Here is a 56,992-nt window from a genome sequence, read left to right as displayed (position 1 = left end):
GTTCCCCGGAATATGCGGTCACCCGTAACTATCTGGACTGGGCCAGCTCCGTCCCTTGGGGAGTTTTTGGCAAAGACAAACTGGATCTCAAGCACGCCCGTAAAGTGCTGGACCAACATCATGCAGGTCTGGACGACATCAAGACCCGGATCCTCGAATTCCTCGCGGTAGGGGCCTATAAAGGCGAGATCAGTGGTTCGATTGTCTTGCTGGTTGGCCCGCCGGGTGTCGGCAAGACCAGTGTCGGCCGCTCGATTGCCGAATCTCTCGGTAGGCCGTTCTATCGCTTCAGTGTTGGCGGCATGCGCGACGAGGCGGAGATCAAAGGCCACCGCCGCACCTACATTGGCGCACAACCCGGCAAGCTGGTGCAGGCGCTCAAGGATATGGAGGTCATGAACCCGGTCATCATGCTCGATGAAATCGACAAGATGGGCCAGAGCTTCCAGGGCGACCCGGCCTCAGCACTGCTGGAAACCCTCGATCCGGAGCAGAACGTCGAATTCCTCGATCATTACCTGGATTTGCGTCTGGATCTGTCGAAAGTGCTGTTCGTCTGCACCGCCAATACCCTGGACTCGATCCCCGGCCCGCTGCTGGACCGGATGGAAGTGATTCGCCTGTCGGGTTATATCACCGAAGAAAAAATGGCCATCGCCAAACGCCACCTGTGGCCCAAGCAACTGGAAAAAGCGGGCGTGTCCAAGGGCAGCCTGAGCATCAGCGACACAGCGTTGCGCTCGATCATTGAAGGTTATGCGCGAGAGGCCGGCGTACGACAGTTGGAGAAACAGCTGAGCAAAGTCGTGCGCAAGGCGGTGGTGAAGTTGATCGACGCGCCCAAGTCGGCCATCAAGGTTGGCCCGAAAGATCTGGAAGCCTCGCTGGGCATGCCGGTCTTTCGTAACGAGCAAGTACTGGCGGGCACCGGCGTTATCACCGGTCTGGCCTGGACCAGCATGGGCGGCGCGACCCTGCCGATTGAAGCAACGCGGATTCACACACTCAACCGTGGTTTCAAACTCACGGGGCAGTTGGGTGACGTGATGAAAGAGTCGGCAGAAATCGCTTACAGCTACGTCAGCTCGAACCTCAAGCAATTCGGCGGCGATCCGACTTTCTTCGACGAAGCGTTCGTGCATTTGCACGTTCCTGAAGGCGCTACGCCAAAAGATGGCCCGAGTGCAGGTGTGACCATGGCCAGCGCCCTGCTGTCTCTGGCCCGCAACCAGGCACCGAAGAAAGGCGTGGCGATGACTGGCGAACTGACGCTGACCGGGCATGTACTGCCGATTGGCGGCGTGCGAGAAAAAGTCATCGCGGCGCGTCGACAGAAGATCAATGAACTGATCCTGCCGGAGCCTAACCGGGGTAACTTCGAGGAGCTGCCGGACTATCTGAAGGAAGGGATTACCGTGCACTTCGCCAAGCGCTTTGCGGATGTGGCGAAGGTGTTGTTTTAACAGGTGATGATTTTCTTGTGGGAGCGGTGCTTGCCCGCGATAAGGCTGGACGCGATTCACTTCAGATCGCGTCCAGCCTTATCGCGGGCAAGCACCGCTCCCACAGAGGAGTACTAGCTAACTCTCTCCCAAACCCATAATTCATCGGTTATGCTCCGGTTTCGTATGAAAGACCGGAGCCACCATGCCCCCTGCCCGTCTGCTAGCCCTGCTAAGCCTGTCGCTGCTCACCGCCTGTGCGCAGCAACCCAGACACATTGTTACCCTCGAAGACCAAAGCGATTGCCCGCTACCGCTTAAAACGGGTCAGACGCTGATGCTGAGTTTGCCCAGCTCACCCACCACCGGCTATCGCTGGCAGGTCCAGGATGCTGCGCCCTCAATCCTGCGCAGTCTCGGCCCTGAGGTTTACGACAACTCAGGCGACAGGAATATGGTCGGCAGTGCTGGCCAATCAGTGTGGCGCTATCAGGCTTCAACCGCCGGAACCGGCCGCCTGCTGATGATTTATCAACAGCCATGGGCTCCGGAAGTACCACCGGAACAGACCTTCGATTGCACCATTACCGTCAACTGAACCGGTTTTGCTGCCGTTCGATGAGATGAGGTTTCAGCCGAGGCACGGATTTGGCTAAAATGCCGCACTTTTCAGCCCCGCCGGAACCATCGTGAGCAAAGAACCCGACCGCATTTTCGCCCAGCCCCTTGCCCAGGTGCCGGACTTCGCCTTCAACGAAGACGTGGTGCGGGTCTTCCCGGACATGATCAAGCGTTCGGTGCCCGGCTATCCGACAATTGTCGAAAACCTCGGCGTGCTCTCTGCGCAATTCGCTCAGCCCAACAGCGTGCTCTATGACCTGGGCAGTTCACTCGGCGCTGTCACTCAAGCCTTGCGCCGCCATGTGCGGGTCGAAGGCTGCAAAGTGATTGCGGTGGATAACTCGGCCGCCATGGTCGAGCGCTGCCGTGAATACCTGAATGCACAGGACTCAATGTTTCAGGAGTTGCTTCCGGTACAAGTGATTGATGGCGACATTCTGGCCCTTGAGTTTCAGCCTGCTTCGGTGGTCGCACTCAACTTCACCCTGCAATTCATCGCGCCTGAAGAGCGTCTGGCATTGCTGGGCCGTATTCGCCAGGCTCTGGTGCCGGGCGGGGCGCTGATTCTGTCTGAAAAGTTGCGCTTCAATGATGAGCAGGAACACACCTTGCTCACCGACCTGCACATCGCCTTCAAGCGTGCCAACGGCTACAGCGAGCTGGAAATCGCCCAGAAGCGCAGCGCCATCGAAAACGTGATGAAACCCGATAGCCTCGAAGAACACCGTCAACGCCTGCTCGACGCGGGCTTTTCCAAGGTGGTGCCGTGGTTCCAGTGCCTTAACTTCGCCTCATTGATTGCCCTGCCATGATTGATCTCGCCCCACTGGTCCGCCGTCTGGCGGGCACTCCTCTGGCTGAATGGGCCAACGGCCTGCAGGCTCAACTCGACACGAAAATGGCTAAAGGTCATGGCGATCTGGAGCGCTGGCAAGGTGCTCTGAATGCCCTGCCGGATTTGATACCGTCGCGTGTCGAACTCAAGGACAGCTTTACCCTTGAAGTTGATTGCGACGATGAGACTCGGACGCAAACACATGCGGCACTGATGGGTCTTTCACCATGGCGCAAAGGCCCGTTCGACGTATTCGGCGTGCACATTGATACCGAGTGGCGTTCAGACTGGAAGTGGTCACGTGTCTCGCCGCATCTGAACCTCAAGGGCAAGCGTGTGCTGGATGTGGGTTGCGGCAATGGTTACTACCAATGGCGGATGCTGGGGGCCGGCGCTGACAGCGTAATCGGTGTCGATCCGAACTGGCTGTTCTTCTGTCAGTTCCAGGCCATGCACAAATACCTGCCCGAGCTACCGGCGTGGCATCTGCCGTTTGCTCTGGAGGATTTGCCTCCGCGACTGGAGGGCTTCGACACGGTCTTTTCCATGGGCGTTTTGTATCACCGCAAGTCGCCGATTGATCACTTGCTGGCGCTCAAGGATTGTCTGGTCAAGGGCGGCGAACTGGTGCTCGAGACCATGGTGGTGGAAGGCGACGTGCATCAGGTGCTGGTCCCGGAAGACCGCTACTCGCAAATGCGTAACGTGTGGTTCCTGCCGTCGGTACCCGCGCTGGAACTATGGCTACGCCGCGCAGGCTTCGTTGACGTGCGTTGCGTGGATGTCAGCGTGACGACTGTTGAGGAACAACGCGGTACGGACTGGATGCGCTACCAGTCGCTGAGCGACTTCCTCGACCCGGCCGACCACAGCAAAACCGTGGAAGGCCTGCCAGCGCCGATGCGCGCGGTGATTGTGGGGCGTAAGCCGTAACACGAGAGCCCTGTTGGAGCGAGGCTTGCCCGCGAATCAGGCGCCACGGTGTCATGAACGTACCGCGCCATCGTTCTTCGCGGGCAAGCCTCGCTCCAACAAGCACCAACTCAGGCTTTGTGCGCCGCTGCCACAATCAACGCCTTCATCTCTGCCACTGCCGCCTTGAACCCCACAAACAGCGCATGTGCCACCAGCGCGTGGCCGATGTTCAGTTCGTTGATGCCCTTGATCGCCGCCACCGCTTCAACGTTGTGGTAATGCAGGCCGTGACCGGCATTGACGATCAAGCCTTCGCCCAATCCAAAAGCCACGCCATCAGCGATCCGCTGCAACTCTTCAGCGACTTCGGTGGGTGTTTGAGCGTCGGCGTAGCGGCCAGTGTGCAATTCGATGGCAGGTGCGCCTACACGCTTTGACGCGGCGATCTGCTGCTCATCGGCGTCGATGAACAGCGACACTTCACAGCCGATCTTGCTCAAGCGCTCAACTGCCGCCTTGATCCGGGCTTCTTGTCCGGCGACGTCCAGGCCACCCTCGGTGGTCAGCTCCTGACGTGTTTCAGGTACGAGGCAAACGTGAGCCGGACGAATGCGCTCGGCAAACGCCAGCATCTCTTCGGTGACGCCCATTTCGAAGTTCATGCGGGTCTGCAACACGTCCTTGAGCAGCAGGACATCACGCTCCTGAATGTGACGACGGTCTTCACGCAAATGCACGGTGATGCCATCGGCACCCGCCTCTTCAGCGTCCAGCGCGGCCTTGACCGGGTCTGGGTAGCGCGTACCGCGGGCCTGGCGCAAGGTGGCCACATGGTCGATGTTCACGCCGAGAAGGATGCGAGTGCTGTGAGTCACGGGTGTCTCCTGAAATATGATCGAAACAGGTCGGTGAGCATAAAGCCTGATTACGGCTTGCGAAACAGTTCGCGACTGACCAATGGGCGACCGCCCAGATGCACAGCCAGTGCCTGACGCATCAGTCGCTTGGCAGCGGACAAGGCGCCGGGAGCACTCCAGTCCGCCTCTGCCATGGCCAGCAGCTCGGTGCCGTTGAACAACCCGGGCTGTAACAGATACACCTGTTCAAGCCCCGCATCCACTTGCAGCCGATACATGCCATTGGCGTCCAGTGGTTCGCCATTGATGTCGACATCCAGCGCGAAGCCGTAGCCCAGATCATCCAACAGCCGCCATTCGAAGGAGCGCAGCAATGGCTCCAGTGGTCGGCCCTCTGCTAACGCCTGCAACGTTGCGGCATAGTGATCGAACACGGTGGGATGGGGATCTTCGGCAGGCAACAGGCGGATAAGCAATTCGTTGAGGTAGAGTCCACTGAACAGCGCATCACCCACCATCCAGCTGGCGACGCCTGAGCTTTCCATGCGCCCGACGTTTTTCAGCTCCCCACGGCCACGGAATTCCACTTCCAGCGGGACAAATGGCCGAGCCAATGTCCCCGCCTTGCCCCGGGCACTGCGCAGCACCGCACGCAACCTTCCTTGAGGCGTGAGGAAGTCCACCAGCGCGCTGTTTTCACGGTACGCCCGGCTGTGCAACACGTAAGCAGGTTGGCCGATTGGCACGCTGATCATTCAGGGCGGCTCGAGAGAAGCGAAGGCGTTCAGGCAATCCGGTACCGCCGCACGGGCAGTACCGGACAGATCAGGATTTACAGGTCGCCGTAGCCCAACGAACGCAGGGCGCGCTCGTCATCGGACCAGCCGCCTTTGACTTTGACCCAAAGGTTGAGCATGACCTTGGAGTCGAACAGCAACTCCATGTCGCGGCGCGCTTCAGTGCCGATTCGCTTGATGCGATCGCCCTTGTCGCCAATGATGATTTTCTTCTGACCGTCACGCTCAACGAGGATCAAGGCATGGATATGCAGGGTTTTCCCCTGCTGCTTGAACTCTTCGATTTCCACAGTGATCTGGTACGGCAGCTCGGCACCCAACTGACGCATGATCTTCTCACGAACCAGCTCGGCGGCCAGGAAGCGGCTGCTGCGGTCTGTGATCTGGTCTTCCGGGAAGAAGTGATCGTTTTCCGGCAGGTGCGAGGCAATCAGACTTTCAAGCGCTTCGAGGTTGTGGCCGTGTTGCGCAGAGATTGGCACGATGGATGCATTCGGCAACTGGCCTTGCAGCCACTCCAGATGCGGCATCAGCTCAGCTTTGTCTTCAATACGGTCGGTCTTGTTGATCGCGAGGATCAGTGGGCCCTGGACGTACTGCACACGTTCGAGAACCATCTGGTCTTCGTCAGTCCAACGGGTACGGTCAACCACGAAGATGACAACGTCCACGTCTTTCAAGGCCGCAGAAGCCGTTTTGTTCATGTAGCGATTGAGCGCTTTCTCGCCATTTTTGTGCATGCCCGGTGTATCGACGTAGATGGCCTGCACAGCGCCTTCGGTCTTGATACCCAGCATGTTGTGGCGAGTGGTCTGCGGCTTGCGCGAAGTGATCGCCAGTTTCTGACCGAGGATGTGGTTGAGCAGCGTGGATTTGCCTACGTTCGGGCGGCCGACGATGGCAACGTAGCCACAGCGTGTTGCGGTTGAATCAGTCATGGCCGTTCTCCACGCCAAGGGCAATAAGTGCTGCGGCCGCTGCTACCTGTTCGGCAATACGACGGCTGACACCCTGACCCCGGCTTTTTTCATTCAATAAGGTGATCTCGCATTCGACGAAAAATGTCCGGCAATGCGGTTCGCCCTGGATATCCACCACTTCGTAACGTGGCAGTTCGCAGGCACGCGACTGCAGAAATTCCTGCAATCGGGTTTTTGGATCTTTGTTGGTGTCGACCAGCGTCAGGCTGTCGAACTCTGTGGTCAGCCAGGCCAACACGCGTTCGCGCGCCATCTCCATGCCTGCGTCCAGATAAATCGCACCAATCAGCGCCTCAAGGGCGTCGGCCAGAATCGACTCACGACGGAAACCGCCGCTCTTCAATTCGCCAGAGCCAAGGCGCAGGTATTCACCCAGGTCAAAACCGCGAGCCAGCAAGGCCAGGGTTTCGCCTTTCACCAGACGCGCTCGCAGACGCGACAACTGGCCTTCGCGCGCTTGCGGGAAGCGATCAAACAGCGCCTCACCCGCTACGAAGTTAAGAATGGCATCACCCAGGAACTCCAGACGCTCGTTATTGCGCCCGGCGAAACTACGGTGAGTCAGGGCAAGGACCATCAGTTCCTGATCCTTGAAGGTATAGCCGAGCTGACGCTCAAGGCGACTCAAGGATACGCTCACGGTTTGCCCACGCTTAAGGTGTCGTCGAACATCACCACCATATCGATGTTCCGGATCAGTGGTTCACGTTGTTCATATTTCAAATGGGCAACGAATCTGTTGTTCACTACCGTCACGCTTAACGCCTTGTTCAAATCCACATCCCGAATACTGTTGACCTGCATGTTCTTCCCGACATAGCTGTAAAACTCGCTGACCGTACTGATTTCCAGAGCAGGGTTGCTGTCGACCGCATTGATGATTTTTTTCATCGCCCTGTTATCGAGGTAATGCGGGACCAGCTTGAATGCCACACTCAGTGCGAAAATCCCCAGTGCTACCGCCAGCAATACTCCTGTAAGCGACCATCCCTTTTGCGAACTGGCGAACGTCATGTACGACTCCAAGGATAGCTCGTCATCGCACTCGCAGACGTTCCCACCAGTCGCAGCACATTTTCGAGCAAGCCCAAATGACATACGGCGCTGTAGAACACAGCGCCGTATTGATTACTTTATCAACCCTACTCGTGAGAAGTTAGGGAAGTGACTCAGTTTTGGCTCAGGCCAGCTCATCCATACGGCAAAGGCCTTGCCGACGATGTTCTTGTCCGGAACCATACCCAACTCATCCTTGGGAATGTTGGGATCATCCCAGTAGCGGCTGTCGTTGGAGTTGTCGCGGTTGTCACCCATCATGAAGTAATGGCCGGCCGGCACTGTCCACTCGTGGTCAGGCTGCGCACGGTAGCGAGTCATTTCCTGACGGATCTGATGCTCCACTTCACCCAGCTTTTCGCTGTACAGCTCGGCACTGCCCAGAGTCCCGGGCTCGGTACCGATCAGTTGCTTGGCGACCAGCTCGCCATTGATGAACAGCTTCTTGTCACCGGTGTAGCGAATCCGGTCACCCGGCAAACCGATTACACGCTTGATGTAATTGACGCTCGGATCACTTGGGTAGCGGAACACCATGACGTCGCCGTGTTTCGGCTCGCCAATTGAAATCACTTTCTCATCGATGACCGGCAAGCGAATCCCGTAGGAAAACTTGTTTACCAGGATGAAATCACCTACCCGCAGCGTCGGAATCATCGACCCGGAAGGTATCTGAAACGGCTCGACCAGAAATGAACGCAGCACCAGGACGATGAACAGTACCGGGAAGAACGATTTGCCGTACTCAACCAGCAACGGTTCCTTGTTCAGGCGCTCTACCACCGCAACATCCGGCTGGCTGACACTGCCCTGATACGTTGTGATGGCTGTCCGGCGACGAGGTGCCAGGATGACCAGATCGAGCAACGCCAGCAAACCGCAGACGAATACAGCAATGACCAGCAACAGCGGGAAATTTAGTGACATAGGACCTGACTATTCCAACCTGAGCACTGCAAGGAAAGCTTCTTGTGGAATTTCCACGTTGCCGACCTGCTTCATGCGTTTCTTACCGGCCTTTTGCTTCTCGAGCAATTTACGTTTCCGGCTCACGTCGCCGCCGTAACATTTGGCCAATACGTTCTTTCTGAGTGCCTTGACGGTCGTACGCGCAATGATCTGACCACCAATGGCAGCCTGAATCGCTACGTCGAACATCTGCCGAGGAATCAGCTCTTTCATTTTTTCGGTCAACGCACGGCCTTTATAAGCCGCATTGTCACGGTGCACGATCAGCGCCAGTGCATCGACCTTCTCGGCGTTGATCAGCACGTCCAGCTTCACCAGATTCGCCGACTGATAACGGTCGAAATGGTAATCCAGCGATGCATAACCACGGCTTACCGATTTAAGACGGTCGAAGAAGTCGAGAACCACTTCATTCATCGGCAAATCGTAAGTCACTTGCACCTGGGTACCGAGGAACAGCATGTCGTGCTGCACACCGCGTTTCTCGATACACAGCGTAATGACGTTACCGAGGTGCTCCTGCGGCACAAGAATATTTGCCCGAACGATAGGTTCGCGCATGTCTTCGACAGCCGAAAGGTCTGGAAGCTTGGACGGGTTATCGACGTAAATCGTTTCGCCGGTCTTCAGCAACAGCTCAAAGATAACAGTCGGTGCCGTGGTGATCAGGTCCAGATCGTACTCACGCTCCAGACGCTCCTGGATGATCTCCATGTGCAGCATGCCGAGGAAGCCGCAACGGAAGCCGAAGCCCAGTGCGTCAGAGCTTTCTGGCGAGTACTGCAAGGAAGAGTCGTTCAGCGTCAGCTTTTGCAGCGCTTCGCGGAAGTCTTCGAAGTCGTCGGAGCTGACCGGGAACAGACCGGCGTAAACCTGCGGCTGAATGCGTTTGAAACCCGGCAGGACTTCAACATCAGGCGTAGTGCTCAGGGTCAGCGTGTCACCAACCGGCGCGCCGTGAATGTCCTTGATGCCGGCGATGATGAAGCCTACTTCGCCGGCTTTCAGATCAACAGTGGCTGTGTGCTTGGGGGTAAACACACCCACGCTGTCGACCAGGTGCAACTTGCCGGTGGACTTCACGAGGATCTTGTCACCCTTCTTCACCCGGCCGTGACGGACACGCACCAGGGAGACAACGCCCAGGTAGTTGTCGAACCACGAGTCGATGATCAACGCCTGCAGCGGATCTTCGATGTTGCCGGTAGGCGCAGGGATGGTGTGAACCAGACGCTCCAGTACCTCATCGACGCCCATGCCGCTCTTGGCGCTGCACGCCACGGCATCGGTGGCATCAATGCCGATGATCTTCTCGATTTCGTCCTTGACGCGGTCCGGATCGGCCTGCGGCAAGTCCATCTTGTTCAACACCGGCATGACCTCAAGGCCCTGCTCGATGGCGGTGTAGCAGTTGGCAACAGACTGCGCCTCAACGCCTTGACCGGCATCCACAACCAGCAACGCACCTTCGCACGCGGCCAGGGAACGGCTGACTTCGTAGGTGAAGTCAACGTGGCCCGGGGTGTCGATGAAGTTCAACTGGTAGGTTTTACCGTCATTGGCCTTGTAGTGCAGCGTAACGCTGTGGGCCTTGATGGTGATCCCGCGCTCACGCTCGAGATCCATGGAGTCAAGTACCTGAGCTTCCATTTCGCGCTCGGACAGGCCGCCGCACATTTGAATGAAGCGGTCGGCCAGCGTCGACTTGCCATGGTCAATGTGGGCGATGATGGAGAAATTACGGATATGACTCAAATCACTCACGGATCAACACTCAAAAAGGTTGCAGGCAGATTGCCCGCCGAAAAATAGCCGGGAATTGTACCTGAACTAACGCTTGGGCGTCACGTTCAGCGGCGACAGGATCAACATTAGAGCGCACGCCGCGCACAAAAAAGGGCGGTAAGCACCGCCCTTTTCGCTGATCGTCCCGACTATTCAGCCAGCTTGAAGGTGATGAAGCTTGCACGGCCCTGACGCAGTACGCGCATGGAGACCGAGCGATTCTTTGGCAAGCCTTTGGCTATTTCGGTGAAGTTCTTCGCCGAGCTGATTGCCTGGTTGTTCAAGTGAGTGATCACATCGCCAGCTTGCAAGCCGATGAGAGCAGCCGGACCGTCGGTCACTTCCTTGATGACTACACCACCCTTGAGCTCAAGGGTCTTCTGTTGCTCAGCAGTGAGATCCGCGACCGATACACCCAGGCGATTACTGCTGCGCTCGGCACCGGCAGCATCTCCAGCGCCCATTTCCTGACCTTCGTCAGGCAAGGCACCCACAGTGACGCTCAGGGTCTGACGCTTACCGTCACGAATAATGCCCAGCTCCGCCTTGCTGCCATCCTTGAGGTTGCCAATCAGGTGCGGCAAATCAGCCGACATCACGATAGGCGTGCCGTTGGCAGTCAGGATAACGTCACCGACCTGCAGGCCACCCTTCGCAGCCGGACCATTGTCGAGCACTTGCGCAACCAGCGCCCCGGCAGGCTTGTCCAGGCCGAACGATTCAGCCAGGTCTTTGTTGACCTCTTGAATCACAACCCCCAGCCAGCCACGGTTTACCTTGCCGCTAGCCTTGATCTGATTGGCGACATCCAGCGCTACATCAATAGGGATTGCGAACGACAGCCCCATGAAGCCACCGGAGCGAGTGAAAATCTGCGAGTTGATACCGACCACTTCGCCCGCCATGTTGAACAGCGGCCCACCGGAGTTGCCCGGGTTGATCGCCACGTCAGTCTGGATGAACGGCACATACGTGTCGTTAGGCAGACTACGGCCCTTGGCGCTGACGATACCTTTGGTCACAGAATGGTCAAAGCCGAAAGGCGAACCGATCGCCAGCACCCACTCGCCGACTTTCAATTTCTCGGAGTTGCCGAGTTTGACGGTAGGCAGGTCCTTGCCTTCGATCTTCAATACCGCCACGTCAGTGCGTGGATCAGTTCCAACCAGCTTGGCCTTCAGCTCGCTGCGGTCGGACAGACGAACCAGAATCTCATCGGCTCCGTCGATCACGTGGTTATTGGTCAGCACATAGCCATCAGCCGAGATGATGAACCCCGAGCCCAGAGATTGCGCCTCACGCTGACGATCTCCACGACCCGAACCAGGCGGACGGGAGCCAGGCGGCACGCTGCGCTCAAGAAACTCGCGCAGCATCGGCGGCAGACCTTCAAGGTCAGGCATTTGGTTCTGGGCAACGGAGCGCTCCGGCATTTTCTGCCGGGTACTGATATTCACAACGGCCGGGGAGGCTTGCTCTACAAGCGAGGTAAAGTCCGGCAGCGACTCGGCCTGAGCGGAGACGACTTGCCCAAGCATCAGCACGGCAGCAAATAGTGAAAGATAGGATTTCAAGCTTGGTATAGACATACGGCTCCCGTTCACAACGAGCAAAGTTAAGCAGTACAGACCGAGGGGCCCAATGGGCCCACGGCCATGGCACTCGACCGAGTGCATATTTCCAGCAGCCATTTCCCTGACCCGGAAACAACAAAGGCCAGAGCTGCAAGGCTGTGACCTATAGGAAAAAACGAGAGTTTTTGCAACCTGGAAACCTCACCAAACATTTCGGCGAACTGACCAGAAGGCCTGCAAAGTCTTGCTCTGCGGCTTTCCGGGCCCAAGATGAAACCTTCTACATCTTGGGCCCGGACCATCATTTTACGACCTACTTCTTGCTGGCTTGCAAGTCGGTACTGCGAAGCGAAAGCGCAACTCGCTCAGCGGTTCCGATGGGCACTTCACCGACCACCGTCACTAACACATCGCCTTTAGGCGTGGTCAGTCGACGGGACACAGCAACCGTAGGCCCAAGCTGGGTACGCGTATCAGTCACCGCTGCACCGCTGATTGGTTCGACGAAAACCGAGAATCTGGCAATACCGTCGTCATACATCAGGTTGCTGACCTGGACACTGGTAGCCGAATCCTTGCGAACTGCACTGCTGCTGAGCTCAAAACCAGGCGGCATCCATTCCAGATGCCAAGGTGCCGGTTTTTTAGAGGTTTCAGGCCTGGACTTGGCAACATCCACTGCTTTGCAATCAGCACTGGCTTGCAATGCCTGATCACCGGGGATGCTCGTAGTGTCGAATTCAGTGAACTGGAAACGTTCCAACAACTGCCCTTTCTCGCTCAACAACAGCGATTTAAGGGGCAAGCCGGTTTCATCGTCGAGGTGTAGCTCGATGCCATATCGATGCTGATCTTTGGGGGTCAGGGCAATGATTTTCGCCGCGCGACCCGCAACACGCGAGGTACCCACGACTTTCATGTCGTACCAGGCGGCGAGCTTTTTGACATCGTATGCATGAACTGCAGAATCGGGGACATTAGACACTCCAGCTTCGAGAGTGCCGCTGACGCATTGGGTGACCCCGTCAACGCGCAACACTTCCTGAGCAGAACCGTCCAATTGAAGCAAACGCTCACGAACCTTGCCATCAGTTACCCGATGCCAGATTCGGTGAGTGGAGAAACTACCGTTTCGTTCGTAAACGAAGGTACCTTGAAAGCTTTGCTGCTGCTCAGCCTGCGCAAGACGCTTTAGCGAGTCTTGCGCGTCATCGGCATGAGCGGGGAGGACAAGCCATCCACCAAGCAACAAAGGCAATAGAGGGATGGCGCGCATGATCCTCCTTAACGGTTTTCCAGGCTTGCCGCACGTGCGTAAGGCAGAGCGCTTTCAGTGCCTTTCAACGCAGCTTGCTGAGCATGTTGACGCAGGTAACCTGGCAGACGTTGATCCTGTCCAGCCTGACCTTGCAAAACACCATTGACCATCGGACCTTGGGCAGGCTCGCTGCTTTCAGTGTAGCCAGCCAGTACGGCCGGACCCTTCACTTGCGGAACAGACAGGCTGGCAGGCTGCGGAGCCTGTTGCGCCAACTGTGCACCAGCGATGTCATCCTGGTTGTACAGGCGAACACCCGCCAGTACCGCTACGGTAACCGAGGCTGCAACTGCCAGACGACCCAGGCTACGCCATGGACCACGAGCAGCTTTCAACGGGCTGACTTCATCGGCGATCGCGGCAGACACTGCAGCCGTGATATCCAAGTGAGGCATCAACAGCTCTTTGTGCATCGCTGCACGAGCAATCTGATAACGCGACCATGTGGCACGTGTATCCGCATCGTCAATGGCATTCAGTACCCGACGTAATTCCAGTTCGTCCGCTTCGTTATCCATCACTGCGGACAGCGATTCCTGCAGGGCTTCACGACTCATGGCGGTTCCTCTCTTGGCTATCGCCGCTGTCTCAGGATTCCTGCAACAACGGCTGCAGGGCTTTATCGATGGCTTCCCGAGCGCGGAAAATCCGAGAACGCACGGTACCCACCGGACATTGCATGACGCTGGCAATGTCTTCGTAACTCAGACCGTCGAACTCACGTAAAGTTAGGGCAGTACGCAAATCTTCCGGGAGAAGCTGGATAGTTCGATGGACAGTTCCCTCGATCTCATCCCTTAACAATGCACGCTCCGGCGACTCGATGTCCTTGAGGCCGTGATCGCCATCGTAGAACTCCGCGTCTTCAGACCTTACATCGCTATCTGGTGGTCGCCGACCGCGCGACACCAGATAGTTCTTCGCCGTGTTGATGGCGATGCGGTACAGCCAAGTATAAAAGGCGCTGTCACCGCGAAAGTTTCCGAGCGCACGATAAGCCTTGATAAAAGCTTCCTGCGCTACGTCTTGAGCTTCATGGGTGTCGTGCACGAATCGCACGATCAACCCGAGAATCTTGTGCTGATACTTCAGCACCAACAGATCAAAAGCTCGCTTGTCGCCGCGCTGAACGCGTTCGACAAGCTGCTGATCTTCTTCCTGGGTTAGCATGAACACTCCTCATAAAGCTTGAAGGAGCGCTGTACCAGCCAGTCTGTCGGCTTGCATACATAGACTCGGGCTTCTCGCAAAAGTTCTCCCCTCCAGGCAAGTTTCCTGTGGACGCTCAATGGTCCGCACGGAAAAACGCAGCTCGAACCAGGTCGGCTGCGCGAATAATCTAGTCGTCGAATTCGCTGGTGATAGCTTGATAAGCCCACTCAAAGCCGACGCCGTCCCTCTACAGGCAACCAGCTATTGAACCCGGACCACCCTAAAAAGTTCCCGAAGTCCGATAGCAGCTGTGAGACCAATAACACTCCGTACGTAGGAAGATAGCCGCAGTATTGCGCAATCTACGACCCAACTGACGCTAACAGTATGCATTCAGACACGGACTGCATCACAATCCGAGCCCTTCATAGTTCCACATTGCCATAAAGGCGCGGCTATTGTGCCGCTACACCCTTACTTATACTAGTGGCCGCAGCGTGCGGAGTTCATAGATGAGCCAACATTTTCAACACGACGTACTAGTGATCGGCAGCGGCGCAGCAGGCTTGAGCCTCGCACTGACATTGCCCGCTCATCTAAGCATTGCGGTTCTGAGCAAAGGTGAGCTGGCCAATGGCTCTACATTCTGGGCTCAGGGTGGCGTTGCGGCGGTTCTCGATCAAAGCGACACGGTGCAGTCCCATGTAGAAGACACGCTCGATGCAGGCGGCGGACTGTGCAATGAAGACGCCGTGCGTTTTACCGTCGAACACAGTCGCGAAGCGATTCAATGGCTCATCGATCAAGGCGTACCCTTCACCCGCGAAGATCATTCAAGCCCCGAAGACAGCGGTTTTGAATTCCATCTGACCCGCGAAGGCGGTCACAGTCATCGGCGCATCATTCACGCGGCGGATGCTACCGGCGCAGCAATTTTCACGACGCTGCTGGAACAGGCCAGATCACGGCCAAATATCGAGTTGCTGGAACAAAAGGTCGCCATCGACTTGATCACTGAACGCCGTCTTGGCCTGGACGGACAACGCTGCCTGGGCGCTTACGTACTTAATCGCAGCAGCGGTGAAGTCGACACTTATGGCGCACGCTTCACTGTCCTGGCCTCCGGCGGCGCAGCCAAAGTCTACCTCTACACCAGTAACCCGGATGGCGCGTGCGGTGATGGCATCGCCATGGCCTGGCGATCAGGTTGCCGGGTAGCCAATCTGGAATTCAACCAGTTTCACCCCACTTGCCTCTATCACCCACAGGCCAAAAGCTTCCTGGTGACTGAAGCCCTTCGCGGTGAAGGCGCCTACCTCAGACTGCCCAACGGCGAACGCTTCATGCAGCGCTTCGACCCCCGTGCCGAATTGGCCCCTCGAGACATCGTTGCCCGCGCCATTGACCACGAAATGAAGCGTCTGGGCATTGATTGCGTCTACCTGGACATCAGCCATAAGCCTGAGGCTTTCATCAAGAGCCATTTCCCGACAGTTTATGAGCGCTGCCTGGAGTTCGCCATCGACATCACCCGCCAGCCGATTCCTGTGGTACCTGCCGCGCATTACACCTGTGGCGGCGTGGTGGTGGACTCTCGCGGGCGCACCGACGTGCCTAATCTGTATGCCATTGGCGAAACCAGCTGTACTGGTCTGCACGGTGCCAACCGCATGGCAAGCAACTCGCTGCTTGAGTGCTTCGTCTATGCCCGCTCGGCGGCAGCAGACATTCTTGAACAACTGCCACAGATCCCGGAAGTCGCGCCTTTGCCGATGTGGGATGCCAGTCAGGTGACCGACTCCGATGAAGACGTCATCATCGCCCACAACTGGGACGAGCTGCGTCGCTTCATGTGGGACTACGTGGGGATCGTGCGGACCAATAAACGTTTGCAGCGCGCCCAACACCGGGTGCGCCTGCTGCTTGATGAAATCGATGAGTTCTACAGCAACTACAAAGTCAGCAGAGACCTGATTGAACTGAGGAACCTTGCTCAGGTAGCGGAACTGATGATCAGGTCAGCCATGGAGCGCAAAGAGTCTCGCGGCCTGCACTACACGCTGGACTATCCGGACATGCTGCCTGAAGCGCTCGACACTATTCTGGTGCCGCCCACCTACGTCGGCTGAACTTCAGTCGTAGTCGCAGACGCCGGTGAACATCCGACTCCATGGCGTCGCGAGGGATACACAGACCGCGCGTCATACGCCATCTGCTGCGACTTTCACCCGCAAGGCGAAAGCGCAGCACGACCATCAGAGGCAGCGCCATGCTGTCGCGACACAACTGCACGGGCTGCCAGCCGTGGCGCTGACTCCACAACTGCCAGCCTTCGGCATTGCGCCGCAGCCCGGTAAAGGCAGTGGAACGACTCAGCAGAATTGAGCCGGGTAACACGCAGATGCCTTGCGCTACACACAAAATAAGGCCGAGAACCAACGCCCAACCTGGGACTGCGAGCATATAAAGCGAGATCAGCGCCAGAAGTTGCGCAACCCCATACGCCACCAGCAGTGCCCGTGAGGCATGCCAGTGGCATTCAAAACGGTCACTTTGGCTGGACACGATCCAGAATCATGCGAACCATGCGCTGCAGCTCTGCATCTTCGGATTCGGCACGCTGCATGAACCAGCCAAACATGTCCTGATCTTCACAGGTCAACAGGCGGCGATACAGATCGCGGTCGACATCATTGAGCGTCGGGTAAACTTCCCGGACAAACGGTACCAGCAGCACATCCAGTTCAAGCATGCCACGGCGGCTGTGCCAGTAAAGGCGGTTGAGTTCGACGTCTTCGACCATGGAGCGCTCCTCAAAATAGGCGGCGAGTATACAACCGCAGGCCGCATGAGCGAACCTCGCAATAGTCGCAGTAGTTTTCATGTACCTATTATCCGGACTCGGCACTATCATGTGCCCCAGACTTTTTTCCCGTTGCGATGACTCATGGCCGATACAGCTTTCTACTGCCCGCTTTCCCATGAAGGTGTTCTCGCCGTCCGCGGCGTCGATGCCAGCAAATTCCTGCAGGGCCAATTGACCTGCAACCTCAATTACCTGAGTGACGCCAAAGCCACTCTGGGTGCGCGCTGCACGCAAAAGGGCCGCATGCAATCAAGCTTTCGCATCCTGCTTGAAGGCGACGGCTGCCTGCTGGCGATGGCCAGCGAACTGATCGAGCCCCAACTGGCTGATCTGAAAAAATACGCCGTATTCTCTAAATCGAAGTTGACCGATGAAAGTGCCTCCTGGGTGCGATTCGGCCTGCATAACGGCGACGGCGCGCTGGTCAATCTTGGCCTTGACCTTCCCCAGGACACCGATTCGGTGGTCCGCGCCAACGACCTGATTGCCATTCGGGTCTCCCCCGCCAGAGCCGAATTATGGGCACGCGCCGATCACGACGTTCAGTCACGTCTGGCGGCCCAACTGGGCGAAGGCACGCTGAACGATTGGCAGCTGGGTCAGATCCGTGCCGGTATCGGTCAGGTGTTCGGCGCCACGCGCGAAGAGTTCATCCCGCAAATGCTCAACCTGCAGGCGGTTGGCGGGGTGAGCTTCAAAAAAGGCTGCTACACCGGCCAGGAAATCGTTGCGCGCATGCAGTATCTCGGCAAGCTCAAACGCCGCCTTTATCGTTTGACGCTGGCTGACCAGGAACTTCCAGAGCCCGGCACGGCGCTGTTTTCGCCGGTGCATGCCAGCGCCGTCGGCAACGTCGTCCTCGCGGCACGGGCTGAAAACGGGCTAGAACTGCTGGCTGTGCTTCAGGCCGATGCGGTCGAAAACGCCCAGATTCTACTCGGCTCACCGGAAGGGCCTGCTCTGCAGCTGGCTGAGTTGCCGTACACGCTGGACAGTAAACTCGAAACACAGCGCTGACCCAGGCGAACACCTTCACGCTGGAAATGTCTGCATACCTGTTCCGCCTCTTCGCACCCTTGGCAAGAAGAGGCACGGGACTACCCAAACGTCTACGAGATGCGACATGAGCGAGATGGCTGAAGAGGTGCAAAGGAACTTGATCAAGGCGATCGATAGAGACGCCTTGTTCTTGCCTACCCTTCCGGAAGTAGCATTAAAGATTCGCCTGGCTGCCGAAAATACCGAAATCAGCGTTGCCGAGCTGAGCCGGGTGATTGGTAGCGATACCGCACTTTCAGCACGCCTGATCAAAGTGGTGAACAGCCCTCTGTTGCGCCCGAACTTTGAAGTCAGTGACGTCAATACGGCGATTACCCGGCTTGGTGTCAACTACACCTGTAACCTGGCCATTGGGCTGGTGGTAGAACAAATGTTCCACGCCAAGTCCGAAGTGGTTGAACGCAAGTTGCGCGAAATCTGGAAGCAGAGCCTGCAAGTAGCAGGCATCAGCTATGCGCTGAGCTATCGTCGACCTTCACTCAAGCCAGACAAGGCAACGCTCGCCGGGTTGATCCATTTGATCGGCGTACTACCGATCCTGACTTACGCTGAAGATCACTTCGAACTGCTGGCTGACCCGGTCAGCCTCAACCATGTTATCGAGGCCATCCACCCGGTTATCGGCGAACGGCTGCTGCGCTCATGGGATTTCCCCGACATGCTGGCCTCCGTTCCCGGAAGCTTCCAGGACTTCACCCGAGTATCGCAATCAGCGGATTACATCGATCTGGTGCAAATCGCCACCGTCCACATCTATCAGGGCACGAGCCATCCTTATAGTCAGATCGAGCTGAGCAGCCTTCCGGCGTTTCAACAACTGGGGCTGGACACGAGCGGCGGAACTTTGGGTGCCGAAATGGATGAAGCGAAGATGATGCTTTACTAGGAACGCGATACCGGCATGTCTGACAGCTCAAAGGTGCCGGACTTCACGCTCATCAGATGTCGTGGGACCGGCTTTAGCCGGGAAGACTGCCTGAGTGACGACAGAAATGCAGCGACTGTACCGGACCATTCCCGGCTAAATCCGGTCCCACGGCATCGCGCCAATCGCGGGATCACATCAAACCTGTGGGAGCGTGGCTTGCCCGCGATGTATGAGACGCAGCCTGGAGACATACCGCGTTATCGTTTATCGCGGGCAAGTCGGAATGCCGCCCACTCCCATAGAATTGCCAATGGGCTCAAAGCCTACTGCGCCGCTATAAAACTCACCCGCACTTTAAGCCCACCTGCAGCGCCGTCATGAAGGCTGATCTGCGCCAGATGCGCGCGGCATATCTCGCCGACAATCGCCAACCCCAGACCTGATCCCTTGCCCTGCTGACGGCTGCGGTAGAAGCGCTCGAAGACGCGGCTGCGCTCAGCTTCGGGAATGCCGGGACCATCATCCTCGACCTCAAGTACCCCCGGCGCGCTGACCCGCAGGATCACGTTGCCGCCCGAAGGCGTGTGCGCCAACGCGTTATCGATAAGATTGCTCAACAGCTCGTTAAGCAGTGTCGGCTCGCCCCGCAACCAGACCGGCTCATCCGCCTCAAGGGCGAGGGAAACACCATGAGCATGGGCCAGCGGTGCCATCGCCATGCCCAGTTCGCGCGCCAACTGGCTAAGGTCCAGGGTTTGCGCCCCACCCTCGGCAATCGCACGCGCACCATTCTCGATGCGTGCCAGTGACAACAACTGATTGGCCAGATGAGTCAGGCGGTCAGTGCCCTGGGCCGCGGCTTCAAGCGTGGTACGCCAATGCGCAGGCTCGGGGTCACGCAGACCCAACTCGACCCGCGCTTTGAGTGCTGCTAAAGGTGTGCGCAGCTCATGGGCGGCATCAGCGATAAATTGCGCCTGTCGCTCGAACTGCTGACGCAGACGCTCGGTAAAATGGTTGAGTGCGTTAACCAATGGATGCAGCTCGTGCTGAACCTCGACCAAAGGCAAGGCGCGCAAATCATCGGGCTGACGTGATTCGACTTCGCTGCGCAAGCGTTCCAGCGGCCGCAGGGCAGCGCTGACCGTGAACCAAACAAGCAACAACGCACCGGCACCCAACATACCCAGGCGCAACAACGTGTCGGCCATCAAGCTGCGCGCCATGCTGACACGAGCTTCTTCAGTCTCGGCAACGCGAATCTCGGCCATGCCGTTCATGTTTGGCTCGCTGACCGGCTTGAGCAGACTGACCACTCGCACTGATTGTCCCTGATAGCGAGCAGTGTAGAAGCTCGCCAACGCCGGGTAATCATCGGTGCGCAACGTACCGGGAGGTGGAGGCGGCAGATTTTCGTAACCAGAAATCAGCTTACGGTTGATGTCATTGACCTGGTAATAGATGCGACCCGCGCTGTCATAGGCGAAGGTATCCAGAGCGATGTAGGGCACATCGGCACTCAGCGTCCCATCACGCTGTGAAACCCCGGCCGCAATGGTTCGCGCCGAAGCCAGCAAGGTTCGGTCATAGGCAATGTCAGCGGCTTCCCGACCGTTCCAGTAAGCGCTGAGTCCGCTGGCCAGCATCAGCACGGTGAGCAATACGCCCAGATTCCACAGTAGCCGCCAACGCAGACTGTTATGGCTGCTCATCGCGGCTTTCCAGCAGATAGCCAAGGCCCCGGAAAGTCACGATCGCCACCGGATGGCCGTCGAGCTTTTTACGCAGCCGATGCACGTAGATTTCGATAGCGTCTGCGCTGGCTTCTTCATCCAGGCCAAACACCTGAGAAGCCACCTGCTCCTTGCTCATCACCCGTCCCGGCCGGGCAATCAGCGCTTCAAGCACTGCCTGCTCCCGAGACGTCAGAGTCAGCAATTCATCACCCAAGGTGAATCGGCGTGTATCCAGATCGTAGGCCAGCACCCCGCAACGCTGCTGCCGTTCGCCACCCAACACGCTGCGGCGCAACAAGGCTTTGACCCGGGCTTCCAGCTCGGAAAGCTCAAACGGTTTGGCCAGATAGTCGTCGGCCCCGAGATTGAGGCCATGTACGCGGTCCTTCACGTCACTGCGCGCAGTCAGCATCAGGACGGGCAGGTTCTTGCCCCTCCCGCGCAGCCGCGCCAGTACTTCAAAGCCATCCATGCGCGGCAGGCCGACATCGAGAATCACCACAGCATATTCCTCGCTGCTCAACGCCAGATCAGCCGCCACACCATCGTGCAATACATCGACGGTCAACCCGGCCCCTTTGAGAGCCTGGGCAACGCTTTCGGCTAATTGCAGATGATCTTCGACGAGAAGAACACGCATCGACTTCTCCTGAGTGCGTGGCTTTTGTGGAGCCCGGAGTTTACAGGCGCGCCACGGGCTGTGAAGCACTGAAACCACTCTAAACGCAATTTAAATGGTCATTGAAAGGTAGCTGAAAGGTTTATGAAAGTTTCGCTGATTAACATCGGGCTGTTTGCGACAAGACGTGCCGTTTCAGCGGCCGTTAAAGAAAAGCACCATGATGTGCTTTCACAATAAGAACAAGAATGGAGTCGACCATGACACAGCCAATGTCCAGGGCTATCCCGCCCGCCTGTAATTCCCATCCCGACGCTTTCGCCTTGACCGGCCGCTGCACGCATTCCATTGCGGGCGCATTCTCGTTGCCTTTCGATATTCATTCACTGCGATGACGCCGCTTACTGGCTCGCCCTGTTGTGGCCGCCTGTAAAACCGAATCGAACACCGTTGTACATCCAAAAACAAAAATCTGGAGACTGACCATGACTTTATCCTTGCGTCGTTTCGCGCTGGCTGCTGGCTGCATGATGCTCGCCACGCAACTGTTCGCGGCCGACGAACCCAAGCGCCCTGAATGTATCGCCCCGGCCTCGCCGGGTGGCGGCTTCGACCTGACCTGCAAGCTGGTACAGAGCGCACTGATCAACGAGAAAATCCTTACCAAACCGATGCGCGTAACCTACATGCCCGGTGGGGTTGGCGCTGTGGCTTACAACGCGGTCGTTGCCCAGCGCCCTGCTGACGCGGGCACGCTGGTAGCCTGGTCAAGCGGATCGTTGCTGAACCTGGCGCAAGGCAAGTTCGGACGTTTTGATGAAGGTGCTGTGCGCTGGCTGGCCGCAGTGGGAACCAGCTACGGTGCCATCGCCGTGAAGAGCGATTCGCCTTACAAAACCCTCGACGATCTGGTCAAGGCGCTCAAGGCCGATCCAAGCAAAGTCGTGATCGGCTCCGGTGGCACCGTCGGCAGCCAGGACTGGATGCAAACCGCCCTGATCGCCAAGGCGGCCGGTATCAACCCGCGCGACTTGCGATATGTCGCCCTCGAAGGCGGCGGTGAAATCGCCACCGCACTGCTCGGCGGCCACATTCAGGTGGGCAGTACCGACATTTCCGACTCCATGCCGCACATCCTCAGTGGTGACATGCGCCTGCTGGCCGTGTTCTCCGAGAAGCGTCTGGACGAACCGGAAATGAAAAACATTCCGACCGCCAAAGAGCAAGGTTACGACATCGTCTGGCCCGTGGTTCGCGGCTTCTACCTGGGGCCAAAAGTCACCGATGCAGAGTACGACTGGTGGAAAGCCGCGTTCGACAAACTGCTGGCTTCGGAGGAGTTCGCCAAGCTGCGTGACCAGCGTGAACTGTTCCCGTTCGCCATGACCGGTGCAGAGCTGGACACCTATGTGAAGAAGCAGGTTGCTGACTACAAGACCCTGGCCAAGGAATTCGGCCTGATTCAGTGATCAACTGACTGACTAGCGGTTGCAGCTGCCTGCGCGGCAGCGCAACCCGGGAGTTTTCACCATGGTGATCCAACGTATTTTTGCCGCCGTATTGCTACTGGTCTGTGCCGGTCTGGCAGTCATGGCCTGGCCCTATCAGGCGCCGTTCTCCTACGAGCCGGTTGGCCCCCGGGCTTTTCCCCTGCTGATGCTCGGGTTGATGAGCCTGGCCTTGATCTACATGCTGTTCCGTCCGGCCCCCATCGTGCACACCGAAGAAGAGCCTGCACTGGATCGCGAAACCATCGTCAAGATCGTCGCGTGCGTGGTCTTGCTGCTGATTTTTGCCGGCACCTTCGAGCCATTGGGCTTCATCCTCAGCAGCATCCTGATCGGCATTCCCATGGCACGCCTGTATGGCGGCCGCTGGGTGCCCAGCGTGATCGTGGTGATTCTGATGAGCGTCGGCCTTTACCTGCTATTCGATAAAGCCATGGACGTTCCGTTGCCTCTGGGCCTGCTCAACGTTCTGGAGAACTAATAAATGGATACTTTCAGCTATCTGGGCCAGGGCTTCGGCGTTGCACTGACTCCATACAATCTCATTACCGCACTGTGCGGGACGCTGATCGGTACCGTGGTCGGGCTGCTGCCGGGCCTGGGGCCTATCAACGGCGTCGCGCTATTGATCCCGATTGCCTTTGCTCTGGGCCTGCCGCCGGAATCGGCGCTGATCCTGTTGGCAGCGGTGTATCTGGGCTGTGAATACGGCGGCCGGATCAGCTCGATCCTGCTGAACATTCCAGGCGAAGCATCGACCGTCATGACCACGCTCGACGGTTACCCAATGGCACGTCAGGGCCTGGCAGGCGTTGCCCTGTCGCTTTCGGCATGGAGTTCGTTCATCGGTGCCTTTATCGCCACCTGCGGCATGGTGCTGTTCGCTCCGATACTGGCGAAATGGGCGATTGCCTTCGGACCTGCGGAATATTTCGTGCTGATGGTATTTGCCATCGTCTGCCTTGGCGGTATGGCAGGTGATAGGCCTGTCAAAACCTTTATTGCAGCCCTGATTGGTCTGTTCCTGTCGGCCGTCGGGATCGATGCCAACAGCGGCGTGTACCGATTCACCGGTGACAACATCCACCTGACTGACGGTATCCAGTTCGTGGTGTTGGTACTGGGTCTGTTTTCCATCAGTGAAATTCTCCTGCTGCTGGAAAAAACCCATCGTGGTCAGGAAGCGGTGCAAGCCACCGGGCGCATGTTGTTCAACCTCAAGGAAGCGGGCGCGGTGTTCGTGGTTAACATCCGCTGCGGTTTGCTGGGCTTCATCATGGGCGTACTGCCGGGCGCCGGTGCGACACTGGCCAGTGCCGTGGCATACATGACCGAGAAACGTATTGCCGGTGCCAGTGGCAAGTTCGGCCAGGGCGATATGCGCGGTCTGGCTGCGCCTGAAACCGCAATCGGCGCTTCGGCGTGTGGCGCTCTGGTGCCCATGCTGACACTCGGCGTTCCAGGTTCCGGCACCACAGCGGTGATGATCGGCGCCTTGTCGCTGTACAACATCACACCGGGGCCGATGCTGTTCCAACAGCAGCCGGATATCGTCTGGGGCCTGATCGCTTCGTTGTTCATCGCCAACGTCATGCTGGTGATCCTCAACATTCCGATGATCCGCATCTTCACCCGCATCCTCAATGTGCCGAACTGGGCACTGGTGCCCGTGATCGCAATCATCACCGGGATCGGCGTCTATGCCGTACACGCCACCACCTTCGATCTGTTCCTGATGGTCGGCATCGGCATCTTCGGTTACATCCTGCGCAAGCTGGATTTCCCGCTGTCGCCAATCCTGCTGGGCTTCATTCTGGGCGGTTTGATGGAGCAGAACCTGCGTCGCGCGTTGTCGATTTCCAACGGTGCGATGGAGATTCTCTGGTCCAGCCCGATCACCATGGGCGTCTGGGCGCTGACCATCTTCATGTTGCTGTTCCCGGTCGTCCGTATCTGGCGCAAACGCACTGCCCAACGCCGTGCCGCGACCAGTGTCTGAACGACCGTTCAAAAGCTGGTGGGCAACACCGCTGGTAGGCCTGGCTGGCGGTTACCTCGCCAGCCTGGTCGGCTGGCCTCTTCCCTGGATGGTCGGCTCGCTATTGGCGATCATCCTCGTTCGTTGCCTGACGCCTTGGCAACTCGCTGAAATTCCCGGCGGCCGCAAATGCGGCCAATGGATTGTCGGCATCGGCATTGGCTTGCACTTCACCCCGGTCGTGATCGAGCAAGTGATGGCACATTTCGGGCTGATTTTTCTCGCTGCACTGATCACCAGTCTTTCCAGTGTCGTCGGCGTGTGGCTCATGCTTCGCACTGGAGAAGACCGCGCAACGGCGTACTTCTCCAGCATGCCCGGTGGCTCGGGGGAAATGGTCAACCTCGGTTCGCGCAATGGCGCCATTCTCAGTAGCGTCGCCGCCGGGCAAAGCCTGCGGGTACTGATGGTGGTGCTTTGCATTCCGGCAATTTTCAAATACCTGATGGGCGAAGGCACGCCGATTGTCCATGCCGGAAGCGTCAACTGGCTATGGCTGGCAGTATTGTTCCCGCTGGGTGCCGCAGTGGCCTGGCTCTGGCAACGGCTGAAGCAGCCGAACCCCTGGTTATTCGGCCCGTTACTGGTCAGTGCAGCCATCAGTGTCAGCTTCGACCTGCATATTGGTCTGCCAGACGGCAGCAGCCAGATCGGTCAGTGGTTGATCGGCAGCGGGCTGGGTTGCCACTTCAATCGTCAGTTCTTTCGCCGCGCACCGTCCTTCATCGCCAGGACACTGCTCGGCACCGCCCTGACCATGCTCATCGCCGCCCTAGCCGCTTTCGCACTGGCTACTGCTACCCACCTGGATCTGCGTTCACTGACCCTGGGCATGATGCCCGGCGGCATCGCGGAAATGAGCCTGACGGCAGAAGTGCTGCAACTGTCAGTGCCATTGGTGACTGCGATGCAGGTGATGAGGTTGTTGTTCGTACTGTTTCTGGCTGAGCCGATTTTTCGGTATTGGAACAAACGACCCGCAGACTGAGATTTCCTTGTTCCTGACACAACCAATCTGTAGGAGCGCACGAGCACCGCGAGGCCGCGATAGCGGTGTATCAGACAGAAAGCTATCGCTGCCTCGCGGCGCTCGTGAGCTCCTACAGGTCAATTGTTTGCCACGAGACAACGCGATTTCCAGACTAACGCAGCAGCACCTCAATCCTGCGGCAATCGCCACTCAATCGGCGCCATACCGTTTTGCTCAAGATACTTGTTCGCCCGGCTGAAGTGCCCGCAACCCAGAAAGCCTTTATAGGCCGACAGCGGTGACGGGTGAACCGAGGTCAGTACCAGATGTTTGGTGGCATCCACCAGTTTCTGTTTGCTCTGGGCATGGGCGCCCCACAGCATGAACACCAGATGCGGCTGCTGAGCACTGACCGTTTCGATGACTTTATCGGTGAAATGCTGCCAGCCTTTACCCGCGTGGGACGCTGCATTGGCGCGCTCAACGGTCAGCGTGGTATTTAGCATCAACACCCCTTGATCAGCCCAGGATTGCAGGTGACCGTGGCGAGGCATATCAATGTTCAGGTCGCGCTTGAGCTCTTTATAGATGTTGACCAGCGACGGTGGAGCAGGCACGCCCGGCTGAACCGAGAAGCACAGTCCGTGCGCCTGACCCGGACCGTGGTAAGGATCCTGCCCCAGAATCACTACCTTGACCTTGTCCAGCGGCGTTGAATTCAGCGCGTTGAAAATCAGCGGACCCGGCGGGTAGATTTCCTTGCCTGCTGCATGCTCCTGGCGCAGGAACTCGCGCAACTGGCCCATGTAAGGCTTCTCGAATTCCTCACGCAGTGCCTGCTTCCAGCTGGGTTCAAGTTTGATACGGTCATCGCTTGTCATGGTCATACCCTGAAATCAATGCGCGGACACTAGGAAAGCTGGCCGCCAATGTCAATCAGCGCGTCGCGCCCTGCCCTTTCCTACACTGAACCTCATGCAACTTAACCCGATGCAGGACTATCACACCTGTGTTGGGTACACGCATTGCCCTCGAGAGGTCACGATGAATCTGCAATTTGAAGAATTTCCGGCTCAGGATGGCGCACGCATCGGCATCGCCACCCTGGACGCCGAACAATCACTGAATGCGCTGTCATTGCCCATGATCCTCGCCCTGCAGGATCAGCTTGATAGCTGGGCCAGTGACGAAAAAGTCGTCTGTGTGATGCTGCGTGGCAATGGCGCGAAAGCCTTTTGTGCCGGGGGCGACGTGCGCTCGCTGGTGGATCAGTGTCGTGAACATCCAGGCGAAGTCCCACCGCTGGCCGCCAGTTTCTTCGCGGCCGAGTATCGGCTCGATTACAGCCTGCACACTTTTCCAAAACCCTTGATTTGCTGGGGCCACGGCTATGTGCTCGGCGGCGGCATGGGCCTGTTACAGGGAGCAAGTACCCGCATCGTGACGCCGAGCAGTCGGCTCGCGATGCCGGAAATCAGCATCGGGCTGTTTCCAGACGTCGGCGCCAGTTGGTTCCTGTCGCGTCTGCCCGGCAAGCTCGGCCTGTTCCTCGGTCTGACCGGCGCTCACATCAATGCTCACGACGCGCTCGATCTGGATCTGGCTGATCGCTTCATGCTTGATGAGCAGCAGGAGGGTTTGATCGAAGGCCTGCAGCAATTGAACTGGCAAGAGCAAACGTCAATCCAGCTCAATAGCCTGCTCAAGGCCCTGCAACATGAAGCCCTTAACCAATTGCCCGAGGCACAATGGCTGCCACGCCGAGGGCAGATCGACGAATTGCTCGACGTCGGCAACCTGCCCTGCGCGTGGACTGCAATCAGCCATTTGCAGCACAGCGATGACGCGCTGCTGGCCCGCGCCGCAAAAAACCTGATCCACGGCTGCCCACTGACCGCGCACCTGGTCTGGGAACAAATCCAGCGCGCCCGCCACATGTCTTTAGCCGAAGTGCTGCAAATGGAGTACGCCATCAGCCTGAACTGTTGCCGCCATCCAGAATTCAGCGAAGGCGTACGTGCGCGGCTGATCGACAAGGACAACACACCCCACTGGCACTGGCAGGACGTCGCGACGATTCCGCTGGCGGTAATCGATGCGCACTTCAGCAAGGCGTGGGAAGGACGACATCCGTTGGCGGATTTGTCGGGGTATTGATTGCCTTTGTTCTAAAGACTAGTATTCCTTACCTAAAAGTAAGGAATACCAATCTTCAGGAGTAAAGCATGGCTGCCGCGAAGTTGACATCGAAAGGACAAATCACCATTCCTGCCCAAGTCAGGGCATCTCTCGGACTGGATACGGGAGACAGAATCGAGTTCGTGGACATTGGGGATGGCAGGTTCGCGATCATGGCCGCCAATCATTCGGTCAAAGATTTGAAAGGACTGATACGCAAGCCAGTCAAACCGGTCAGTATTGAAGACATGAATCTGGCCATTGAAGCACAAGGATCCAAGGCTAAATGATCGGTCTGGATACCAACGTTTTAGTGCGTTACGTTGCTCAGGATGATGCCAGGCAATCGGCAACAGCTTCGAAACTGATCGAGTCGCTAACGGTCTCCGAACCGGGTTTTATAGCCTTGGTGTCAATTGTAGAGCTTGTATGGGTCTTGCAATCCAGCTACAAATCCAGCAAATCAGAGATCGTTCTTGTTTTGGAAACACTTTTGCGTACGCGAGAGCTTACAGTGGAAAACGCGGAGACCGTATGGCAAGCACTGAGGCGTTTTACTGACTCCAACGCCGACTTCGCCGATTGTCTTATTGAGCGTTCAGCGCACGCCGCAGGCTGCGACCATGTCGCTACGTTCGATTCCAAGGCGGCTAAAACAGCCGGCATGCATCGGCTGACCTAATAAACTTCATAAAAAAACGGCGCCCCAATGGAGCGCCATTTTTGATTCACCTACCGATGCCCGCCTCGACCATCGCCACCGCGACCGCCTCGACCGTCACCTCGTCCACCGCCCCTGCCGGGACCGCCGTGGCCTCTGCCATCTCCATGACCATCCCCCCACGAAGGGCCGGACCGACCTGGACTGCCACGAAAATCATTACGCGGCGGATGGCGATAACCGGGGTTGCCGCGATAACGGTTGTCGCCCCAACCGTAACCGGGTGGACGGCCTGGCTGGTAATAACGCGGCACCGGAGGCGGTGCGTAGTAGCGCACAGGCGGAGGTGAGTAATAACGCACCTGTGGCACTGAATAATAGCGAGGCTGAGGCGCTACATAGATGCGCTGCTCCTGATAGTAATTTGAGCTGTAGCCGTTGTCGTAAGAGTAAACACTGGTTCCGTAAGTGGTCGGCAACTCCGTCACCCGGGAGGAATAGTAGCCTGAGTCGGTGTAGCAACCTGCAAGACTCAGGGCCAGCAAAACGATGAGCAAGGTTCGTCGATACATGGCGGCCTCCAGGACCGCAGTAGGGCACACACCAGCGACGCTGGTCGGCGTCTATCAAGCTGCAACAGACGAAAATAAGACATTAAAAAGGCCCTCCAGTGCCCTGATCCGCCTGTCACCTGACGAACTGCCGCTCCATCGCGGTGCGCCTGCGCACCATGTCGCGGCAAAAACAAGCGCCTGTTGAAACAGGAATTTCGCTGTCAGCCACGGCGTGCGGGCTTCCCCGTGACTTGGCACAACTCTCGCTTACCAAACCGTGTGCAGGAGTCAACTCAGGTTCGCGGCACCACAATTTGCAATAGCTGACTAGGGTTCCGGCTCGCCTTTGGCGAGTGGCTGGTCCGAGAGTTGGCGACCTCCAGTAGAGGTTACACGGCGGGATAAAAGCCCGGGAGACAGGACACCAGTGGTGTCGCGTTGCTCCTGATCGCCTTTCTTTCGCTACTGGAGGTAAACACATGCAAAAGTCCCGTCTATTAGGTCTGCTCACCGCAGGCCTCATCGCTGCATCGATCCTCTCCCCGGCACACGCCGCCGTTAAAAAAGAATTCAATGTTTGCTGGACGATTTATGCCGGCTGGATGCCCTGGGAATACGCAGGCACACAAGGCATCGTCGATAAATGGGCGAAAAAGTACGACATCAAAATCGATGTCACTCAGCTCAACGATTACGTCGAATCCATCAACCAATACACCGCTGGCCAGTTCGATGGCTGCACCATGACCAACATGGACGCACTGACCATCCCGGCCGCGGGCGGCGTGGAAAGCACCGCACTGGTGGTCAGCGACTTCTCCAACGGTAACGACGGCATCGTGATCAAGGGCGCTGGCAAGAAAGTCGCCGACCTCAAAGGCATGGACGTCAATCTGGTAGAGCTTTCCGTTTCCCACTACCTGCTGGCCCGCGCACTGGACAGCGTCGATCTTGCAGAAAAGGACCTGAAAGTCGTTAACACGTCCGACGCGGATATCTCTGCGGCTTTCAACACCGATGACGTGCAAGCTGTCACCACCTGGAACCCGATGCTGGCGGATATCAAGGCCAAGCCCGGCGTCACCGAAGTGTTCAACTCCAGCCAGATCCCTGGCGAGATCATGGACATGATGGTGGTCAACACCCAGACCCTGAAAGACAACCCGGCACTGGGCAAGGCCCTCACCGGCGCATGGTTTGAAGTGGTCGCCCTGATGAACGCGAAAAACGCCCAAAGCAAAGCTGCTCTTGAGCACATGGCCAAAGCCTCGGGTACCGATCTGGCCGGGTTCCAGGCGCAACTGGACACCACCAAACTGTTCGCAACGCCCAAGGAAGCGCTTGAGTTCGCTACCAGCAAACAACTGCCGGACACCATGCGCAAAGTCGCCAACTTCTCCTTCGAACATGGCCTGCTCGGTGAAGGTGCCAAGGACTCCAGCGCAGTGGGCATGACCTTCGCCAATGGCGTGACCTCCGGTGACAAGGCCAACCAGAAGCTGCACTTCGATCCGAGTTACGTGCAGATGGCTGCCGACGGCAAGTTGTAATCCGGGTCCCGCTGAAAGGTCATTGCCATGCGCTTGATAAATCGCCGCCCGGATCGCGCCAGCCGTCTGATTCTGGTACTCCTGCCGTTTGCCTTGCTGCTGTTCGCCTATTTCACGGGCTCGGCAACACGGCTGACGGAAAACCCCAACGACAAGCTGCTGCCCAGCGCGGTACAGATGGCCGACGCGGTAAAACGCATGGCCTTCACCGAGGACCAACGCAGCGGCGGCTATCTGCTGTGGCAGGACACCGGTTCCAGTCTGCAACGTTTGGGGATCGGCTTGGGTATCAGCGCGCTGCTGGGTCTGTGTCTGGGCATTGCCTCGGGGATCCTGCCGTTATTCGGCGCGCCGTTATCGCCTCTGCTGACGGTGCTGTCGATGGTGCCGCCGCTGGCGATTCTGCCAATCCTGTTCATTGTCTTCGGGTTGGGCGAGCTGTCGAAAGTGATGCTGATCGTGATCGGTATCACGCCGATTCTGGCGCGGGACCTTGAACAGCGCGCCCGGGAAATCCCCGTCGAACTATTGATCAAGGCGCAAACCCTGGGCGCCTCCACCTGGACGCTGATCCTGCGGGTGATCCTGCCGCAATTGCTGCCACGTCTGCTGATTGCTCTGCGACTGGTGCTGGGCTCGGCGTGGCTGTTCCTGATCGCTGCCGAAGCCATCGCTTCCACCGATGGCCTGGGCTATCGAATCTTCCTGGTGCGGCGTTACCTGGCCATGGATGTGATTCTGCCTTACGTGATCTGGATCACCCTGCTGGCCTGGTTGATGGACTGGGGCCTCAAGGCGCTGACCCGCAAAGCCTTCCCATGGTATGAGGGGGCACGCGGATGAGCTTCATTTCAGTCAACAACGTCTGGCAGCAGTACGACGATCTGGTGGTGCTCGAAGGCCTGAACCTGAGCGTCGCTGAAGGTGAGTTCTGCACACTGGTGGGCGCTTCGGGCTGCGGCAAGTCAACCTTTCTGCGCCTGTTGCTGGGTCAGGAAGTCGCCAGTAAAGGCAGCATCACCCTGGACGGCAAGGCGCTGGCGAGCGAGCCGGATGCCAGTCGCGGCGTGGTGTTCCAGCGCTATTCGGTGTTCCCGCATCTTTCGGTGCTGGACAACGTCGCGTTGGGCCTCGAATTACCGCGCTCGGCACTGCTGGGTCGGTTGTTTGGCACCGCCAAGCGCGAAGCCAGGGAACAGGCTGCACAGCTGCTGCAAAAAGTCGGCCTCGGTCACGCGCTGGATAAATACCCCGCGCAGCTGTCTGGCGGCATGCAACAGCGTCTAGCCATCGCTCAGGCGCTGATCATGAAACCTAGAGTATTGCTGCTCGACGAGCCGTTTGGTGCCCTCGACCCCGGCATTCGCAAAGACATGCACACCTTGTTGCTGGAGCTGTGGCGCGAGACCCAACTGACCGTGTTCATGGTCACTCACGACCTGTCCGAAGGCTTCAACCTCGGCACTCGGCTGTTGGTCTTCGACAAAGTGCGCATCGACCCACACGCCCCCGGCGCTTATGGCGCGCGCATCACTTACGACATCCCTCTGAACAGCGACCGCCGCGCAGCACGCGCCGCGCTTGATTCGCTGCAACAGGCTTAAAGGACATTGCTCATGACCACAAACACGTTATTCCCGGTCTTTGCCGAAGAACTGCTGCCCGGTGGCGGCCATCGTTCGTTCATCCTCAAGCGTGGTGAACTGCTGCGCCTCACCGACTTGAACGGCAACGCCAACGTCAGCCTGACGATGCTCAACGCCCACGAAAAAACCGAGCGCCTGAACCTGCCCGACAGCCTCAAATGCCAACACACCGCCAAGCTCACCAGCGGTCACTGTCTGTATTCGGACATGGGCCGTGTACTGACTGCGATCACAGCTGACACCTGCGGCTGGAGCGACAGCATCGGCGGCGTGCTCTGTGCCGACGAAGTCGCGGAGAAATACGGCCAGGGCCGCTATCAGGAACTGCGCAACGGCTTTTTCCGCAACGGCGTCGACAACCTGCTGGTCGAGCTGGGCAAATGGGGGCTGGGGTTGTCCGACCTGCTGATGACCTTGAACCTGTTCAGCCGCGTCAGCGTTGACGACGCTGGCAAGCTGCACTTCGTACCGAACAACTCCAAAGCGGGTGACTACATCGAGCTGTATGCGCCGATGGACACGCTGGTGGTACTCACGGCCCTGCAACACCCCATGGACCCCAACCCGGAATACGCGCCGCAGCCACTCCAGCTGAGCTGGATGAAAGCCGACGCCAGCGTCGCCGAGCACTGCCGCACGTCCCGCCCGGAAAACGAGCGCGGTTTCATCAACACCGACCGCCTGTTCGCCTGAGGAGCATTGTCATGAATCTGCATTCCAACATCCCGACCACTACTACACACATCCCGGCAGGCGAACCGTCGCTGACCGAACTCAAGGCCGGACAAACCCTGCGCATCCTTGATCTGGAAGGTAATCAGGCGGTCGATACGCTGTTCTTCAGCCTCGCCAACCCTCGCGAGCGTTATGACGTGCAACGTACGTTGCGCCGTCAGGGCAGCGTTTATCTGACGACGGGCAGCGTGCTGTATTCCAACCTCGGCAAGCCGATGCTGACTATCGTCGATGACACCTGCGGTCGCCACGACACCCTCGGCGGCGCCTGCGCGCAAGAGAGCAACTCCGTGCGTTATGCCCTGGAAAAACGCCACATGCACAGCTGCCGGGATAACTACCTGCGCGCCTGCGTTCATGACGGCCGTTTAGGCAAAGGCGACATCGGGCCGAACATCAACTTCTTCATGAACGTGCCGGTGACTGCTGACGGCGGGCTGACCTTCGAAGACGGCATTTCCGCGCCCGGCAAGCACGTGGAACTGCGCGCAGAGATGGACGTGATCGTGCTGATCTCCAACTGCCCGCAACTGAACAACCCGTGCAACGGCTACAACCCGACACCGGCTGAATTGCACGTCTGGAATTGATTACACGGGGCTATGGGATTGCTTAGAACCTGTGGGAGCGGTGCTTGCCCGCGATAAGGCTGGACGCGATCTAAAGTGAACCGCGTCCAGCCTTCGCGGGCAAGCACCGCTCCCACAAGGGCCGCATTGCAATTCAAGTATTGCAGCACCTGAACACACCACGACGGACGACCCTCGTGCAGTCACATCAATAGCGGGACGGCCCGCTTCCCAGTTTGAGGTCGAGCTGATCGGCTTCCGGGGTTCAAGACATGTTCGACAAACTGCTGATTGCCAACCGCGGTGCCATTGCCTGCCGGATCCTGCGCACCTTGCGCGCACTGCACGTCAAAGGCGTCGCGGTGTATTCCGAAGCGGACGCTGCCAGCCTGCATTTGCTGGAAGCCGATGAAGCCCATAGTCTGGGTGAAGGCGGTGCGGCTGGGACCTATCTGGCGGTGGATAAAATCCTCGCCATCGCCAAAGCCAGCGGCGCTAAAGCCATCCATCCGGGTTATGGCTTCCTTTCTGAAAACGCCGCCTTCGCTCAAGCCTGTGAAGACGCGGGGATCGCTTTCGTCGGGCCAACGCCCGAGCAACTGCGCGTCTTCGGCCTCAAGCACACGGCCCGTGCGCTGGCCAAGACGCACGGTGTGCCCATGCTCGAAGGCACCGAGCTGCTGGACAGCGTCGAAGCCGCCCTGAGCGCGGCTGAAATTATCGGTTACCCGGTGATGCTCAAAAGCACAGCAGGCGGCGGCGGTATCGGCATGCGTGTATGCCGCGACGCGGCAGAACTAGGTGAATCCTTCGAAGCCGTTAAACGCCTCGGACAGAATAACTTCAGCGATTCCGGCGTATTCATCGAGAAGTACATCCAGCGCGCCCGACACCTTGAAGTGCAGGTCTTCGGTGACGGTTGCGGTGAAGTGCTGGCCCTTGGCGTACGCGACTGTTCGGTACAGCGGCGCAACCAGAAAGTCCTCGAAGAAACCCCGGCGCCGAACTTGCCTAATGGCATGGGGGAAGCGTTGTGTGTTGCCGCGATCAAGCTTGCCAAAGCGGTCAACTATCGCAGTGCAGGGACCGTGGAGTTTGTCTTCGACAGCGACGACCAGCGTTTTTACTTCCTCGAAGTGAACACTCGCCTGCAAGTCGAGCACGGCGTGACCGAGCAAGTCTGGGGCGTGGATCTGGTCAGCTGGATGGTGCAACTGGCAGCCGGTGACCTGCCGCCGTTGTCAGAACTGCAAGCCGCGCTCAAGCCAAGTGGCCACGCCATTCAGGCGCGGCTGTACGCCGAAGATCCGGGACGGGATTTTCAGCCCTGCCCTGGTTTGCTGACAGCGGTGAACTTCCCCGCTGTAGATGGCAAAAGCCTGCGTATCGATACGTGGGTAGAAGCCGGTTGCGAGATTCCGCCGTTCTTCGACCCGATGATCGCCAAGGTGATCAGTTGGGCACCGAATCGCCAGTTGGCCAGCGATGGACTGGCCAGCGCCTTGAGCGAAACCCGCCTTTATGGCGTGGAAACCAATCGCGACTACCTGCGGCAGATTATCGCCGACGCCCCGTTCGCCAGCGGTCAGCCGTGGACCCGTTGCCTGGAAGGCTTGATCTATCACGCCCACACCTTTGAAGTGCTCAGTGGCGGCACCCAAACCAGCGTCCAGGATTATCCGGGACGTCTGGGTTACTGGGCGGTAGGCGTGCCGCCGTCCGGTCCGATGGACAGCCGCGCTCTGCGTCAGGGCAACCGTTTGCTGGGTAACGCCGATGGTTGCGCCGCATTGGAAATCACCATGAGTGGGCCACTGCTGCGCTTCAATACCGACGCTGTGGTGGTGGTCACAGGCGCCGTTATTCCGTTTACGCTGGATGGCGAACAGCAACCGCTGAACACAGCCGTGTTCGTGCCCGCAGGTTCACAACTGGCACTGGGCACGATTGCCGGGGCCGGTGCGCGCAGTTACCTGTGCGTAAGGGGCGGGCTGGATGTGCCGGATTATCTGGGCAGTAAAAGCACCTTCACCCTTGGCCAGTTTGGTGGGCACGGTGGTCGGGCTCTGCGTACCGGTGACGTGCTGCACATTGCGCCGTTGGTTGACCGTAGCGCCGGGCAACAAGTCCCAACCGCGCAACTGGAAGACTTGCCGAGCGTACGCCACATCCGAGTGATCTATGGCCCGCACGGCGCCCCCGAATATTTCACTGAAAACTACATGCAGACGTTCTTCGCCACTCAGTGGGAAGTACACTTCAACTCCAGCCGTACCGGCGTGCGCCTGATCGGGCCCAAGCCGGAATGGGTACGGGCCGATGGTGGTGAGGCCGGACTGCACCCGTCGAACATCCACGACAATCCCTATGCAATTGGCGCGGTGGATTTCACCGGTGACATGCCCGTGATCCTCGGCCCGGACGGCCCAAGCCTGGGCGGTTTCGTCTGCCCGGTGACCATTATCGAAGCGGACCTGTGGCAGTTGGGCCAGCTCAAGGCTGGGGACAAGGTGATGTTTGAAGCGGTGAGTATTGAGCAGGCCCGTGGATTTATCGGTAGGAGCGAACTTGTTCGCGAGACCGGTTTTCCACACGCAAATGACGCATCGAATGTACCGGCCTCCTCGCAAACAAGTTCGCTCCTACCAGGGAACAGTAGTGCGGCGAAGTCCGGTAGGAGCGAATTCATTCGCGAAGCAGACGACGCGTTGCCTGTTCTGACACCTTCGCGGGCAAGCCTCGCACCCACAGAACTGACGTCACCCATCGTTCTGGACATTGGCGCAGACGACACCCGTCTGGTCGCGCGGCTCTCCGGCGACACGCACCTGCTGCTGGAAATCGGCGCGCCTGAGCTGGATCTGGTGCTGCGCTTTCGCGGACACGCGTTGATGCAGTCACTGGAAGCCAAGCATCTGCAAGGCGTGATCGACCTGACTCCCGGTATTCGGTCGCTGCAAGTGCATTACCGGCCGGAGCAATTACCTCTGGCGCAACTGCTCGATATCGTTGCAGGCGAATGGGACGCCGTCTGCGCCGCCAAGGACCTGCAAGTACCGTCACGCATCGTTCATCTGCCGTTGTCCTGGGACGATCCGGCCTGTCAGCTCGCCATCGAAAAATACATGACTACCGTGCGCAAGGATGCGCCATGGTGCCCGAGCAATCTGGAGTTCATCCGGCGCATCAACGACCTGCCCAACCTGGACGAAGTGCAGCGCACCGTCTTCGAAGCCAGCTATCTGGTCATGGGCCTGGGCGATGTCTACCTCGGCGCACCGGTCGCTACGCCGCTGGACCCGCGCCATCGACTGGTCACTACCAAGTACAACCCGGCCCGCACCTGGACCGCCGAAAACTCGGTAGGCATCGGTGGTGCCTACATGTGCGTGTACGGCATGGAAGGCCCGGGCGGCTATCAGTTTGTGGGTCGCACCTTGCAGATGTGGAACCGCTACCGGGAAGTCGCCGCATTCGATGGCAAGCCGTGGTTACTGCGCTTCTTCGATCAGATCCGTTTCTACCCGGTCAGCGCTGAAGAACTGCTGCGCATCCGTCGTGATTTCCCGCTGGGCCGTTATGACCTCGAGATCGAACACAGCACGCTGAACCTCGCCGACTATCAGGCATTCCTGAATCGCGAAGCCGAAGGCATCGCCGCATTCCGCCGCCAGCAACAAGCGGCGTTCAACGCTGAACGTGAACGCTGGATCGCCAGCGGTCAGGCCAATTTCGACAGCGAAGAAGCCGTTGCGCCGTTAACCGAAGAAACGCCTCTCAAGGCAGGGGAACACAGTGTCGACAGCCACATCGCCGGCAACCTCTGGCAAGTGCAGGTCGAGGTCGGCCAGCGTGTCGAAGCCGGTGATGCGCTGGTGATTCTGGAGTCGATGAAGATGGAGATTCCGCTGCTGGCACCGACTGCCGGAGTGGTCCGCGAGGTGCGCGTCCAACCCGGTTCGGCAGTGCGTGCAGGTCAGCGAGTCGTCGTGCTGCAAGCCGACTGATCCTTTTACTTTTTGATGGAATTCTTCTATGAGCCTTGAAGTAACGTTGCGTGATCTGCGCCTGGAATCGGTCCGTGCTGCCTATGAATCCGGCAGCCTGACACCTCGCCAACTGATCCTCGCCCTGCGGGAGAAAGCCGTCGCGCTTAACCCGGAATATCATCTGTTCATTCATCTGCTCAGCGTTGATGAACTGGAGCCCTACCTCGCCGCACTGGAGGGTCGCGATATCAAGGACCTGCCGCTGTATGGCATCCCTTTCTCGATCAAGGACAACATCGATCTGGCGGGCATTCCCACCACGGCAGCTTGCGTGACGTATGCGTACACGCCGGAACGGTCGGCGACTATCGTCGAACAGCTGTTGGCGCTGGGGGCGATCCCCATGGGCAAAACCAATCTGGATCAATTCGCCACCGGGTTGAACGGCAGTCGCTCGCCCTTTGGCGCCTGCCCGAATAGCGTGCTCAAAGAGTATCCATCAGGCGGCTCCAGCTCGGGCTCGTCACTCGCCGTAGCGCTGGGCGTCAGCAGTTTCTCGCTAGGCACCGATACCGCAGGCTCAGGCCGGGTGCCAGCCGCGCTGAACAATCTGGTGGGCATGAAAGCCAGTAAAGGTTTGATCTCCACCGCCGGTGTCGTACCGGCCTGCCGCACGCTGGATTGTGTGACGACCTTCACCGCCACTGCGCGTGAAGCCAGCCAACTGCTGAGCCTGACCGCCAGGCTCGACCCGCGTGACGAATACAGCCGCAGCAACCCGCTGTGGAACGACGCTTCGGCATTCGGTGCGCCACGGCCCTTCCGCTTCGGCGTTCCACGCGCCGAGGACCTGGAGTATTTTGGCTGCACTCAAGGCCCGCAGCTGTTTGGCGAAGCCGTTAACCGCCTGATCGAACTGGGTGGCGAAGCGGTCACTCTGGACCTGTCACCCTTTCTTGAAGCAGCGCGCCTGCTGTATGAAGGTCCATGGGTCGCTGAGCGATACAGCGTCGCGGGTGAGCTGATGGAAAACAATCCTGACGCTGTGTTGCCGGTGATACGTGCAGTATTGGCCAAAGCGCCTGGTGTGACGGGTGTAGATACATTCCGCGCCCAGTACCGTCTGCAAGCGCTCAAGGCGATCTGCGACAAGGCCATGGAAGATCTGGACTTCGTCGTAACGCCAAGCATTCCCCGCCCGGTGACCAACGCCGAGCTGCAAGCCGAGCCGGTATTACGCAATTCGGACCTGGGCTACTACACCAACTTCGTCAACCTGCTGGACTACGCCGCCATTGCCGTACCGAGCGCGTTCATGAACAACGGACTGCCTTGGGGCGTGACGCTGTTCGGCCGGGTGTTCACCGACCAATACCTGCTGAGTGTGGCCGACGCCCTGCAACGCCACACTGAATTGCCACTGATTGCCAACCTGAATACGCAGTTGAACAAGCCCGCCGCCATCGCCCGCAACGACATGGCCCGTGTGGTCGTGTGCGGCGCGCATCTGGATGGCCTGGCGTTGAACTGGCAACTCAAACAGCGCGGCGCTCGCCTGGTTGAAACCACCCACAGTTCGCCGGACTACCAGCTGTATGCACTGGCAGGCGGCCCGCCGTTCCGGCCGGGCATGGTTCGGGTCGATCAAGATGGAGTCGCCATCGAAGTAGAAGTCTGGGAACTGCCAAGCCGCGAACTGGGCTCATTCCTCACCGGTATTCCGGCGCCACTGGGTTTAGGCAAAGTGCAACTGGCTGATGGCCGCTGGGAGTGCGGGTTTATCTGCGAAGCTTATGGGCTGGAGGGCGCAAAAAACATCAGCCATCTGGGTGGCTGGAGGGCTTATCTGCAGGCTGATAAACAGAGCTAAACAGGCTTGGAACACAACCCCGGTGGGAGCGAATTCATTCGCGAAGGCAGTGTGTCAGACGCGGATTTTTTTGCAGGAAAACCGCATTCGCGAATGAATTCGCTCCCACGGAAAACAGGTGTTTACGCAGTGAACGTACATCCCGGTAGGAGCGAATTCATTCGCGAAGGCGGTGTGTCAGACGCAGATTTTTTACAGGGAAAACGCATTCGCGAATGAATTCGCTCCCACGAAAAACAGTGCAGTCAGGTGTTTACGCAGTGAACACACATCCCGGTGGGAGCGAATTTATTCGCGAAGGCGGTGTGTCAGACGCAGATTTTTTTACAGGAAAAACGCATTTGCGAATTTATTCGCTCCCACGAAAAACAGGTGGAAGCACACACTTTCAGGAGCTGCCGCAGACTGCGATGGCGCTGTGTCAGGATGAACGCTTCGCAGCCTTCGGCGGCTCCGACAAAAAGTGCATCAATCTGTGTTTTTGATAGGCAGGTAAATCGTTTGCTGCGTCAGAGAAGCAGTGCGAGCCCTCTCACGCAAGCCCCTCTTCCCGCAACGCTTTCTGAACCGCAGGACGAACCTTAACCCGTTCGTACCAGGCCCGTAGGTTATGCAAAGTGTCGAAGTGGATGTCGGCCTTGTAATAGCTGGTCAGCCAAAAGGCCTGGCCCCAGCCTGTCAATGCGAAGAGATAGGCATCAGCCACCGTGAACGAATCACCCATGACGTATGAGCGGGTACTCAATTGTTCGTCAATCCAGGCGAAACGCTTCTCTAACTTTGGTTTAACGCTTTCTACGTATTTACCTGCCTGTGCTGAATACAACAGCGGAATGTAGCCTTTGTGAATCTCGGACGAGAGAAAGCTCAGCCACTCTTGAAGCCGGTATCGCTCAAGGTGCCATGGGCGGGAACAAGTCCGGACTCCGGCTTCAGGTCACCTAAATACTGCACGATTACTGAGCCCTCACGCAGGAGAGTGCCATCGTCCAGCTCGATTGCTGGTACGTAGCCAAAGCCGTTGACCTCGAAGTAGTCGGTGCCCAGTTCGGTGACGTGCCTTTTGTAATCGACCTTTATCAGTGTGGCATCAAGACCTAACTCATTCAGAACAATATGGGGCGAAAGGGAGCAGGACGCGGGGATGTAATACAGCTTCATTTACAGACTCCAGAGCATGAGTGAGCGCTGTCAATTCGAAGGATAGACGGCTTCATCCCATTCTAGAGGTCAGGTATAAAATAAGAAGAACGCACTATTTTGTAGTATAGGTACAAAAAATATACCTACCCCACCAGGATTCCGACAATGAAGGACAACATATCAGGCTGCTCGGTCGAAGAAGCAATGCGTTTGTTGGGTGGCCGCTGGCGGCTGCTCCTCGCATCCTACCTGCTCGATGGGCCAAAAAGGTTTAATGCGCTGAGGCGAGACATTCCCGCTATTTCGCAACGAATGCTGACCCTGGACTTACGTGCCCTTGAGCAAGCAGGACTGGTAAAGCGCACCGTATTTCCCACTGTACCCGTAACGGTTGAGTACGAACTCACAGTTGACGGACGCAGGCTAGAGCCTGTCGTTGAAGTAATGAAACACTTTGGATTGTGGGTCAAAAGTCGCCAAACCATCGATAGCGAATGTCCAGCCCACTGATGCGCCAGACATCGGTCGATCACACACGCTTTGTCGGCGCGCGCGAACACGTCCTTCCGATATCCGCACGGCTAGTGCCTATTCAACCTGGCGGCATAAATAAATAGTTAGCACAAGCAAAAAAAACCAGCCGACATAGTGAGGCTTCAACTCATCAAGTCGGCTTTTTATGAATGATCAAACGCAGCACACAGAAGCTCATCGCCAGCGCCTGGAAAGCCTCACGCACAGTCCAGGCTTCAAACTCATCGCTCACTCGACCCTGCTACTCAAAGCCAGCCAGCTGGACATGGATTACCCGCCCACCCTGCGCGTTTACGTACGCGCGCAGTTAAAGCACCTGTTGCTGCAGACCACGGGTAAAACGCTGTCCCCCGACAAACTGAGCATCCGCTTTAGCACCGAGACCAACCCCGAGGTCGACGACCAGGGCCGCGAGCGCTATTCGCGGCGCATGACCCTTACCGACATCGGCGTGCTGTCCTTTAATGGCGCGATCATGCGTGGGCTTTTGCAGCATACCGTTACAGACCGGCCGCTGGACGAATCAACCCCTGCCCTTACCGCCCAGGCTGCGATCAATCTGATCATCAATAGCCGCTGGTTCCTCGACTACCCCGCCTTGATAGAACGCTTCTGGGCAAGGCATCGAGAGACTTACCGGGCACTGGCCAAGCTGTCTTTTCTGGATAAGCTGGCGCGGCAGTACGCCCGCAAGCTGATCACTCGCGAAGGCTATGAATTAGCGCTGGATGCGTTGGGTCTGGAGGCATTCCCGGACTCCGCAGCTTGCCTGGAAACGTCTGGGCGCGGTCTGCGGGCGGTCGCGCATATGCTTTCGATCAACGAACAGGCGCTACCCGACGCCTTTCAGATACGGTCAAAAAATACATCGCATTGTTTTATCCATATGCCGGAAGGTCGAACTGCACCGTTGGAATACATCAGCGACGACCCCGCACACATGAAAAAAAAGCTCTTCGATGCTCTGAGCACCCTTCCCCATCTCAATGAATACTCGGGGTCTGCCAGCCTCACGGAAATCGACGGCGACATTTTTTCAGCCATCACCGCTGCCCAGGAAAAACGATCCCTCGACTACATAGAGACACAGGTCGGCCTGTGCGCTCAGCCCAATCCATTCAAACCCATCGGGCGAGCCCTGAGCCTGCTCGGCGCAGTGGATATCTGGCAATCGCAACCCGGTGTTCTACAGCGAATCCCGGCCCCCTTAACGACAGCAGCCAGAGTAATGGCCAAAGCGCTGCGAGAAAAACATGGCTGGGAGGTTAACCCCGATCAGGTCTTCATTCGCTACCTGCGGGGCCACTCCACCACACCGCTGGGTGACGCCCGACATCCCGCCCTCGACATTCAGGTCCCGGATGAAAAGCCCGTCAGCCTGAGCGAGGCACTGGTGAGTAATTACCGCGTCGCATCGCCAACTGGTTATATCGATAAAGGAGGCCGTAATGCGGTCTATCTCGACACCACTGGCACGGGCAAGTGGGACGCCCGTCAAGAGCTGCCCATGGACGTTCAAGCCATTGAAAATGTCATTCGCGAGATCAACTTCCTGAGCGTGATGCGTCAGGAAATCGATACGTTCTGGACGCAACACAGGGCAGTCATCGAGGCGACCTTGCGAAGCCAGTTCATGACCCAGGCGCTGCGATGCCTGAAGCACGGCACCGTGCAGCGCGAGGGGTTCGACCTGATCATCAAAGCGCTGGAACAATTGAACATCAAAACCCCGGGCGTTCGGGTCGAGTGGTCCATACCCGGCGTCTATCTACAGCACACCCTGCTTGGCGGGCCCACCGCACAATATTGCCCAAGCCTTCTGGTACTAAGCCTCCCCGGAAAAACGCAACGGGTGCTTTATCAGGCGGGCATGCTCAAAGCCTTTATCGAATTCAGTAACGAGGATGAACTTCACCGATACCTGCGCCACGCCGCACACAGTCAGACGTGGCGAGATACCGTTCGTAACTACATTCCCACGCGCCACCATGAACGGCTCACGTATATCCTGAAAGTCTGGGCAAGAAAGCAGATGCCCAGCGAACCGGTTTCCTTGTTGCGCCCATGGACTGACGTGCTACTCAATCACGACACACGTAAAGTCCTGGCGCAGGAACTGAGCGAGCAGAACATCACGGCTTCACCGTTTGCCCACATCGCCAGTATGCTCAGACAAAACTGTCTCTGGAACGCGGATGACACCGTAGTCACCTCCCAGGAGGTGTCACTTCTCTACTGGACTCGTCTGCTTCATCAGTTGCAGTTTCTGATCGCTCCCATGTCGGCACTGCTGACGCCCGCGTTGATTGCGTCTCTGGCAACCGAACTGGGTATCGCAGCGTTGAACATCAGCTCGGCGAATTTACCGGGTGCACGTTATGCCGAGAAACAACAAGCCTTGCTCAGTGTTCTGTCGCTGGGATTGCTGCAACTGCCGCCTTCCATGCCTCGACTGACCAATGCTCTGCGCAAGCTGGCGACGCCGGTCAATCCCGTTTTACGTCCTGCGCTGGCGTCGGCATCAAGCACTAAAAGCTTTAACACCTGGCTCCGGCGCTCGATGCTTCAACGGGAAACCCGTTTTGAGAAATTCTTCCAGACAGATGCAGTGCTGAAAGTCTGGAATATTCCTGGCCACCCTGCGTTTTCCACATTGGCGGTCAAGGCCTGGAAGCTGCAACGCCAGTTTCTGCTATGGACGGCCGAACACCGCCAGGCACGCACGCTGGTACTCAGCACCCACGGCTACTCCCTGCCCTGGAGCCGAAATGCAGCCATTCCCAACGGCACTGAATTACACGCCTACGCGCCAGACGGGTATGAATTGGTGGACCCTAAACTGCATCGGGTGGTCAGCAGGCAGGCGCGCCCATTCGCCATTCTTGATGCGCAGCAAAACACACTGGCCGCTTCGCTTTCCAAGCCCTATGTCGTGACCGACAAACTGCTGGCAGGCACTTCCCGACCCGGGATGATCAAGAACTACACAATTTCAAAGTTCCAGAGTCCTTACGGCGAAAGCTACCAGGACATCAGCCATATCGTGCGTAACTCCAATCAGTCGCCGTTCAGGAATGCTCTGCCTCTCACCCCCATGGACGTACTGACGGTCAGAAATCGATTTGGCATGTCGCCGCCTGCGCTGGATCAGTTGTTTAAAGCACTGTCGGAAAGCGGCATTCATTACGACAGGATTCTCCTCCTGCATTGCCGCTGTTCAGCTTTCAAATCACTGCTAGGCATTGCACCTGTGTATCGAGTTCCATAGGCAAAAACCACAAAAAAATTAGCCAGTCGGGGGTCCAAAATCGCTGAAAGCATTTACCTCCCGATGGCGCAAAGACTGGCGGCGGGCTAGCATGCCTGCCTTCATGGACAGGCAAAACAACCGGACACGTTATGGCTTTTCGCTCTGCTGGCCCTTCGCAACGCTCACTCCTGTTTACGCTGGTGATCCTGCTGGGTTGTGGCTTTCTGGCAACATCGTTGCTCAGCTATTACGCGTCGCGCACGTCCATTCGCGACAACATCATCAATACCGAGCTGCCGCTGACCTCCGATACGGTCTATTCGGAAATTCAGAAAGATCTGGTCCGTCCGGTGCTGATCTCTTCGATGATGGCCCGCGACACCTTTATGCGGGACTGGATTGTCGAGGGTGAACGCAATCCTCAGCAAATCACCCGTTACCTCAAAGAAGTGATGGACCACTACGGGGCGTTCACCACGTTTTTCGTGTCCGACAGCAGCCTGACGTATTACCAGGCCAAAGGCATCCTGAAGAAAATCGATGCCCGCGAGCCTCGCGATGTCTGGTATTACCGCGTCAGGGACATGGAAGCGCCGTACGAGATCAACGTCGATCCAGACATGGCCAACAAGGACAACCTGACGTTTTTCATCAACTACAAAGTCTTCGACTACAACAACAAATTCATTGGTGCCACCGGCGTCGGGCTGACCGTGGATGCCGTTATCAAACTGATTGACCGTTATCAGCAACGCTATGACCGCAGCGTCTTCTTTGTCGACGCCTTCGGCCGTATCGTACTGACCGGCGAAAGCGGAGGTCCGCAGGGTGCCGCTATCGGTGAGTCACTCAACCAGCTGCCGAGCATGGCCGACTTGCTGAGTAAAATGCCCAAACCGCTCAGCGGCACTTACGAACATCGGGTCAACGGCAAGGAACACTTCCTCAACGTGCGCTACATACCGGAGCTGAACTGGTACCTGTTCGTCGACAAGGAAGAAGAATCTGCACTCAGTGACATACGCCACTCCCTGTACCTGAACCTGTTTATCTGTCTGGTGATCACGCTGATTGTGGTCTACCTGCTGAATCTGGTGGTTAACCGCTTCCAGTACCGGATCGAAGCCCAGGCGACCCTCGACAGCCTCACCGGCCTGCCGAACCGTCGCGGTTTCAACCTGTGGGCGATCAAGACCCTCAAGGATGCTAAGCGCGATGCTCGCCCGCTCACAGCAATGCTGCTGGACCTGGATCACTTCAAGCGACTCAACGACACCCACGGGCATCTGGCCGGGGATGAAGTGCTGGCCGGTTTCGCCGACGATCTGAAAAGCTGCCTGCGTCAGTCGGACATCATTTGTCGTTGGGGTGGCGAAGAGTTCATCATCCTGCTCAAAGGTACCGATACCAGTAATGCCCATGAAGTCGCGGAAAAAATTCGCCTGCTGGCCGAGCAGCACACTTACCTGTTCTCCGGCGAACCGCTGCAGGTGACGGTCAGCATCGGCCTGAGCCAGTTGCGGCCCGACGATACGTTGCAAAGCCTGATCGCCCGCGCAGACAGCGCGCTGTATCGCGCCAAGCAAAACGGCCGCAACCAGATCTGCACGGAGACGCCAGGCGCACCATGAACAACTCAGCCAATACTCCGCAACGCTGCCCGGCCTGCGGAGCAAGCAACGCTTGCACCCTGGCCGATCCGCGCACAGCGGATCAGGCTTGCTGGTGTTTTTCGGTGAGCATTGATCCCGCGGTAATCCAGGCCCTGCCGGAAGAACTGCGCAACAAAGCCTGCCTGTGCCCGCGTTGTGCGGGGATCAATGATGCACTTTCGGACAAAACTGACCCGAGCCGCGACTGAACCCTGTGGAAGATTCTATGTTTGCCCGCAAGCCTGATTAACGACGTGGGACCGGCTTTAGCCGGGAAGGCGGTATCTCTGTAGATGAAGATTCAGCGTCTGTCCCGGCCTCTTCCCGGCTGAAGCCGGTCCCACGTCATTAAACTCAATCCTGGGAGCGAACTCATTCGCGAAGAGGCCGGTGCGTGCAAAATCCATCTGCCCATGGTTAATGACGCCTGATCTGTAGGAGCTGCCGAAGGCTGCGAAGCGTTCGTCTTGACACACCGCCTTCGCAGCCTTCGGCAGCGCCTACAAGAATTGTCCCGAATCAGCGCCAGCATCTCGGGAACAGGTAACATACCCGCCCTTCTCCCTTTTAATCACCATCGCCATGCGCCTCGACCGTTTCCTCAGTAATCTACCGCGCTTCAATCGCAAGGACGTACGTCTGGCATTGAGCAGCGGTCGGGTCAGCGTGGACGGGCAACGGGTCAGCGATCCGCATCACGATGTGCGTGAATTCAGCCGGGTGGAGTTCGACGATGAAGTCCTGCAAGTCGGCAAGCCCGCGCGCTACTTCATGCTGCACAAACCTCAAGGCTGCGTCAGCGCCACCACCGACCCGCAACACCCCACCGTGCTGGACTTGCTGCACGAGCCCGACAAGTACGAACTGCACATCGCCGGACGACTGGATTTCAATACCACCGGGCTGATGCTGCTCACCAACGACGGCCAGTGGTCACGGCGTCTGACCCACCCCCAGACCAAGCTGCCGAAGGTTTACTACGTCGAAACCGAAAAAGTCATCGACGAGCGCTATGTGCAGACTTTTGCCCAGGGCCTGTACTTCGCCTTCGAAGACCTCACCACCCAACCGGCACAGCTGACCATGCTCGGTCCACGTTGCGCCAGGCTGAGCATAATCGAAGGCCGCTACCATCAGATCAAGCGCATGTTCGGCCACTTCAACAACAAAGTGCTGCGTCTGCATCGTGAAAGCATGGCCCATCTGACGCTGGACCCCGTGCTAGAGCCGGGGCAATACCGCGCGCTAACGCCTTCGGAAATTCAAGGCGTATAAGCCTTTCGCTACCGCTCGGCAGACCGGCCCGACAAACTACGAACGGCACTTGCGGGTTAACGGATCCACTGCTTGAATCAAATCGTCGGTCCACATGTGACTGGCGAGTCATCTACACATTCCAAGAAACCATTTGCCGCCCCGAGCCAACGCTCACGGCAAATCGCCCGCCAATAATAAAACCTGTCGGCAAGATCATTTTGATCGACAAGGGCCCCTTTGCAAGGCAATGCCTACCTGTCACGAAATTCGTGCAACGTTGTTTGCGCGCACATCTTGTTTATGTCAGGAGACACACCTATGAGGCCAGAAATCGCTGTGCTTGATATACAGGGACAGTTTCGGGTTTACACGGAGTTCTATCGGGCAGAGGCTGCCGAAAAGACCATCATCATGGTCAACGGCTCACTGGCCACCACTGCTTCATTTGCCCAGACCGTGCGCAACCTGCACCCGCAATTCAACGTGGTGCTCTACGATCAGCCCTACGCGGGCAAATCCAAACCGCACAATCTTAATGAACGGCCGTTGAGCAAAGAGCTGGAAGGTCAAATCCTGCTGGAACTGATCGACCATTTCAACGCTGAACACGTCATGTCGTTCTCGTGGGGCGGCGCGGCCACGCTGGTTGCTCTGTCCCACCGACCCAAGCGCATCGAAAAGGCCGTCATCAGCTCATTCTCGCCGGTGATCAACGTACACATGCGCGACTATCTGGAGCGCGGCATCACACACCTCAGCGTCCATGACCGCTACGAAGTCGGCAACCTGGTCAACAGCACCATCGGCAAACACCTGCCACCGCTGTTCAAACGCTTCAATCATCGCCACGTCAGTAACCTGGACACCCACGAATACGACCAGATGCACTTTCATATCAACGACGTATTGACCCTGGATACCGCGAACTACCTGACGGTGGCGCAGAACATCAACGTGCCGGTGCTGTTTCTTAACGGTGAGTGGGACGAGTACACCGCAGCCACCGACGCCCGGTTATTCGCCCCGGTGGTTCAGCGCAGCACCTTCAGCACCATCCAGAGCACCGGGCACTTCCTGGACATGGAACACAAATCCGCCTGCCGCGACTCGCGTGACGCCCTGATGGACTTCCTTACACCAAAACCTGAGTCCAGCAGCCGATCAACCTACCACTACCGACAGGCCCAAACCGTACATGCCTTCGCCCTCTGAACCGACGCACGACCGAACAAGGTAACCCATCCGCCAGCGCAAACAGGCACAAGCAAGCGCGGATGGGCTCCGTTCGAGAGTGGTATTCAAGGGATTAAAACAGGGGGAGAGAAATTAGCGCTTCAATTCAGCGAGCCATTCTGGTACAAAGTCAGCCGCTTCAGAGCGGGTGTAGTTTAGTGGTAAAACGAAAGCTTCCCAAGCTTTAGTTGAGGGTTCGATTCCCTCCACCCGCTCCACTTCAACTTTCCACTGACGTCCACCAAGCGCCAAGGAACGTTGCAAGTGACTGATCTGGTTCTGAATTACCCCTCTTCTTCAGTCCAGTGACGTCCAGCGAAATCCACTGACTACCGGTCAAAATCGGTACGTTTTGCGGTCAAAATGCGGTGAACACCCGTTCCGCATTGTTGCTGGAAGAGCAGGCCCCCCGGAACAAACATCGCATCCAACTCGCAGCATCAGGAGTTGGTACGCATGCTCACAGATATGGTCGTCCGGCAAGCCAAAGCCAGCGACAAGCCCTACACACTCGCAGACTTTGATGGTCTATTTCTTCACGTCTCTACTGTTGGCGGCAAAGCCTGGCACTTCCGCTACACCTGGGTCGGACAACGTGCCCGGATTTCGCTTGGCAGCTATCCCGAACTCTCTCTGCGCGAGGCGCGCGAATTTCGTGACCAGGCCCGTGCCCTCGTCGCCAAGGGCATCAACCCGCGCACCGACCGAAAGCAAAAACGCCAGGCCATCCGGTTGGCTGGCGAAAACACCTTCATGGCGGTCTACGAAAAGTGGATGGAACACCGGCAACTGACCCTGGAAGAAGGTCGTCAGAGTTCGCTGGAACAGATCCGCCGCGTGTTCAAAAAAGATGTATTCCCTTACCTCAAACGCTACACCATCTACGAGATCACCCGTCCGGTGCTACTGGAGGTGATCGGCCGCATCGAGAAACGCGAGTCACTGTCCGTCGCCGAAAAGGTGCGCACCTGGCTCAAGCAACTCGCCGACTACGCCATGGTGGTCATTCCGGGCATGGTCGAGCACCCCGCCATCGATCTACACGTGGTCGCTGTGCCGTTGCCGCCCGTTGAGCACAACCCATTCCTGCGTATGCCCGAGCTACCCCTGTTTCTGCAGACGCTTCGCAAGTACCGCGGCATGCAGATGACCCAATTGGCCATTCGCCTGTTGCTGCTGACGGGTGTACGCACAGGCGAACTACGTCTGGCCACACCGGACCAGTTCGATCTGGAACAAGGTTTGTGGATCATCCCGGTGATGTCGCTCAAGCAGCGCAAGATGCTGACCAAGAAGAAGCGAAAGCGCGTAACCGACATCCCGCCCTACATCGTGCCGCTGCCTGTGCAGGCCATCGAGATCGTGCGGCACATGCTTGATCAGTTTAAACCCGCGCAAACGTATCTCTTTCCGGGCGTAAAGCAGATCAGTGCCCGCATGAGCGAAAACACGGTCAACCGCGCAATCAAGCGGCTGGGCTATGACGGTCGTCTCACTGGTCATGGCATCCGTGCGACGATTTCAACAGCACTCAATGAATTGGGCTATCCAAAGGTATGGGTCGACGCGCAACTCTCACACGCTGACCCCAATCGCATCAGCGCCACCTACAACCATGCCGAGTACGTTGAACAGCGTCGGCTAATGATGCAGGACTGGGCTGATCGGCTGGATCTGTTCGAGCAAAATCAGGTTCAGATTGCCAGCACGCACCTCACCATCCACCTTCAGGGCGTTCCCACGATTGCCGGTCAGAAGGTCACGCCGCTGCCGGCGTTGGGCCAACACGCTCCCATCATGCTGGTAGCACCCAATGAGCAAACGATGCCAGCAGTCGGCGCCGGGACTCAGCGGCTCTCTGCAGTGCAAATGCCTGAATACGCTCTACCGAAGATCTCCGAGGTACAGCGGGAGCGATTGGAGGTACTGGACATTTTTGAAGGGCCCGACAACTTGGTCGTCGCGGACTATGCCAAGCTCGCGGGCAAATCGCGGCGGTGGATTACTTACGAGATCCAGGCTCGCAACCTGCTTTCAATTCAGTTGGGCAACAAGGGGCAGCGGGTACCGGTATGGCAACTCAACATGTTCAAGCGCCGCTTGGTGCAGGCGGTACTCAAGCGCCTGCATCGTGGCGTTGATACATGGGATATCTACTACGCCTTGACGCGACCTTGCGAGGAACTTGATGGCAAGTCGCCTATTGAAGCGCTCACCTCGGACAATCAGCAAGCGATGGTTGAGGCGGTTTGCCGGGCCGTATCTGAAGCAGCGACGCCAGTCGTTGAGAAGCGAGTCCCCATAAACAGGATTGCCGAAAGCATGTCTGAATTTTGAGGCGGGTATGAAGGCCGGGCAAGGCGAATGGGGCGTCAAAAGCCATGTCTAAGGACGAGGCCCCAAGTGCTCCTCTAATGGGTAGTCAAACCGACAAGCCTTACTGTTCCACTTACACTGGTGTTCCGTCACTCTCGCAGCATCGTCAAAGTGTGATGCGTTAAGCGCTTATCAGGAGAGCCACATGAAACCTCGGCTGAAAGTTTTCACTATCATTAGCTTGGCGATCTCCTCGCTGGGCGGATGCAACGCGTTCCTAGCCACCGGGAAGATCCCAACAGCTTCCGATCACTTGGCAATACCTCGTGATTTTCCGAACCAACGTCTGTTTGACTGCGCCGAACTCAGCATCAGCCAACTCTCTGCAACCGATAGTTCCTGGAGAAAGGTCACGCATAAGGACAGCACTAATGGAGTACTTGAATCCGGAACCTTTGACGATAAGAACCGCACTGGTTTCCGCATGCGCATCGAACGTGCGCAAGGGGCTAACCAGGCGGATATAACGCTGAGAGGTGGCGGTCCCTACTTTATTGACCTAGGGGTAACACAGGCGATGAAGAACCTCATGGCCTTGCTAGACTCCTGCGTCGCTAGCTATAAACAGGATCGCTGAGTCCATGTCTGAATTTTGAGGCGGGCATAAGTGCCTATCGCAAGGCGAACGGGTTTCAAAAGTCGCGGCTAATGAGCGAGGCCCACCGTTCCTCTTATGGGTAGTCAAACCGACAAGCCTCACTGTTCCACTTACACTGGTGTTCCGTCACTCTCGCAGCATCGTCAAAGTGTGACCCGCCAGGCGCTTATCAGGAGAGCCAAATGAAACCTTGGTTGAAAGTTTTCACTGTCATTGGCTCGCTAATCTCACTGGGAGGATGCAACGCATTCTTAGCCACCGGGAAAGTCCCAACAGCTTCCGATCGCTTGATAATTCCTCGCGACCTGCCGAACCAACCTCTGTTTGACTGCGCCGAAATCAGCATCAGCAAACTCTCCGCAACCGATAGTTCTTGGAGCGAAGTCACGCGAAAGGACAGCCTGAATGGAGTGCTTGAATCCGGGAACTTTGAGGAAAAAAACCTTGCCGGCTTTCGCATGCGGATAGAACGTCCGCAAGGTTCAAGTCAAGCAAAAATCACACTCAAAGGTGGTGGTGCCTATTTTTTCGATTTGGGCGTAGACAAGGCGATGAACGACTTCAAGACCTTGCTAGGCTCATGCGTTGCTAGTCAGCAGCAGTAACCCCTGCACTTATGGACTGTAAAGAGCATGCCCAGTTATGCAATTGAAGCAAGATCATTCAAAATTCTCGGTGTCGCTGGACACGATTTTTGGGTTTTACGCGACGAGCAGGGTACAGCTCTGGCCGAGTTGCATGGTCTAGCTACTGATCGAGAGACCGGCACAGCACTGTTGGTAGGTACCGATGAAACCAAGCATTCGCTGCGTGCGTGGCACTTCCCGCACGATGCAGCCTATGCAGCTTCAGTGGGCGTCAAAGTCACTTCAACCAGTTACATTGATGATAGCCAGCAATCAAACACCATTGCCATGGGTGACAAGGATGAGATCCTGGCGCGTTGGAACACCGCAGTCAAAGCGATGCCGGAGCTCAACGCACTGGACCTGAACTATCCCGACTATGGCTTCAAGGTTTTTGGTGACACCGTTAATAGCAATTCCGCCTTCCGAACCTTTGGCGAATTGATGAGTTTACCGGTTGAGGGTTTCCCTGGCAGGATCGAGCCGGGCCTTGGCAACCGTATGCTGCAGCAGGAACGTATAGAGGAACTGCGCTACCGCGAGCAACCAACTGAGGATCGGGAGCCAGAGCGTAAGCCAGCTAACGACCCTGCAGGTTATGATCATCCGGATCACGCGTTGATGCAGCAGATACGCAAGAAGATCGAGGAACTAAACGGTTCCGGCCACTTGCATGCAGCAGACAATGACCGCATCAGCGCCAGTGTTTACGCGCTCGCCAAGCAAAACAATTTCAGTAGTGTTGACGAAATTGCACTGAGCAAGCAGACCAATGCCGCAGCGGCTGGCGAAAAAATCTTCATTCTGCAGGGCGCTTCAGACAATCCTGCAACCCTGCGCGCGTACATGCCGACTCAGGAGGCGATACAAACGCCAGTTGAGCAATCTTTCGAAAAGGTGCGAAAACTGCAAAGCAGTGAGTCGGTAACGGAGCGCGCGCAGCAGCCTCCACACCAGATTCCGGAGCAAGAAGCTCGGCAGCGGCCGACTGTGCCCTCTCTGTAGACTCTTTTTTGCCGATAGCAGCGATGCACGACAACGCCATAAACGGTGTATCAAAATCCCGCTCCAGTTTTCACCTGAAACGCTTGTTTTCCGTGGATTTCGCTACCCGTGACGCTCGCTCGACAAACCTTTCAACTGCAGGTGATAGAGCATTTGCCGATCGAAAAAGACAGGTGTAAACCCATCGAGGAGTGCCTAGGATCTGACGCATGACGATACCTCGATTGCGGGCACTGAATATGTAGCTCTGCGGCGCAATACCGATGCCATAGCCAGCCGCAACGAGTACCGTCAGAAGATCGAAGGATGTGACTGCAATGCGGCATAGATGAGCGCTTCCATCATCCGTTTCTGCCTCCGTATCAAGCCCTTCAACACAAGGATCCGGATGCCAACAAATCAGGGGGTAACTGAGTGATACCTTTAATGAAATAGCATGCTGTGCCAGCAGTGGGGACCGAGCAGGCAAAGCGATGGCTAATCGGTCGCGCCACAGTGGTAGGACGGCTAGGGCATCGGTGGCTACCGGCCAACCGATGCCTAGATCGTGGGTTCCTCCGAGGATGCTAGTCGTGAGCACGTCCTGGGTGACCTCTTGCAATAGCACAGGTGTTTCAGGCTCTTCTGTTCGCTGAAGCGCAAGGAGATCAGCCAACTCTGGGGACAGCACTGCTGGAGCGGCGGCAACTCTGATCAATCGCGAGCAATAATTCTGGTTCATGGTCTGCCCCTCCGGACTATGTAAGGGAAAAGTCACCAAACATCATGGAAAGAGTTAAGTTTAACGTGGTTTAGTTAAGCTTAATGCGTGACGCTTTTGCCGATGCAGAAGCGCACAATGAAACCAGGACGCCCAATGGGCGCCACCACCTATGAAGCTGAGCCGGCGATTGCGTTCGGGAAGGCTGTACGTGCCGCACGGACTGCGCGCGACATATCTCAAGAAGAGCTGGCAACCCTCGCCGGCATTGAGCGCTCTCACATGGGAAAGATCGAGCGGGGGCAACACATGCCTACACTAGCGTTGATTTTGCGGGTATCCATCGCATTGAACGACAGTGCAGCCAACCTGATGACTGCTACTGAAAGCATTCTGTACGCTGACTCAGAAGGGTGAAGTGTTCGATTTGATTGCAGCGATTATCTAATTTCTATCTTTCAAACGTGTTGTGAAGCGATCCACAGAGATTGAAGGCGCAGCACTGGCAGCTTTCAGCATGTACGTCGTAATCACCGCTGATTGATTTGCCAATGGACGGATGACGATATCAGAATGCTTGCACGGTTCCAGCTTCGCGCCAGATGCGAGGCCAATCCCGTAACCAGCCGCAACGAGAGCTAGCATAACGTCGAGCGAAGCTGCGCGCTCGATGACGTTCGGTTTCTCATCCAAGCCTCGCAACAGCTTGGTAAAGGCCTTATCGTAGCCCTCATAGGCTTGGTGGTTCCACATGATCAATGGGGCGCGGAGAAGTTCTTCGATAGGCACTTCTTTGAAGGCGAGTAGCGGATGACGGGCTGGTATTACTGCAACCATTCTTGCATGCCAAACGGGTTCAGCAACAATTCCATCGCCAACCTCTTCTGTGTGTGTGAACCCAATGGTGAAGTCTCCCGACCTTAGTCCATGGAGGAGCTCAGAGAGCGTGACTTCTGTGAGGCGAATTTCAACATCAGGCTCCTCCTCGCGACAACGTGCAAGAAGATCAGATAATCTGGAATCGATCGCTCCGTCAGATACTGCAATCCGCATACTTACCCGGAAGCCCGCGGAAACCGCCTTCACGTTTTCTCGGGCTTGATCCAAAGTAGTAAATAAACGGCGCACGTCTAGAAGAAATACTTTGCCGGCGTCGGTCAGCCGTGTCCCTCTTCGATCACGGTTGAACAGTAAAGCGCCCAAATCGTCTTCCAGTTCCTTGATAGTCCTGGATAAAGGAGATTGTTCGATATGGAGGCGTTCAGCTGCTCTTGTGAAGTGCAGTTCCTCGGCCAATACCACAAAGCAGCGCAGATGTCGCAGCTCCATCCGCAAGACTCCTTAACAGTCACAATCATCTGTGCCAAAAGCAGAGAGCTAGGCTGCTCCAGTTGCTGGCTCGTATAATCGCGTAGGTTAGCGATAATTTTCCTGACGCAATTCATGATATGTCGACGAGATGCGCATCAACTCAAAATAGGATATCTAGTATAAATATCGTTTGATATGCTGGCGCTGAGCAATCAGATAAATCGGTATGCAGACCGCTTAGCCCTAATTTTTAAAACCACTCACTGTCCCGAACTGAATTGCTTGATTAACATAGAGGGCTTGACTCAGGCTGCCCATAGCACATCCGTACTATTGAAACCAGAAAATCAGGTGGCTATGCTTTCAAAGATCACGAGTTAAAAAAGCCACTTCATTACATTTAAGAAAACAGCTTAGTTAAAATTTATTAAAACAGCCTTTACTTTTTATTGTGTTGTCTGAGCTACGCTGCTCTGACGCTCTCTTGCCAAATCGTGTTCTTTCGCGTGACGAATAACCAGCTCCAGCAGAGCTATCACCTGATCGGGGCGTTCACGTCGACCGGTCGCATAGAAAGCGATCAGATAAAAACAACAGGCCAGGATCAAGGGCGTCCACAGCATGAAACTACTGTCTTGCTTGGCTAGGATAGTGACAGAGGTAGCGGCAGCTGCAAAAGCTGGGAAGATGCCGATTTTTCGAATATCACCGACCAGAAGCGAGACTCGTCCGTCAACAGTACTCCAGCGATGCTTATATTGTAGCAATCCATATTCGAGGGTTATTTTGTCAAATTCAGCTAGCCTTCCGAGAAACTGAGCGTCGTCCAAAAGATCGCTTTCCAACCGTCTCAATATAAGTGCAAAGCTTTTTCTACGATGTTGCCGAATGAATTGATAGAGCCCAATGCTGATAGTGGCAAAGTAAAGGAGTGAGATAACGATGAGAATCCCATTCGTAACATGCAATACACCGATCATCTTAACGACCGGCGCACCCGGCCCGTAACGATACCAACCTGCAAAACATAGAAACACAAGAATCGTGATCACGAAACTGATCATCAGCCAGTTTTCGATTTTCTTCAGCCATTCAGATGGCAACGAGGCAAGTTTCTTATCCTCGGCAAGAGTCATCTCTTCAAGTAACTCATACAGTGCAGCAAGTTCTTCGTTTCGTGGCGCCATGATCACACCGTAAAAAGTGAGTAATAGTGCATAATTCAACCAGTTGGGGAACTGCATTCCACTTGACCACCCGTTTGCATTGCCACTGACCAGTCATTTGCATTCGACGTGACCACGCGTTGCACGAGACTTGACCGGCGCACTGCATGCCCTCGACCGGCTGGAGTCTACCCGAAGCAGGCCTTCGTTAAGAGCTGCTAACGGCCCAAAGCGGACTTAACGTGAACCATTCTTTGCCAGCAATTTTGGGACTGAGGAGCTCTTTACCTCTGCAGATAGGCGCGCCTACGACCGCTCAGCTGCGGCCGGATTAGCAGGGAGAGGTGTAAGCAGCGGAGGTCTTGATTCACAGTAAAGGGCAGGGATCGCGCTTCGGAGTCACAATGGTGGTCCGACGTATCGC

Annotated in this window: 56 protein-coding genes, 1 tRNA gene and 1 riboswitch (2 of these 58 only partly in view); of the genes, 34 read left to right on the top strand and 23 right to left on the bottom strand. The window is 57.1% G+C overall.

The genetic code is table 11. The annotated features are described in order from the left end of the window. From lon to cmoB, 4 genes are all read left to right on the top strand, one after another. Positions 1–1,463 carry the 3' portion of an endopeptidase La gene (gene lon, locus CKW31_RS09845; protein ID WP_095094147.1) on the top strand. The gene continues 958 nt to the left of window position 1, outside the view, so only the last 1,463 of its 2,421 coding nucleotides appear in the window; the start codon falls outside the window, past its left edge; its stop codon occupies positions 1,461–1,463. A 184-nt stretch (positions 1,464–1,647) separates the two neighbouring features. After that, on the top strand, positions 1,648–2,040 hold the full coding sequence (locus CKW31_RS09840) for a protease inhibitor I42 family protein (RefSeq protein ID WP_095094146.1): 393 nt from the start codon (positions 1,648–1,650) through the stop codon (positions 2,038–2,040). Between the two features lie 91 nt (positions 2,041–2,131). Beyond that, the gene (cmoA, locus tag CKW31_RS09835) at positions 2,132–2,875 is read left to right on the top strand and encodes a carboxy-S-adenosyl-L-methionine synthase CmoA (protein ID WP_087264956.1); all 744 of its coding nucleotides are present in this window, start codon (positions 2,132–2,134) and stop codon (positions 2,873–2,875) included. Further along, positions 2,872–3,831, top strand: coding sequence for a tRNA 5-methoxyuridine(34)/uridine 5-oxyacetic acid(34) synthase CmoB (gene cmoB, locus CKW31_RS09830; RefSeq protein WP_095094145.1), 960 nt, complete (start codon positions 2,872–2,874; stop codon positions 3,829–3,831). The genes cmoA and cmoB overlap by 4 nt, the downstream gene beginning before the upstream one ends. Positions 3,832–3,941: 110 nt before the next feature. On the opposite strand, the gene pdxJ is transcribed toward cmoB, so the two are convergent. The 11 genes from pdxJ to rpoE all read right to left on the bottom strand — a co-directional run bounded on the left by pdxJ (position 3,942) and on the right by rpoE (position 14,319). Next, on the bottom strand, positions 3,942–4,688 hold the full coding sequence (gene pdxJ, locus CKW31_RS09825; protein ID WP_095094144.1) for a pyridoxine 5'-phosphate synthase: 747 nt from the start codon (positions 4,686–4,688) through the stop codon (positions 3,942–3,944). Positions 4,689–4,738: 50 nt separating this feature from the next. Beyond that, positions 4,739–5,425, bottom strand: a complete 687-nt coding sequence (gene recO, locus CKW31_RS09820) for a DNA repair protein RecO (protein ID WP_214658331.1) — start codon at positions 5,423–5,425, stop codon at positions 4,739–4,741. A 77-nt stretch (positions 5,426–5,502) separates the two neighbouring features. Continuing rightward, on the bottom strand, positions 5,503–6,405 hold the full coding sequence (era, locus tag CKW31_RS09815) for a GTPase Era (protein ID WP_095094143.1): 903 nt from the start codon (positions 6,403–6,405) through the stop codon (positions 5,503–5,505). After that, positions 6,398–7,087, bottom strand: coding sequence for a ribonuclease III (rnc, locus tag CKW31_RS09810; protein WP_027899778.1), 690 nt, complete (start codon positions 7,085–7,087; stop codon positions 6,398–6,400). Before rnc ends, era begins: the two co-directional genes overlap by 8 nt. Further along, positions 7,084–7,461 carry a DUF4845 domain-containing protein gene (locus tag CKW31_RS09805; RefSeq protein WP_095094142.1) on the bottom strand — a complete coding sequence of 126 codons (378 nt, stop codon included), beginning with the start codon at positions 7,459–7,461 and terminating at the stop codon, positions 7,084–7,086. The genes rnc and CKW31_RS09805 overlap by 4 nt, the downstream gene beginning before the upstream one ends. 114 nt (positions 7,462–7,575) lie before the next feature. Further along, positions 7,576–8,430 (bottom strand): signal peptidase I, encoded by an 855-nt coding sequence (gene lepB / locus CKW31_RS09800; protein ID WP_027899776.1) that lies wholly within the window; start codon positions 8,428–8,430, stop codon positions 7,576–7,578. 9 nt (positions 8,431–8,439) lie between these two features. After that, on the bottom strand, positions 8,440–10,236 hold the full coding sequence (gene lepA, locus CKW31_RS09795; protein ID WP_095094141.1) for a translation elongation factor 4: 1,797 nt from the start codon (positions 10,234–10,236) through the stop codon (positions 8,440–8,442). Positions 10,237–10,406: 170 nt separating this feature from the next. Further along, positions 10,407–11,795: a DegQ family serine endoprotease gene (locus CKW31_RS09790; protein ID WP_371856721.1), complete on the bottom strand. Its 1,389-nt coding sequence runs from the start codon at positions 11,793–11,795 to the stop codon at positions 10,407–10,409. A 349-nt stretch (positions 11,796–12,144) separates the two neighbouring features. Continuing rightward, positions 12,145–13,107 (bottom strand): MucB/RseB C-terminal domain-containing protein, encoded by a 963-nt coding sequence (locus tag CKW31_RS09785; protein WP_095094139.1) that lies wholly within the window; start codon positions 13,105–13,107, stop codon positions 12,145–12,147. A gap of 8 nt (positions 13,108–13,115) precedes the next feature. Further along, positions 13,116–13,706, bottom strand: coding sequence for a sigma-E factor negative regulatory protein (locus CKW31_RS09780; protein WP_095094138.1), 591 nt, complete (start codon positions 13,704–13,706; stop codon positions 13,116–13,118). A 31-nt stretch (positions 13,707–13,737) separates the two neighbouring features. After that, complete coding sequence (gene rpoE, locus CKW31_RS09775) at positions 13,738–14,319, bottom strand: RNA polymerase sigma factor RpoE (protein ID WP_020288878.1); 582 nt, start codon at positions 14,317–14,319, stop codon at positions 13,738–13,740. Positions 14,320–14,813: 494 nt separating this feature from the next. On the opposite strand from rpoE, the gene nadB reads away from it, so the two are divergent. Next, on the top strand, positions 14,814–16,430 hold the full coding sequence (gene nadB / locus CKW31_RS09770; protein WP_095094137.1) for an L-aspartate oxidase: 1,617 nt from the start codon (positions 14,814–14,816) through the stop codon (positions 16,428–16,430). Here the strand turns inward: nadB and CKW31_RS09765 are convergent. Together CKW31_RS09765 and CKW31_RS09760 are read right to left on the bottom strand one after the other, a co-directional pair. Beyond that, the gene (locus CKW31_RS09765) at positions 16,399–16,866 is read right to left on the bottom strand and encodes a protein YgfX (protein ID WP_095094136.1); all 468 of its coding nucleotides are present in this window, start codon (positions 16,864–16,866) and stop codon (positions 16,399–16,401) included. The genes nadB and CKW31_RS09765 overlap by 32 nt on opposite strands. Then, positions 16,850–17,104, bottom strand: a complete 255-nt coding sequence (locus CKW31_RS09760) for a succinate dehydrogenase assembly factor 2 (RefSeq protein WP_095094135.1) — start codon at positions 17,102–17,104, stop codon at positions 16,850–16,852. The genes CKW31_RS09765 and CKW31_RS09760 overlap by 17 nt, the downstream gene beginning before the upstream one ends. A 144-nt stretch (positions 17,105–17,248) precedes the next feature. Here CKW31_RS09760 and CKW31_RS09755 point away from each other — a divergent pair, with 144 nt between their 5' ends. Then, the gene (locus CKW31_RS09755) at positions 17,249–18,184 is read left to right on the top strand and encodes a folate-binding protein YgfZ (RefSeq protein ID WP_095094134.1); all 936 of its coding nucleotides are present in this window, start codon (positions 17,249–17,251) and stop codon (positions 18,182–18,184) included. A 106-nt stretch (positions 18,185–18,290) separates the two neighbouring features. Beyond that, positions 18,291–19,112 (top strand): HDOD domain-containing protein, encoded by an 822-nt coding sequence (locus CKW31_RS09750; RefSeq protein WP_095094133.1) that lies wholly within the window; start codon positions 18,291–18,293, stop codon positions 19,110–19,112. Between the two features lie 305 nt (positions 19,113–19,417). Here the strand turns inward: CKW31_RS09750 and CKW31_RS09745 are convergent, their stop codons facing one another. Together CKW31_RS09745 and CKW31_RS09740 are read right to left on the bottom strand one after the other, a co-directional pair. Next, positions 19,418–20,806: a sensor histidine kinase gene (locus tag CKW31_RS09745; RefSeq protein ID WP_095094132.1), complete on the bottom strand. Its 1,389-nt coding sequence runs from the start codon at positions 20,804–20,806 to the stop codon at positions 19,418–19,420. Further along, the gene (locus CKW31_RS09740) at positions 20,793–21,470 is read right to left on the bottom strand and encodes a response regulator (protein ID WP_095094131.1); all 678 of its coding nucleotides are present in this window, start codon (positions 21,468–21,470) and stop codon (positions 20,793–20,795) included. Before CKW31_RS09740 ends, CKW31_RS09745 begins: the two co-directional genes overlap by 14 nt. A gap of 458 nt (positions 21,471–21,928) precedes the next feature. On the opposite strand from CKW31_RS09740, the gene CKW31_RS09735 reads away from it, so the two are divergent. The 4 genes from CKW31_RS09735 to CKW31_RS09720 all read left to right on the top strand — a co-directional run bounded on the left by CKW31_RS09735 (position 21,929) and on the right by CKW31_RS09720 (position 25,983). After that, the gene (locus tag CKW31_RS09735) at positions 21,929–22,918 is read left to right on the top strand and encodes a tripartite tricarboxylate transporter substrate binding protein (RefSeq protein ID WP_164581656.1); all 990 of its coding nucleotides are present in this window, start codon (positions 21,929–21,931) and stop codon (positions 22,916–22,918) included. Between the two features lie 61 nt (positions 22,919–22,979). Continuing rightward, a complete protein-coding gene (locus tag CKW31_RS09730) occupies positions 22,980–23,438 on the top strand; it encodes a tripartite tricarboxylate transporter TctB family protein (RefSeq protein WP_095094130.1) in 459 nt (152 codons plus the stop codon). Positions 23,439–23,441: 3 nt separating this feature from the next. Next, on the top strand, positions 23,442–24,956 hold the full coding sequence (locus tag CKW31_RS09725) for a tripartite tricarboxylate transporter permease (RefSeq protein ID WP_095094129.1): 1,515 nt from the start codon (positions 23,442–23,444) through the stop codon (positions 24,954–24,956). Then, on the top strand, positions 24,949–25,983 hold the full coding sequence (locus CKW31_RS09720; RefSeq protein ID WP_095094128.1) for an AbrB family transcriptional regulator: 1,035 nt from the start codon (positions 24,949–24,951) through the stop codon (positions 25,981–25,983). Before CKW31_RS09725 ends, CKW31_RS09720 begins: the two co-directional genes overlap by 8 nt. A 170-nt stretch (positions 25,984–26,153) precedes the next feature. On the opposite strand, the gene ung is transcribed toward CKW31_RS09720, so the two are convergent. Beyond that, a complete protein-coding gene (gene ung / locus CKW31_RS09715; protein ID WP_095094448.1) occupies positions 26,154–26,846 on the bottom strand; it encodes a uracil-DNA glycosylase in 693 nt (230 codons plus the stop codon). Between the two features lie 163 nt (positions 26,847–27,009). Here ung and CKW31_RS09710 point away from each other — a divergent pair, with 163 nt between their 5' ends. From CKW31_RS09710 to CKW31_RS09700, 3 genes are all read left to right on the top strand, one after another. Next, positions 27,010–28,122 carry an enoyl-CoA hydratase/isomerase family protein gene (locus CKW31_RS09710; RefSeq protein WP_095094127.1) on the top strand — a complete coding sequence of 371 codons (1,113 nt, stop codon included), beginning with the start codon at positions 27,010–27,012 and terminating at the stop codon, positions 28,120–28,122. 68 nt (positions 28,123–28,190) lie between these two features. After that, positions 28,191–28,433, top strand: a complete 243-nt coding sequence (locus CKW31_RS09705) for an AbrB/MazE/SpoVT family DNA-binding domain-containing protein (protein WP_087264704.1) — start codon at positions 28,191–28,193, stop codon at positions 28,431–28,433. Continuing rightward, entirely contained in the window at positions 28,430–28,825 is a 396-nt protein-coding gene (locus tag CKW31_RS09700) for a PIN domain-containing protein (RefSeq protein WP_095094126.1), read from the top strand. The genes CKW31_RS09705 and CKW31_RS09700 overlap by 4 nt, the downstream gene beginning before the upstream one ends. Before the next feature lie 50 nt (positions 28,826–28,875). Here the strand turns inward: CKW31_RS09700 and CKW31_RS09695 are convergent, their stop codons facing one another. Next, complete coding sequence (locus CKW31_RS09695; RefSeq protein ID WP_095094125.1) at positions 28,876–29,376, bottom strand: hypothetical protein; 501 nt, start codon at positions 29,374–29,376, stop codon at positions 28,876–28,878. A 298-nt stretch (positions 29,377–29,674) separates the two neighbouring features. Further along, a riboswitch (guanidine-I (ykkC/yxkD leader) is annotated at positions 29,675–29,776 on the top strand. A gap of 61 nt (positions 29,777–29,837) precedes the next feature. On the opposite strand from CKW31_RS09695, the gene CKW31_RS09690 reads away from it, so the two are divergent. From CKW31_RS09690 to CKW31_RS29525, 8 genes are all read left to right on the top strand, one after another. Further along, positions 29,838–30,908: a putative urea ABC transporter substrate-binding protein gene (locus CKW31_RS09690; RefSeq protein WP_027899756.1), complete on the top strand. Its 1,071-nt coding sequence runs from the start codon at positions 29,838–29,840 to the stop codon at positions 30,906–30,908. A gap of 27 nt (positions 30,909–30,935) precedes the next feature. After that, positions 30,936–31,751, top strand: a complete 816-nt coding sequence (locus CKW31_RS09685) for an ABC transporter permease (protein ID WP_095094124.1) — start codon at positions 30,936–30,938, stop codon at positions 31,749–31,751. Continuing rightward, positions 31,748–32,512 (top strand): ABC transporter ATP-binding protein, encoded by a 765-nt coding sequence (locus tag CKW31_RS09680; protein WP_095094123.1) that lies wholly within the window; start codon positions 31,748–31,750, stop codon positions 32,510–32,512. The genes CKW31_RS09685 and CKW31_RS09680 overlap by 4 nt, the downstream gene beginning before the upstream one ends. Before the next feature lie 12 nt (positions 32,513–32,524). After that, on the top strand, positions 32,525–33,247 hold the full coding sequence (locus tag CKW31_RS09675; protein ID WP_095094122.1) for an urea amidolyase associated protein UAAP1: 723 nt from the start codon (positions 32,525–32,527) through the stop codon (positions 33,245–33,247). Positions 33,248–33,258: 11 nt separating this feature from the next. Further along, positions 33,259–33,879, top strand: a complete 621-nt coding sequence (locus CKW31_RS09670) for an urea amidolyase associated protein UAAP2 (protein ID WP_095094121.1) — start codon at positions 33,259–33,261, stop codon at positions 33,877–33,879. A 251-nt stretch (positions 33,880–34,130) separates the two neighbouring features. Beyond that, positions 34,131–37,865 (top strand): urea carboxylase, encoded by a 3,735-nt coding sequence (locus CKW31_RS09665; protein WP_095094120.1) that lies wholly within the window; start codon positions 34,131–34,133, stop codon positions 37,863–37,865. A gap of 28 nt (positions 37,866–37,893) precedes the next feature. Beyond that, positions 37,894–39,717, top strand: a complete 1,824-nt coding sequence (gene atzF, locus CKW31_RS09660) for an allophanate hydrolase (RefSeq protein ID WP_095094119.1) — start codon at positions 37,894–37,896, stop codon at positions 39,715–39,717. 260 nt (positions 39,718–39,977) lie between these two features. Further along, positions 39,978–40,202 (top strand): hypothetical protein, encoded by a 225-nt coding sequence (locus CKW31_RS29525; RefSeq protein WP_141230136.1) that lies wholly within the window; start codon positions 39,978–39,980, stop codon positions 40,200–40,202. Positions 40,203–40,249: 47 nt separating this feature from the next. Here the strand turns inward: CKW31_RS29525 and CKW31_RS30035 are convergent, their stop codons facing one another. Next, positions 40,250–40,543, bottom strand: a complete 294-nt coding sequence (locus CKW31_RS30035; protein WP_256582552.1) for a glutathione binding-like protein — start codon at positions 40,541–40,543, stop codon at positions 40,250–40,252. A gap of 41 nt (positions 40,544–40,584) precedes the next feature. Continuing rightward, positions 40,585–40,878 carry a glutathione S-transferase N-terminal domain-containing protein gene (locus CKW31_RS30030; RefSeq protein WP_256582551.1) on the bottom strand — a complete coding sequence of 98 codons (294 nt, stop codon included), beginning with the start codon at positions 40,876–40,878 and terminating at the stop codon, positions 40,585–40,587. A gap of 147 nt (positions 40,879–41,025) precedes the next feature. Here CKW31_RS30030 and CKW31_RS09650 point away from each other — a divergent pair, with 147 nt between their 5' ends. The 11 genes from CKW31_RS09650 to CKW31_RS09600 all read left to right on the top strand — a co-directional run bounded on the left by CKW31_RS09650 (position 41,026) and on the right by CKW31_RS09600 (position 53,391). Next, a complete protein-coding gene (locus CKW31_RS09650; RefSeq protein WP_095094118.1) occupies positions 41,026–41,370 on the top strand; it encodes a helix-turn-helix domain-containing protein in 345 nt (114 codons plus the stop codon). 169 nt (positions 41,371–41,539) lie between these two features. Further along, the gene (locus CKW31_RS09645) at positions 41,540–44,662 is read left to right on the top strand and encodes a dermonecrotic toxin domain-containing protein (RefSeq protein WP_095094117.1); all 3,123 of its coding nucleotides are present in this window, start codon (positions 41,540–41,542) and stop codon (positions 44,660–44,662) included. Between the two features lie 131 nt (positions 44,663–44,793). Continuing rightward, on the top strand, positions 44,794–46,275 hold the full coding sequence (locus CKW31_RS09640; RefSeq protein ID WP_095094116.1) for a sensor domain-containing diguanylate cyclase: 1,482 nt from the start codon (positions 44,794–44,796) through the stop codon (positions 46,273–46,275). After that, on the top strand, positions 46,272–46,505 hold the full coding sequence (locus CKW31_RS09635) for a cysteine-rich CWC family protein (protein WP_095094115.1): 234 nt from the start codon (positions 46,272–46,274) through the stop codon (positions 46,503–46,505). The genes CKW31_RS09640 and CKW31_RS09635 overlap by 4 nt, the downstream gene beginning before the upstream one ends. Before the next feature lie 373 nt (positions 46,506–46,878). Then, on the top strand, positions 46,879–47,571 hold the full coding sequence (locus CKW31_RS09630; RefSeq protein ID WP_095094114.1) for a pseudouridine synthase: 693 nt from the start codon (positions 46,879–46,881) through the stop codon (positions 47,569–47,571). Between the two features lie 300 nt (positions 47,572–47,871). Then, positions 47,872–48,765, top strand: coding sequence for an alpha/beta fold hydrolase (locus CKW31_RS09625; RefSeq protein ID WP_095094113.1), 894 nt, complete (start codon positions 47,872–47,874; stop codon positions 48,763–48,765). A 165-nt stretch (positions 48,766–48,930) separates the two neighbouring features. Then, a tRNA-Gly gene (locus CKW31_RS09620) sits at positions 48,931–49,004 on the top strand. Between the two features lie 238 nt (positions 49,005–49,242). After that, positions 49,243–51,123, top strand: coding sequence for an integrase arm-type DNA-binding domain-containing protein (locus CKW31_RS09615; protein ID WP_176469848.1), 1,881 nt, complete (start codon positions 49,243–49,245; stop codon positions 51,121–51,123). Between the two features lie 184 nt (positions 51,124–51,307). Continuing rightward, positions 51,308–51,739 carry a hypothetical protein gene (locus CKW31_RS09610; protein WP_095094111.1) on the top strand — a complete coding sequence of 144 codons (432 nt, stop codon included), beginning with the start codon at positions 51,308–51,310 and terminating at the stop codon, positions 51,737–51,739. 203 nt (positions 51,740–51,942) lie between these two features. Beyond that, on the top strand, positions 51,943–52,365 hold the full coding sequence (locus tag CKW31_RS09605) for a hypothetical protein (RefSeq protein WP_095094110.1): 423 nt from the start codon (positions 51,943–51,945) through the stop codon (positions 52,363–52,365). Positions 52,366–52,392: 27 nt separating this feature from the next. Beyond that, positions 52,393–53,391: an XVIPCD domain-containing protein gene (locus CKW31_RS09600; protein ID WP_095094109.1), complete on the top strand. Its 999-nt coding sequence runs from the start codon at positions 52,393–52,395 to the stop codon at positions 53,389–53,391. Positions 53,392–53,461: 70 nt separating this feature from the next. On the opposite strand, the gene CKW31_RS09595 is transcribed toward CKW31_RS09600, so the two are convergent. Beyond that, complete coding sequence (locus CKW31_RS09595; RefSeq protein WP_095094108.1) at positions 53,462–54,112, bottom strand: LysR substrate-binding domain-containing protein; 651 nt, start codon at positions 54,110–54,112, stop codon at positions 53,462–53,464. Between the two features lie 102 nt (positions 54,113–54,214). Here CKW31_RS09595 and CKW31_RS09590 point away from each other — a divergent pair, with 102 nt between their 5' ends. Further along, positions 54,215–54,508, top strand: coding sequence for a helix-turn-helix domain-containing protein (locus CKW31_RS09590; protein WP_032699438.1), 294 nt, complete (start codon positions 54,215–54,217; stop codon positions 54,506–54,508). A gap of 27 nt (positions 54,509–54,535) precedes the next feature. On the opposite strand, the gene CKW31_RS09585 is transcribed toward CKW31_RS09590, so the two are convergent. The 3 genes from CKW31_RS09585 to CKW31_RS09575 all read right to left on the bottom strand — a co-directional run. Continuing rightward, positions 54,536–55,420, bottom strand: coding sequence for a LysR family transcriptional regulator (locus CKW31_RS09585; protein WP_095094107.1), 885 nt, complete (start codon positions 55,418–55,420; stop codon positions 54,536–54,538). A gap of 428 nt (positions 55,421–55,848) precedes the next feature. Further along, positions 55,849–56,646, bottom strand: a complete 798-nt coding sequence (locus CKW31_RS09580) for a hypothetical protein (protein ID WP_053329467.1) — start codon at positions 56,644–56,646, stop codon at positions 55,849–55,851. A 289-nt stretch (positions 56,647–56,935) separates the two neighbouring features. Continuing rightward, on the bottom strand, positions 56,936–56,992 hold the end of the coding sequence (locus CKW31_RS09575) for a UvrD-helicase domain-containing protein (RefSeq protein WP_095094106.1). It continues 1,656 nt past the right edge of the window; 57 of the gene's 1,713 nt are visible here — the last part of the coding sequence; its start codon lies off the right edge, out of view; it ends in the stop codon at positions 56,936–56,938.

Origin of the sequence: Pseudomonas sp. Irchel 3A5 (assembly GCF_900187575.1) — a bacterium.
Classification (GTDB): domain Bacteria; phylum Pseudomonadota; class Gammaproteobacteria; order Pseudomonadales; family Pseudomonadaceae; genus Aquipseudomonas; species Aquipseudomonas folii.
The sequence above is the reverse complement of the archived record's forward strand: the minus strand, read 5'-3'. Positions and strand labels throughout refer to the sequence as shown.

Excerpts from the sequence above, each read along its gene's own strand:
- CKW31_RS09840 (WP_095094146.1), top strand. The coding sequence starts at position 1,648 with ATGCCCCCTGCCCGTCTGCTAGCCCTGCTAAGCCTGTCGCTGCTCACC.
- cmoB (WP_095094145.1), top strand. The coding sequence starts at position 2,872 with ATGATTGATCTCGCCCCACTGGTCCGCCGTCTGGCGGGCACTCCTCTG.
- recO (WP_214658331.1), bottom strand. The coding sequence starts at position 5,425 with ATGATCAGCGTGCCAATCGGCCAACCTGCTTACGTGTTGCACAGCCGG.
- era (WP_095094143.1), bottom strand. The coding sequence starts at position 6,405 with ATGACTGATTCAACCGCAACACGCTGTGGCTACGTTGCCATCGTCGGC.
- CKW31_RS09805 (WP_095094142.1), bottom strand. The coding sequence starts at position 7,461 with ATGACGTTCGCCAGTTCGCAAAAGGGATGGTCGCTTACAGGAGTATTG.
- lepB (WP_027899776.1), bottom strand. The coding sequence starts at position 8,430 with ATGTCACTAAATTTCCCGCTGTTGCTGGTCATTGCTGTATTCGTCTGC.
- CKW31_RS09790 (WP_371856721.1), bottom strand. The coding sequence starts at position 11,795 with ATGCTTGGGCAAGTCGTCTCCGCTCAGGCCGAGTCGCTGCCGGACTTT.
- CKW31_RS09785 (WP_095094139.1), bottom strand. The coding sequence starts at position 13,107 with ATGCGCGCCATCCCTCTATTGCCTTTGTTGCTTGGTGGATGGCTTGTC.
- CKW31_RS09780 (WP_095094138.1), bottom strand. The coding sequence starts at position 13,706 with ATGAGTCGTGAAGCCCTGCAGGAATCGCTGTCCGCAGTGATGGATAAC.
- rpoE (WP_020288878.1), bottom strand. The coding sequence starts at position 14,319 with ATGCTAACCCAGGAAGAAGATCAGCAGCTTGTCGAACGCGTTCAGCGC.
- nadB (WP_095094137.1), top strand. The coding sequence starts at position 14,814 with ATGAGCCAACATTTTCAACACGACGTACTAGTGATCGGCAGCGGCGCA.
- CKW31_RS09760 (WP_095094135.1), bottom strand. The coding sequence starts at position 17,104 with ATGGTCGAAGACGTCGAACTCAACCGCCTTTACTGGCACAGCCGCCGT.
- CKW31_RS09755 (WP_095094134.1), top strand. The coding sequence starts at position 17,249 with ATGGCCGATACAGCTTTCTACTGCCCGCTTTCCCATGAAGGTGTTCTC.
- CKW31_RS09750 (WP_095094133.1), top strand. The coding sequence starts at position 18,291 with ATGAGCGAGATGGCTGAAGAGGTGCAAAGGAACTTGATCAAGGCGATC.
- CKW31_RS09745 (WP_095094132.1), bottom strand. The coding sequence starts at position 20,806 with ATGAGCAGCCATAACAGTCTGCGTTGGCGGCTACTGTGGAATCTGGGC.
- CKW31_RS09740 (WP_095094131.1), bottom strand. The coding sequence starts at position 21,470 with ATGCGTGTTCTTCTCGTCGAAGATCATCTGCAATTAGCCGAAAGCGTT.
- CKW31_RS09730 (WP_095094130.1), top strand. The coding sequence starts at position 22,980 with ATGGTGATCCAACGTATTTTTGCCGCCGTATTGCTACTGGTCTGTGCC.
- CKW31_RS09725 (WP_095094129.1), top strand. The coding sequence starts at position 23,442 with ATGGATACTTTCAGCTATCTGGGCCAGGGCTTCGGCGTTGCACTGACT.
- ung (WP_095094448.1), bottom strand. The coding sequence starts at position 26,846 with ATGACAAGCGATGACCGTATCAAACTTGAACCCAGCTGGAAGCAGGCA.
- CKW31_RS09710 (WP_095094127.1), top strand. The coding sequence starts at position 27,010 with ATGAATCTGCAATTTGAAGAATTTCCGGCTCAGGATGGCGCACGCATC.
- CKW31_RS09705 (WP_087264704.1), top strand. The coding sequence starts at position 28,191 with ATGGCTGCCGCGAAGTTGACATCGAAAGGACAAATCACCATTCCTGCC.
- CKW31_RS09700 (WP_095094126.1), top strand. The coding sequence starts at position 28,430 with ATGATCGGTCTGGATACCAACGTTTTAGTGCGTTACGTTGCTCAGGAT.
- CKW31_RS09695 (WP_095094125.1), bottom strand. The coding sequence starts at position 29,376 with ATGTATCGACGAACCTTGCTCATCGTTTTGCTGGCCCTGAGTCTTGCA.
- CKW31_RS09690 (WP_027899756.1), top strand. The coding sequence starts at position 29,838 with ATGCAAAAGTCCCGTCTATTAGGTCTGCTCACCGCAGGCCTCATCGCT.
- CKW31_RS09685 (WP_095094124.1), top strand. The coding sequence starts at position 30,936 with ATGCGCTTGATAAATCGCCGCCCGGATCGCGCCAGCCGTCTGATTCTG.
- CKW31_RS09680 (WP_095094123.1), top strand. The coding sequence starts at position 31,748 with ATGAGCTTCATTTCAGTCAACAACGTCTGGCAGCAGTACGACGATCTG.
- CKW31_RS09675 (WP_095094122.1), top strand. The coding sequence starts at position 32,525 with ATGACCACAAACACGTTATTCCCGGTCTTTGCCGAAGAACTGCTGCCC.
- CKW31_RS09670 (WP_095094121.1), top strand. The coding sequence starts at position 33,259 with ATGAATCTGCATTCCAACATCCCGACCACTACTACACACATCCCGGCA.
- CKW31_RS09665 (WP_095094120.1), top strand. The coding sequence starts at position 34,131 with ATGTTCGACAAACTGCTGATTGCCAACCGCGGTGCCATTGCCTGCCGG.
- atzF (WP_095094119.1), top strand. The coding sequence starts at position 37,894 with ATGAGCCTTGAAGTAACGTTGCGTGATCTGCGCCTGGAATCGGTCCGT.
- CKW31_RS30030 (WP_256582551.1), bottom strand. The coding sequence starts at position 40,878 with ATGAAGCTGTATTACATCCCCGCGTCCTGCTCCCTTTCGCCCCATATT.
- CKW31_RS09650 (WP_095094118.1), top strand. The coding sequence starts at position 41,026 with ATGAAGGACAACATATCAGGCTGCTCGGTCGAAGAAGCAATGCGTTTG.
- CKW31_RS09645 (WP_095094117.1), top strand. The coding sequence starts at position 41,540 with ATGAATGATCAAACGCAGCACACAGAAGCTCATCGCCAGCGCCTGGAA.
- CKW31_RS09640 (WP_095094116.1), top strand. The coding sequence starts at position 44,794 with ATGGCTTTTCGCTCTGCTGGCCCTTCGCAACGCTCACTCCTGTTTACG.
- CKW31_RS09635 (WP_095094115.1), top strand. The coding sequence starts at position 46,272 with ATGAACAACTCAGCCAATACTCCGCAACGCTGCCCGGCCTGCGGAGCA.
- CKW31_RS09630 (WP_095094114.1), top strand. The coding sequence starts at position 46,879 with ATGCGCCTCGACCGTTTCCTCAGTAATCTACCGCGCTTCAATCGCAAG.
- CKW31_RS09625 (WP_095094113.1), top strand. The coding sequence starts at position 47,872 with ATGAGGCCAGAAATCGCTGTGCTTGATATACAGGGACAGTTTCGGGTT.
- CKW31_RS09615 (WP_176469848.1), top strand. The coding sequence starts at position 49,243 with ATGCTCACAGATATGGTCGTCCGGCAAGCCAAAGCCAGCGACAAGCCC.
- CKW31_RS09610 (WP_095094111.1), top strand. The coding sequence starts at position 51,308 with ATGAAACCTCGGCTGAAAGTTTTCACTATCATTAGCTTGGCGATCTCC.
- CKW31_RS09605 (WP_095094110.1), top strand. The coding sequence starts at position 51,943 with ATGAAACCTTGGTTGAAAGTTTTCACTGTCATTGGCTCGCTAATCTCA.
- CKW31_RS09600 (WP_095094109.1), top strand. The coding sequence starts at position 52,393 with ATGCCCAGTTATGCAATTGAAGCAAGATCATTCAAAATTCTCGGTGTC.
- CKW31_RS09595 (WP_095094108.1), bottom strand. The coding sequence starts at position 54,112 with ATGAACCAGAATTATTGCTCGCGATTGATCAGAGTTGCCGCCGCTCCA.
- CKW31_RS09590 (WP_032699438.1), top strand. The coding sequence starts at position 54,215 with ATGCAGAAGCGCACAATGAAACCAGGACGCCCAATGGGCGCCACCACC.
- CKW31_RS09585 (WP_095094107.1), bottom strand. The coding sequence starts at position 55,420 with ATGGAGCTGCGACATCTGCGCTGCTTTGTGGTATTGGCCGAGGAACTG.
- CKW31_RS09580 (WP_053329467.1), bottom strand. The coding sequence starts at position 56,646 with ATGCAGTTCCCCAACTGGTTGAATTATGCACTATTACTCACTTTTTAC.